General features: G+C 63.5%; 58 protein-coding genes and 1 pseudogene (1 of these 59 only partly in view). 16 read left to right on the top strand and 43 right to left on the bottom strand.

From position 1 onward, the window contains the following. The 7 genes from ACFRJ9_RS00295 to ACFRJ9_RS00265 all read right to left on the bottom strand — a co-directional run. Positions 1-974: the 5' portion of a flavin-containing monooxygenase gene (locus tag ACFRJ9_RS00295; RefSeq protein WP_377663230.1), read on the bottom strand. The gene continues 304 nt to the left of window position 1, outside the view; the window shows 974 of its 1,278 coding nt (coding positions 1-974); the start codon lies at positions 972-974; its stop codon lies off the left edge, out of view. 229 nt (positions 975-1,203) lie between these two features. Next, positions 1,204-1,620, bottom strand: coding sequence for a hypothetical protein (locus ACFRJ9_RS00290; protein ID WP_377663229.1), 417 nt, complete (start codon positions 1,618-1,620; stop codon positions 1,204-1,206). Between the two features lie 143 nt (positions 1,621-1,763). Next, positions 1,764-3,026 (bottom strand): MFS transporter, encoded by a 1,263-nt coding sequence (locus ACFRJ9_RS00285; protein ID WP_377663228.1) that lies wholly within the window; start codon positions 3,024-3,026, stop codon positions 1,764-1,766. Beyond that, complete coding sequence (locus ACFRJ9_RS00280) at positions 3,023-3,427, bottom strand: MarR family winged helix-turn-helix transcriptional regulator (RefSeq protein ID WP_377663847.1); 405 nt, start codon at positions 3,425-3,427, stop codon at positions 3,023-3,025. The genes ACFRJ9_RS00285 and ACFRJ9_RS00280 overlap by 4 nt, the downstream gene beginning before the upstream one ends. Positions 3,428-3,611: 184 nt before the next feature. Then, the gene (locus ACFRJ9_RS00275; protein ID WP_377663227.1) at positions 3,612-4,481 is read right to left on the bottom strand and encodes an SMP-30/gluconolactonase/LRE family protein; all 870 of its coding nucleotides are present in this window, start codon (positions 4,479-4,481) and stop codon (positions 3,612-3,614) included. Between the two features lie 10 nt (positions 4,482-4,491). After that, positions 4,492-5,949, bottom strand: coding sequence for an MFS transporter (locus ACFRJ9_RS00270; protein ID WP_377663226.1), 1,458 nt, complete (start codon positions 5,947-5,949; stop codon positions 4,492-4,494). Then, a complete protein-coding gene (locus tag ACFRJ9_RS00265; RefSeq protein ID WP_377663225.1) occupies positions 5,946-6,656 on the bottom strand; it encodes a TetR/AcrR family transcriptional regulator C-terminal domain-containing protein in 711 nt (236 codons plus the stop codon). Before ACFRJ9_RS00265 ends, ACFRJ9_RS00270 begins: the two co-directional genes overlap by 4 nt. A gap of 122 nt (positions 6,657-6,778) precedes the next feature. Here ACFRJ9_RS00265 and ACFRJ9_RS00260 point away from each other — a divergent pair, with 122 nt between their 5' ends. Beyond that, complete coding sequence (locus ACFRJ9_RS00260) at positions 6,779-7,507, top strand: DUF2306 domain-containing protein (RefSeq protein WP_377663224.1); 729 nt, start codon at positions 6,779-6,781, stop codon at positions 7,505-7,507. Positions 7,508-7,544: 37 nt separating this feature from the next. Here ACFRJ9_RS00260 and ACFRJ9_RS00255 read toward each other — a convergent pair whose 3' ends face one another. The 7 genes from ACFRJ9_RS00255 to ACFRJ9_RS00225 form a co-directional block, all read right to left on the bottom strand. Continuing rightward, a complete protein-coding gene (locus ACFRJ9_RS00255; RefSeq protein WP_377663223.1) occupies positions 7,545-8,834 on the bottom strand; it encodes an adenylosuccinate synthase in 1,290 nt (429 codons plus the stop codon). A gap of 212 nt (positions 8,835-9,046) precedes the next feature. Beyond that, positions 9,047-9,565 carry a hypothetical protein gene (locus ACFRJ9_RS00250; protein WP_377663222.1) on the bottom strand — a complete coding sequence of 173 codons (519 nt, stop codon included), beginning with the start codon at positions 9,563-9,565 and terminating at the stop codon, positions 9,047-9,049. Further along, a complete protein-coding gene (locus ACFRJ9_RS00245; RefSeq protein ID WP_377663221.1) occupies positions 9,562-10,245 on the bottom strand; it encodes a hypothetical protein in 684 nt (227 codons plus the stop codon). Before ACFRJ9_RS00245 ends, ACFRJ9_RS00250 begins: the two co-directional genes overlap by 4 nt. Next, positions 10,235-10,798 (bottom strand): signal peptidase I, encoded by a 564-nt coding sequence (locus ACFRJ9_RS00240; protein ID WP_377663220.1) that lies wholly within the window; start codon positions 10,796-10,798, stop codon positions 10,235-10,237. The genes ACFRJ9_RS00245 and ACFRJ9_RS00240 overlap by 11 nt, the downstream gene beginning before the upstream one ends. Beyond that, entirely contained in the window at positions 10,795-11,421 is a 627-nt protein-coding gene (locus ACFRJ9_RS00235) for a SipW-dependent-type signal peptide-containing protein (protein ID WP_377663219.1), read from the bottom strand. The genes ACFRJ9_RS00240 and ACFRJ9_RS00235 overlap by 4 nt, the downstream gene beginning before the upstream one ends. A gap of 36 nt (positions 11,422-11,457) precedes the next feature. Further along, positions 11,458-12,072 carry a SipW-dependent-type signal peptide-containing protein gene (locus ACFRJ9_RS00230; RefSeq protein WP_377663218.1) on the bottom strand — a complete coding sequence of 205 codons (615 nt, stop codon included), beginning with the start codon at positions 12,070-12,072 and terminating at the stop codon, positions 11,458-11,460. A gap of 184 nt (positions 12,073-12,256) precedes the next feature. Next, positions 12,257-12,595: a hypothetical protein gene (locus ACFRJ9_RS00225; RefSeq protein WP_377663217.1), complete on the bottom strand. Its 339-nt coding sequence runs from the start codon at positions 12,593-12,595 to the stop codon at positions 12,257-12,259. A 243-nt stretch (positions 12,596-12,838) separates the two neighbouring features. Between ACFRJ9_RS00225 and ACFRJ9_RS00220 the strand changes: the two genes are divergently transcribed. Next, positions 12,839-13,471: a uracil-DNA glycosylase gene (locus ACFRJ9_RS00220; protein ID WP_377663216.1), complete on the top strand. Its 633-nt coding sequence runs from the start codon at positions 12,839-12,841 to the stop codon at positions 13,469-13,471. A 147-nt stretch (positions 13,472-13,618) separates the two neighbouring features. On the opposite strand, the gene ACFRJ9_RS00215 is transcribed toward ACFRJ9_RS00220, so the two are convergent. After that, positions 13,619-14,611 (bottom strand): ABC transporter substrate-binding protein, encoded by a 993-nt coding sequence (locus tag ACFRJ9_RS00215; protein ID WP_377663845.1) that lies wholly within the window; start codon positions 14,609-14,611, stop codon positions 13,619-13,621. 179 nt (positions 14,612-14,790) lie between these two features. Between ACFRJ9_RS00215 and ACFRJ9_RS00210 the strand changes: the two genes are divergently transcribed. Genes ACFRJ9_RS00210 through ACFRJ9_RS00200 form a run of 3 tightly spaced genes read left to right on the top strand, consistent with a single transcriptional unit; the run spans position 14,791 to position 17,734 of the window. Beyond that, on the top strand, positions 14,791-15,873 hold the full coding sequence (locus ACFRJ9_RS00210; RefSeq protein WP_377663843.1) for an iron chelate uptake ABC transporter family permease subunit: 1,083 nt from the start codon (positions 14,791-14,793) through the stop codon (positions 15,871-15,873). Further along, positions 15,870-16,925 (top strand): iron-enterobactin ABC transporter permease, encoded by a 1,056-nt coding sequence (gene fepG / locus ACFRJ9_RS00205; protein ID WP_377663215.1) that lies wholly within the window; start codon positions 15,870-15,872, stop codon positions 16,923-16,925. Before ACFRJ9_RS00210 ends, fepG begins: the two co-directional genes overlap by 4 nt. Beyond that, positions 16,922-17,734, top strand: a complete 813-nt coding sequence (locus ACFRJ9_RS00200) for an ABC transporter ATP-binding protein (RefSeq protein ID WP_377663214.1) — start codon at positions 16,922-16,924, stop codon at positions 17,732-17,734. The genes fepG and ACFRJ9_RS00200 overlap by 4 nt, the downstream gene beginning before the upstream one ends. 123 nt (positions 17,735-17,857) lie before the next feature. On the opposite strand, the gene ACFRJ9_RS00195 is transcribed toward ACFRJ9_RS00200, so the two are convergent. The 5 genes from ACFRJ9_RS00195 to ACFRJ9_RS00175 form a co-directional block, all read right to left on the bottom strand. Next, positions 17,858-18,280 (bottom strand): DUF3151 domain-containing protein, encoded by a 423-nt coding sequence (locus tag ACFRJ9_RS00195; protein WP_159705111.1) that lies wholly within the window; start codon positions 18,278-18,280, stop codon positions 17,858-17,860. Beyond that, a complete protein-coding gene (gene fbaA, locus ACFRJ9_RS00190) occupies positions 18,280-19,299 on the bottom strand; it encodes a class II fructose-bisphosphate aldolase (RefSeq protein ID WP_377663213.1) in 1,020 nt (339 codons plus the stop codon). The genes ACFRJ9_RS00195 and fbaA overlap by 1 nt, the downstream gene beginning before the upstream one ends. Positions 19,300-19,476: 177 nt before the next feature. Beyond that, positions 19,477-20,409, bottom strand: coding sequence for an endonuclease domain-containing protein (locus tag ACFRJ9_RS00185; protein WP_377663212.1), 933 nt, complete (start codon positions 20,407-20,409; stop codon positions 19,477-19,479). 132 nt (positions 20,410-20,541) lie between these two features. Beyond that, positions 20,542-21,225, bottom strand: coding sequence for a TrmH family RNA methyltransferase (locus tag ACFRJ9_RS00180; protein ID WP_377663211.1), 684 nt, complete (start codon positions 21,223-21,225; stop codon positions 20,542-20,544). 135 nt (positions 21,226-21,360) lie between these two features. Further along, a complete protein-coding gene (locus ACFRJ9_RS00175; protein ID WP_377663210.1) occupies positions 21,361-21,582 on the bottom strand; it encodes a hypothetical protein in 222 nt (73 codons plus the stop codon). Positions 21,583-22,084: 502 nt separating this feature from the next. Between ACFRJ9_RS00175 and ACFRJ9_RS00170 the strand changes: the two genes are divergently transcribed. Both ACFRJ9_RS00170 and ACFRJ9_RS00165 read left to right on the top strand, forming a co-directional pair. Further along, on the top strand, positions 22,085-22,915 hold the full coding sequence (locus tag ACFRJ9_RS00170; RefSeq protein WP_144652729.1) for an HAD-IIA family hydrolase: 831 nt from the start codon (positions 22,085-22,087) through the stop codon (positions 22,913-22,915). A 16-nt stretch (positions 22,916-22,931) separates the two neighbouring features. After that, positions 22,932-23,645 carry a tyrosine-protein phosphatase gene (locus ACFRJ9_RS00165; RefSeq protein ID WP_377663209.1) on the top strand — a complete coding sequence of 238 codons (714 nt, stop codon included), beginning with the start codon at positions 22,932-22,934 and terminating at the stop codon, positions 23,643-23,645. A 4-nt stretch (positions 23,646-23,649) separates the two neighbouring features. Here the strand turns inward: ACFRJ9_RS00165 and ACFRJ9_RS00160 are convergent, their stop codons facing one another. The 14 genes from ACFRJ9_RS00160 to ACFRJ9_RS00095 all read right to left on the bottom strand — a co-directional run bounded on the left by ACFRJ9_RS00160 (position 23,650) and on the right by ACFRJ9_RS00095 (position 39,831). Beyond that, positions 23,650-24,789, bottom strand: coding sequence for a thioesterase domain-containing protein (locus tag ACFRJ9_RS00160; protein WP_377663208.1), 1,140 nt, complete (start codon positions 24,787-24,789; stop codon positions 23,650-23,652). Between the two features lie 72 nt (positions 24,790-24,861). Further along, complete coding sequence (gene pyrE, locus ACFRJ9_RS00155; protein ID WP_377663207.1) at positions 24,862-25,434, bottom strand: orotate phosphoribosyltransferase; 573 nt, start codon at positions 25,432-25,434, stop codon at positions 24,862-24,864. A 30-nt stretch (positions 25,435-25,464) separates the two neighbouring features. Next, positions 25,465-25,986, bottom strand: coding sequence for a hypothetical protein (locus tag ACFRJ9_RS00150; RefSeq protein WP_377663206.1), 522 nt, complete (start codon positions 25,984-25,986; stop codon positions 25,465-25,467). Positions 25,987-26,022: 36 nt separating this feature from the next. Continuing rightward, the gene (locus ACFRJ9_RS00145) at positions 26,023-27,000 is read right to left on the bottom strand and encodes a DUF2599 domain-containing protein (RefSeq protein ID WP_377663205.1); all 978 of its coding nucleotides are present in this window, start codon (positions 26,998-27,000) and stop codon (positions 26,023-26,025) included. A gap of 246 nt (positions 27,001-27,246) precedes the next feature. Then, positions 27,247-29,514, bottom strand: a complete 2,268-nt coding sequence (locus ACFRJ9_RS00140; RefSeq protein ID WP_377663204.1) for a gluconokinase, GntK/IdnK-type — start codon at positions 29,512-29,514, stop codon at positions 27,247-27,249. Beyond that, entirely contained in the window at positions 29,504-30,733 is a 1,230-nt protein-coding gene (gene manD, locus ACFRJ9_RS00135; protein WP_377663203.1) for a D-mannonate dehydratase ManD, read from the bottom strand. Before manD ends, ACFRJ9_RS00140 begins: the two co-directional genes overlap by 11 nt. A 24-nt stretch (positions 30,734-30,757) precedes the next feature. Then, positions 30,758-32,092, bottom strand: coding sequence for a mannitol dehydrogenase family protein (locus ACFRJ9_RS00130; RefSeq protein WP_377663202.1), 1,335 nt, complete (start codon positions 32,090-32,092; stop codon positions 30,758-30,760). Beyond that, entirely contained in the window at positions 32,089-33,504 is a 1,416-nt protein-coding gene (gene uxaC, locus ACFRJ9_RS00125; RefSeq protein ID WP_377663201.1) for a glucuronate isomerase, read from the bottom strand. The genes ACFRJ9_RS00130 and uxaC overlap by 4 nt, the downstream gene beginning before the upstream one ends. Positions 33,505-33,506: 2 nt before the next feature. Then, positions 33,507-34,439 (bottom strand): sugar phosphate isomerase/epimerase family protein, encoded by a 933-nt coding sequence (locus ACFRJ9_RS00120; protein WP_377663200.1) that lies wholly within the window; start codon positions 34,437-34,439, stop codon positions 33,507-33,509. Beyond that, positions 34,436-35,620 (bottom strand): Gfo/Idh/MocA family protein, encoded by a 1,185-nt coding sequence (locus tag ACFRJ9_RS00115; RefSeq protein WP_377663199.1) that lies wholly within the window; start codon positions 35,618-35,620, stop codon positions 34,436-34,438. Before ACFRJ9_RS00115 ends, ACFRJ9_RS00120 begins: the two co-directional genes overlap by 4 nt. Beyond that, on the bottom strand, positions 35,617-36,465 hold the full coding sequence (locus tag ACFRJ9_RS00110; RefSeq protein WP_377663198.1) for a sugar phosphate isomerase/epimerase family protein: 849 nt from the start codon (positions 36,463-36,465) through the stop codon (positions 35,617-35,619). Before ACFRJ9_RS00110 ends, ACFRJ9_RS00115 begins: the two co-directional genes overlap by 4 nt. Before the next feature lie 2 nt (positions 36,466-36,467). Then, a complete protein-coding gene (locus tag ACFRJ9_RS00105) occupies positions 36,468-37,403 on the bottom strand; it encodes a carbohydrate ABC transporter permease (RefSeq protein WP_377663197.1) in 936 nt (311 codons plus the stop codon). Next, positions 37,400-38,461, bottom strand: coding sequence for a carbohydrate ABC transporter permease (locus ACFRJ9_RS00100; RefSeq protein WP_377663196.1), 1,062 nt, complete (start codon positions 38,459-38,461; stop codon positions 37,400-37,402). Before ACFRJ9_RS00100 ends, ACFRJ9_RS00105 begins: the two co-directional genes overlap by 4 nt. Before the next feature lie 11 nt (positions 38,462-38,472). Continuing rightward, entirely contained in the window at positions 38,473-39,831 is a 1,359-nt protein-coding gene (locus ACFRJ9_RS00095) for an ABC transporter substrate-binding protein (RefSeq protein ID WP_377663195.1), read from the bottom strand. Between the two features lie 126 nt (positions 39,832-39,957). On the opposite strand from ACFRJ9_RS00095, the gene ACFRJ9_RS00090 reads away from it, so the two are divergent. The 6 genes and pseudogenes from ACFRJ9_RS00090 to ACFRJ9_RS00065 form a co-directional block, all read left to right on the top strand. Beyond that, positions 39,958-40,989 (top strand): LacI family DNA-binding transcriptional regulator, encoded by a 1,032-nt coding sequence (locus ACFRJ9_RS00090; RefSeq protein ID WP_377663194.1) that lies wholly within the window; start codon positions 39,958-39,960, stop codon positions 40,987-40,989. Positions 40,990-41,039: 50 nt separating this feature from the next. Beyond that, complete coding sequence (gene nadE, locus ACFRJ9_RS00085; RefSeq protein WP_377663193.1) at positions 41,040-41,861, top strand: ammonia-dependent NAD(+) synthetase; 822 nt, start codon at positions 41,040-41,042, stop codon at positions 41,859-41,861. Positions 41,862-42,149: 288 nt separating this feature from the next. Further along, positions 42,150-42,803, top strand: a complete 654-nt coding sequence (locus ACFRJ9_RS00080) for a PadR family transcriptional regulator (RefSeq protein WP_377663192.1) — start codon at positions 42,150-42,152, stop codon at positions 42,801-42,803. Positions 42,804-42,993: 190 nt separating this feature from the next. Continuing rightward, on the top strand, positions 42,994-43,563 hold the full coding sequence (locus ACFRJ9_RS00075) for a GNAT family N-acetyltransferase (protein ID WP_377663191.1): 570 nt from the start codon (positions 42,994-42,996) through the stop codon (positions 43,561-43,563). A gap of 164 nt (positions 43,564-43,727) precedes the next feature. Beyond that, complete coding sequence (locus ACFRJ9_RS00070) at positions 43,728-44,486, top strand: MerR family transcriptional regulator (RefSeq protein WP_377663190.1); 759 nt, start codon at positions 43,728-43,730, stop codon at positions 44,484-44,486. 30 nt (positions 44,487-44,516) lie between these two features. Further along, positions 44,517-44,671 (top strand): annotated as a pseudogene (locus ACFRJ9_RS00065) (TetR/AcrR family transcriptional regulator); the annotation flags it as partial. Positions 44,672-44,712: 41 nt separating this feature from the next. Here the strand turns inward: ACFRJ9_RS00065 and ACFRJ9_RS00060 are convergent. From ACFRJ9_RS00060 to ACFRJ9_RS00050, 3 genes are read right to left on the bottom strand one after another with little or no spacing between them, the layout of a single operon-like run. After that, positions 44,713-45,516, bottom strand: a complete 804-nt coding sequence (locus tag ACFRJ9_RS00060) for a MerR family transcriptional regulator (RefSeq protein ID WP_377663189.1) — start codon at positions 45,514-45,516, stop codon at positions 44,713-44,715. 49 nt (positions 45,517-45,565) lie between these two features. Further along, positions 45,566-47,167 (bottom strand): molybdopterin-dependent oxidoreductase, encoded by a 1,602-nt coding sequence (locus tag ACFRJ9_RS00055; RefSeq protein ID WP_377663188.1) that lies wholly within the window; start codon positions 47,165-47,167, stop codon positions 45,566-45,568. A gap of 42 nt (positions 47,168-47,209) precedes the next feature. Then, complete coding sequence (locus ACFRJ9_RS00050) at positions 47,210-48,427, bottom strand: acyl-CoA dehydrogenase family protein (RefSeq protein ID WP_377663187.1); 1,218 nt, start codon at positions 48,425-48,427, stop codon at positions 47,210-47,212. A 132-nt stretch (positions 48,428-48,559) separates the two neighbouring features. Between ACFRJ9_RS00050 and ACFRJ9_RS00045 the strand changes: the two genes are divergently transcribed. The 3 genes from ACFRJ9_RS00045 to ACFRJ9_RS00035 all read left to right on the top strand — a co-directional run bounded on the left by ACFRJ9_RS00045 (position 48,560) and on the right by ACFRJ9_RS00035 (position 51,582). Further along, positions 48,560-50,278: an AMP-binding protein gene (locus ACFRJ9_RS00045; RefSeq protein ID WP_377663186.1), complete on the top strand. Its 1,719-nt coding sequence runs from the start codon at positions 48,560-48,562 to the stop codon at positions 50,276-50,278. 22 nt (positions 50,279-50,300) lie between these two features. After that, positions 50,301-50,810, top strand: coding sequence for a MarR family winged helix-turn-helix transcriptional regulator (locus ACFRJ9_RS00040; RefSeq protein WP_377663185.1), 510 nt, complete (start codon positions 50,301-50,303; stop codon positions 50,808-50,810). Positions 50,811-50,919: 109 nt separating this feature from the next. Further along, positions 50,920-51,582, top strand: a complete 663-nt coding sequence (locus ACFRJ9_RS00035; protein ID WP_377663184.1) for a TenA family protein — start codon at positions 50,920-50,922, stop codon at positions 51,580-51,582. Here ACFRJ9_RS00035 and ACFRJ9_RS00030 read toward each other — a convergent pair. The 6 genes from ACFRJ9_RS00030 to ACFRJ9_RS00005 all read right to left on the bottom strand — a co-directional run. Next, the gene (locus tag ACFRJ9_RS00030) at positions 51,579-51,719 is read right to left on the bottom strand and encodes a hypothetical protein (RefSeq protein ID WP_377663183.1); all 141 of its coding nucleotides are present in this window, start codon (positions 51,717-51,719) and stop codon (positions 51,579-51,581) included. The two genes, ACFRJ9_RS00035 and ACFRJ9_RS00030, sit on opposite strands and share 4 nt — an antisense overlap. 101 nt (positions 51,720-51,820) lie before the next feature. Continuing rightward, positions 51,821-52,117, bottom strand: coding sequence for a DUF4190 domain-containing protein (locus tag ACFRJ9_RS00025; protein WP_377663182.1), 297 nt, complete (start codon positions 52,115-52,117; stop codon positions 51,821-51,823). Positions 52,118-52,177: 60 nt separating this feature from the next. After that, complete coding sequence (locus ACFRJ9_RS00020; RefSeq protein WP_377663181.1) at positions 52,178-52,957, bottom strand: enoyl-CoA hydratase; 780 nt, start codon at positions 52,955-52,957, stop codon at positions 52,178-52,180. A 43-nt stretch (positions 52,958-53,000) separates the two neighbouring features. Next, the gene (mmsB, locus tag ACFRJ9_RS00015; protein WP_377663180.1) at positions 53,001-53,924 is read right to left on the bottom strand and encodes a 3-hydroxyisobutyrate dehydrogenase; all 924 of its coding nucleotides are present in this window, start codon (positions 53,922-53,924) and stop codon (positions 53,001-53,003) included. Positions 53,925-53,956: 32 nt separating this feature from the next. Beyond that, complete coding sequence (locus ACFRJ9_RS00010; protein WP_377663179.1) at positions 53,957-55,018, bottom strand: enoyl-CoA hydratase/isomerase family protein; 1,062 nt, start codon at positions 55,016-55,018, stop codon at positions 53,957-53,959. Next, positions 55,018-55,215: aldehyde dehydrogenase family protein (locus tag ACFRJ9_RS00005; RefSeq protein WP_377663178.1), on the bottom strand; the 198-nt coding region annotated here is incomplete at its 5' end. The genes ACFRJ9_RS00005 and ACFRJ9_RS00010, both read right to left, overlap by 1 nt.

The raw sequence follows: 55,215 nt of genomic DNA, 5'->3' as shown, positions 1-55,215 counted from the left end.
ATGGGGTTGGTGAGGCTCTCGGGGTCGGGGCGCAGGAGGCGGGCTTCCGGCTCGTCCGGGAGGTCCAGACCGTTGCGCTCAATGTAGGCGTCAGCCTCGTCGAGCAGCTCAAGGTAGTGGGCGTCGCCGTTCTCGATGTTGTCTCGAAGGTCCCCGGCGAAGCGCATGGTCCCGTTGTCGAACGCCGTGGTCCGTCCCACCAGCTTGATGCCGCTCTCCGCGAGGGCCCGAAAGTCCACCGTGTGGCCGCCATCGGCTCCACTCACGGCGATGGTGACGTGCTCCGCACCCGCTGCGGGCGTTGAAGCGTCCCACTTGCCGAGCACTCCCAGCCACCAGCAGAAGTCACGTCCGCGATAGTTCCGCGGCGGCCTGTCATGGGGTCCGACCGAGAGGAAGACCTGACGGCCCGAGCGCTGGATTTCGGCCGCGATCTGGACACCTGACGATCCCGCGCCAACAACCAGCACGGCACCTTCGGGCAGTTGGCCAGGGTTGCGGTATGAGCTGGAGTGCATCTGGACCAAGTCAGCGGTTTCAGGCACGACGGCGGGGATCACCGGCCGCTGGAAAGGTCCGGTTGCTGCCACCACGTAGCGGGCCTTGAACTCGCCGTCGGAGGTCTCCACCTGGAAGCCCGGCGTGCCGACGTTCCTGCGGACGGACTGCACCTCAACGCCGCAGCGGATGGGTGCGCCGATCTTTTCTGCGTAGGCGACGAAGTAGTCTGCCACCTGTTCTTTCGAGGGGAATTCGCCGGGCTCGACGTCCGTGAATTCCAGTCCCGGAAAGCGGTCATGCCATGCCGGGCCATTCGCCACCAGCGAGTCCCACCTCATGGTGCGCCAGCGCTCGGCGATCCTGTGCCGCTCCAGGACCAGGTGCGATATTCCGCGCTCGCTCAGGTGCTCGCTCATCGCAACTCCGGCCTGACCTGCGCCGACGACGAGGACCTCAACCTCTTGGCTTGTCATGTGGATCTCCTCTTTGGCGAATTGTCACAGCGTGCATCGGGGCTCCCGTCGTTGGGAGCCCCGGAATGGCTGTCGCTGTGGCCATTTTCTGTGACGGTTAATTCATTCTCACTGCGAAAAGCGCATCTGCATAGCGAATAAAACTGCGAAACCAAATCGAAAATATTGATGAAGGAGGGAACGGTGCCAGAACGGACGCGAGCCGCCGGCAACTGTATCCGGGTATCGCCTAAGCGCGCACGGGTCCTGCCGCGTGCGTTTCCCTGAGACTGGCCTGGCATGCTGCCGCACGCCCTTCGACGTCTCCGTGGACGGCGGCCGTCACTGCCTCCACTACGGCAATCTGCCCCGTCGTATCAGGGACGCCGGGAAACTGAAGTTGGGGTTCTTCGTCTACCGCCAAGGGCGCATTCTGCGAGCGCATGCGCAGCAGCGCGACGGCGGAGATCAGGAACCACGCAATGTTGGTCACCACCGAAGGCCACGCTTCGTGAAGGGCACCGTTGGCGATGAAGGTACAGGCGCCGATCAGGTTGGCGATCTGGAAGCGCCTTCCCGCTTTGAGCCAGCCCATGGAGACTGACAGGTAGGCACTCAGGATCAAGGCCGCTCCCGTCCAACCGGCGATTTCCCACAGCAGTTCCATGGTGTTCCTTCAGGGTTGCCCGTCGTGCTTTTGCTGTGCGGGATGGTGGATGACGACAGAATCTTACGTTGCGGTTGTGGCTGCAACAAAAGCGGACGACGGCGGGTGCTTCCCGTCGTCGTCCGCTTGCGTTTGTTGCACCCCTAGGATGCTTGGGCTTCGCGCCTCCGCAGCCAGGCGCCGCGCACTTGCTCACGGATGGTGCGCTGGCTGCGCCGGCTGACCAGGATCACCGAAGCTATGCCGGTACCGAGTACTACGGCCCCGCCGACGGCCACGGCCCATCGAGCACCAAATTCAGTACCGATCCAGCCCATCAGGGGAGCACCAATCGCTGTCCCGCCTTGCAGGATCGCCAGATACAGGGCCAGCACCCGTCCCCGGAATTGGGGCTCGACGGATAGTTGGATGGTGGTGTTGCAGCTGTTCAGGAACGTGATGGAGGCCAGCCCCACCGGGACAAGGACTGCGGCGTAGATCCAGAATGTTGGCGAAATGCTGGCCAGGAGGGTGAAGGCGCCGAGGCTCAGGGCGCCACCGAGCATGAAGCGCAACCGTGGACCTTGGCGGCGGGCAGCGAGCAGGGCGCCGGCCAGGGTCCCCACGGCCATGATGGAGCCAAGGAGGCCAAACTCCTCCGGACCCATGCCGAATTCGGCAGTGGACATCAACGAATTCGTGACAGGGAAGTTCATGCCGAAAGCGCCCAGCAGCCCCACCATGACCAGGATGAGGACAAGGTCCGGGCGCTGGCGGACATACCGCAGGCCATCGGTGACCTGGTGCTTGCCGCGAACCACTGGAATGCTCGGCTCAAGCTGGGAGACCTTGACGCGGAGAAGGGAAATAATGACCGCGACAAAGCTGGCCGCATTGAGCAGGAACACCGGACCTGTGCCGATCCACGCAATCAGCACACCGGCGATGGCCGGGCCGGTAAGGCGGGCACTGTTGAAGGAAGCGGAGTTCAGCGCCACGGCATTGGAGATTTTGTCCGGTCCCACCAGTTCGGAGACGAACGACTGCCGGGCCGGGCCATCTATCGCTGCGGCAACTCCGAGCGCGAGGGCTGCAAGGTAAACGTGCCACAATTGCGCCACGCCCGTGACCACCAGCAGCCCGACCAGTAAGCCGCAGATTCCCATGGCAGTCTGTGTCCAGAGGAGGATCACGCGCTTGCGGTAGCGGTCGGCCAGCACGCCTGCGTAGGGGCCCAGCAGCAGCATGGGCAGGAACTGCAGCGCGGTGGTGATACCGACGGCCGTTCCCGAGTGGTTCGTGAGGACAGTCAGGACCAGCCAGTCCTGGGCGACGCGCTGCATCCACGTGCCGATATTGGACACCAGGGCACCGCCGGCCCATAGCCGGTAGTTGGGGTTCTCCAAGGCGCGGAACATCGCAGTCATTTGGCACTCATTTCCTGCATGATGTGCGCGGCGCGGCTGAGCGTCAGTCGGTCCTCCTCGCTGAGTCCGGCAACGCGTCGGGCCAGCCAGGCGGTCCGTTGGCTGCGGGCTTCGGCCAGGACTTCCTGCCCGGCGGGAGTGATGCTGATGTGGACCTGCCGCCCGTCCACGGGATGGGGCTGCCTCTGGGCGAAACCCTGGTCGGTCAGGGCATTGACGATCCGTGTCATGGAGGGCGCCTGCACGTGCTCGCGCTCGGCCAGTTCCCTGAGCGTCTGCGAACCGGCATTCAAATGGGCCAGTACCGTGTACTGCCCGGGAGTAATGACGTCTCCAGTGGCTTCGATGCGAAGTCTCCGGGATGTCCGCATCACTGCGGTTCGGAGGTCGATGGCCAGCATGTCGGGCCGGATGTCGTCTGGTTCCTGATGTGGGTTGCTCGCCGGGGCGGGTGTTGCGCTGGCCGCTGTCACTGGGAGGCGCCTCCTGAGGTAGGGATAATAGTTAGCAGTGCTAATTAGCTCCGCTAACTATCATGCTCCCCTCCCCCGGATGTTGTCCATGGGATGTGATGAGCGTTTCCTTCTACCGGGCCGCGGCATCCCGGGTGGACGTGCGCAGTCGATACAAGCTCGTGGTGGCGGTGATGTAAAGGTCGCTGCCATCCGGGCCGCCAAAACAGAGATTGGAGACTCTCTCCGGAACGTCGACGGCGGCCAGCAGTCCGCCGTCGGGGGCGTAAACGCGCACCGAAGCCCCGGCGGAGGTCCAGACGCGTCCCTGGACGTCAACGCGGAACCCGTCCGAGGCCGCGTCGTCCTCAAGCTCAACAAAAGTCCTGCCTTCCCCGCACGCGCCGCCTTCAACCGGATAGACAGCAATTCGGAAAGGCACTCCCCGGCCTGGACCAGCCGTATCCGCCACGTAGAGCAAGGATTCATCCGAGGAGAACGCCAAGCCGTTGGGGTGGATGAGGTCCTTGACCACCGGAGCCAACTCTTCCGTTGACGGGTCGAATCGGAAAACATGGCAGGCTTCGTATTCCTGCTCGCCTTCGTGGCCTTCGGTTGTTCCGGGGAGGATTCCGTAGGGCGGATCCGTGAACCACACTGTGCCGTCCGCGGCCACCACAACATCGTTGGGCGAATTGAGCCGATGCTCACCGAACGATTCGACGATTGCCGTCACTACGCCGTCGTGGTCCCTCTCAACGCGGCGTCGGCCGTGGCTGCACTGCACCACGCTGCCGTCATGATCCAAAGTCCGCCCGTTGGTGTATTCGACGGCGGTGGCATACTCGCGCGTCAGACCGGAAGCCGGGCTGAACTCGAGGATCCGATTGTTGGGGATGTCGCTCCAGCGAACCGTCTGCGACTGCGGAATCCAGACAGGGCCCTCTGCCCAGACCGTTCCTTCAAACAACTTCTCCAGGGTGCCGGTGATCAGATCTTCCATGCGTTCGAGACTACTCGCTCGCAGGTTCCGAACTGGGCTTCCTGGCCGGTTCCGCAGTGCCCGCCTTGCCCTCTGCCGGCATGGCAAGAACCGCCGCAACAGTCAGGACGGCACTGACAAGGACGGCCAGGAAGACGGCCATGGAGGCGTGCACGGTAGTTTGCGGATCGGGACCACCGCTTGGCCCGTTGGCATAGATCGCGTTGGCAACCGCACCGAAAACGGCGACACCGATGGAGCTACCAATCGATCGGGCAAAAAGGTTGGTTCCGGTGACAACGCCCCGCTCGTTCCATTCCACACTGGTCTGGGCGGCAATGAGGCTCGGCGTTGCCACCAGCCCCAGTCCGAGTCCGACGATGAAGCACGCCATGGCAACCAGGAGAACGCTGGGCGATGACGCCGTCAGGGCAAGGACAGCCGTGCCGGTGACCGTGACCAGGATGCCGATGATGGCTGTCCTCCGGAACCCGATGCGGAGGTAGAACCGGCCGGCTTGGGACGCACTGATCGGCCAACCTAAGGTCAAAGCCGCCAAGGCGAGCCCAGCCAGAAGCGGCGAGGTGGAAAGCGCGCCCTCAAGGAACGTGGGGACATAGGAGGTCAGGCCAAGCATGACCGCGCCGACACCGAAGGCGACCATAGCGGTGGTCGCCAGCAGCCGGCGGGAGACGATCCACGGCGGCAGGATGGGCTCCGCCGCCTTCCTCTCGACCAGGAGAAACACGGCGAACACCAAGGCTCCCGCGGCAAAGACGGTGATGCTGACCGGTGAGTTCCAGGCCCAGGCCTGACCGCCCTCCAGCGCCCCAAGGATGAGCAGGCTCAAGGAAATGGTGAGCAGTGCCGCCCCCGGGTAATCGATGCGGTGCTTGGTGCGCTCGATGCTCTCGTGAAACGTACGGATCAGCATCCAGCCAGCCAGAAGGCACAGCGGAATGTTGATGAGGAAGATCCCCCGCCAGATCCCCAGTGAGGCGAAGACGCCGCCCAGCGTTGGTCCCACAACAGAAGAAACAGCCCACACGCTGGCCAGATAGCCCTGTACCTTTGCCCGTTCAGCCAGCGTGTAGATATCGCCGGCAATGGTGATCGCCACAGGCTGGACTGCACCGGCCCCGAGACCCTGAAGCACCCGGAAGGCAATGAGTGCCGGCATGCTCCAAGCAACTCCGCAGAGGATCGATCCAAGCAGGAAAAGGCCGATGCCGCTGAGGATGACCGGCTTGCGGCCCAGGACGTCGGAAAGCTTGGCGTAGACGGGCACGGAGACGGCCTGCGCCAAAAGGTAGGCGGAAAAGAGCCACGGGAACGAGGTAAATCCGCCAATGTCCCCAACAATTGACGGCACAGCCGTGGCAACAATGGTGGCATCGATCGCCACCAGGCCGGTGGAGAGCATCAAAGCAATCAGGATGGGACCGCGACGGGATCGGAACCCGATTCCATCATCGGTCATTGTGGTCATTTGCTCGTCCAATTCCGCTCGTGGAGCCGTTCGAAACCATCCAGGAGCAGGTCGAGGGCAAATTCGAACTCGAATTGGTCGTCACAGCCGTTCCCGACAACTGACTCGTCGTCATGTGCTGCCGCCAAGGCGATCCGAAAGAGATTGGGGTAGCTCCCGGCCATGTGCCGTGCCATGGCCGCCCGGGCCTCCACCGTGATGGTCGGATGTTCGTTGGCGTCCCGTCCCGCCGAGTCGTCGAAGACCTCTTGGGTAAAGCCCCACATCCGGCTGCCCAAGGCGTGCATGACATGGTGCGTGAGATCCACGGACAGTCCACCCGCCAGGAACATTCCCACGAATGCGTCCATGTACCCGAGCACGGCCGGCGTCGCAGTAGTTCGGGTCTCAATCACGGGGCGGGCCCAGGGATGCCGCAGGAGAGCCCGCCTGGCCGAAAGCACCCGGAGCCGGACCGCAGTCTTCCAAGGGGCATCCGCAGCGGGCGGATCGATCTCGCTGACGAGGGTGTCCACCATGCCGTCGAGGAGTTCTTCCTTGTTTGCGACGTGCTTGTACAGCGCCATCGGAACAACGCCGAGTTCCTGGGCGAGCCGGCGCATGCTCAGTGCCTCGATACCCACCTCGTCCGCGAGCGTGACCGCAGCGTCCAGCACCCGGCCACGGTTCAGTGGTACGCGACGGGCCGCCTCCGCCAGCTGAGTCATGTGTCTTACCTTCCGAAAAATACCGCCAGGACCGGGGTCCGGGATTGACAGGTATACAGCGTACACCTAACCTGTCAATCATAAAGGTGTACGCCGTACACCTCGAAAGACAGGCCAGAGCCATGACAGAAAAAACCGCCACATCCTTCCGCGGCCGCTACCGGGCACAATGGGCGGCACCTGTGGCATTGATCGTCCTCAGCCTCATCCCGGTCATTGCCGGAGCGGCGCGTCTCTCTGAATTGACGGGCAGCGCAACGGTCACTCCGCAAAACGCCAGATTCTTCGGTTCGCCCATCCCCGTGGTTACCCACATCATCACAGTCACGGTGTACAGCCTGCTCGGGGCACTTCAGTTCGCCCCCTCGCTTCGACCCGGCAAGCGGTCGTGGCACCGGAGGGCCGGACGCATCCTGGTGCCGGCCGGCTTGCTCGCTGCCTTATCCGGCCTGTGGATGTCCATGTTCTACACCCTCCCGGAAGGTGACGGCCCGGCCCTTCTGGTCCTTCGGCTGATCTTTGGTTCCGCCATGGTTGCGAGCATCATCCTGGGTCTCTTTGCGATTCGACGCCGGGACTACGCAACCCACGGCGCATGGATGACCCGTGCGTACGCAATCGCCCTGGGCGCCGGAACGCAAGCCCTGGTGATCCTGTCATGGATGCTGGTTGCAGGTCCTACAGACGAGACAATGCGGGCGGTGCTCATGGGCGCCTCCTGGGTCATAAACCTGGGGGTGGCCGAATACACCATTCGTCGGCGCGCCAGGACTTCCCCTCAAGCCTCCCGCCGAGCGAGCCGGGTCGTTAGGCCGGAAACGACAACGGCGGGCCACCCGTCGGTTCCGTGAGGAACCAGGGTGACCCGCCGCTGCAAGCCAGTAAGAGCTAGTCGTTGATGAGGTCGTGGACCACAATCGTCTGATCGCGGTCCGGGCCAACACCGATTGCCGAGAAGCGCGTGCCGGAAAGCTTCTCGAGGGCCAGCACGTAGTTGCGTGCGTTCTCCGGGAGGTCCTCCATGGTGCGGGCGCCGGTGATGTCCTCGGTCCATCCATCGAAGTACTCGAAGATCGGCACCGCGTGGTGGAATTCGGTCTGCGTCATGGGCATTTCGTCGTGGCGGACGCCGTCAACGTCGTAGGCGACGCAGACCGGGATCTGCTCGATGCCCGTGAGGACGTCCAGCTTGGTGACGAAGTAGTCCGTGAAGCCGTTGACGCGGGAAGCGTGGCGGGCCAGGACGGCGTCGTACCAACCACAGCGGCGGGGACGGCCGGTGTTCACACCGAACTCGCCACCGGTCTTCTGCAGGTAGACACCCATCTCGTCGAACAGCTCCGTGGGGAACGGGCCGGCGCCAACACGGGTGGTGTACGCCTTGATGATGCCGATGGAACGCGAGATGCGGGTGGGGCCAATGCCCGAGCCAACAGAAGCGCCGCCGGCCGTGGGGTTGGAAGAGGTGACGAACGGGTAGGTGCCGTGGTCAACGTCCAGGAACGTTGCCTGGCCGCCTTCCATGAGCACAACCTTGCCCTCATCCAAGGCGTTGTTCAGGACAAGCGTGCTGTCGATGACCAGCGGACGCAGGCGCTCAGCGAAGGACAGGAAGTACTCCACGATCTCGTCCGCCACGATGTCCCGGCGGTTGTAGACCTTGACCAGGAGCTCGTTCTTCTGGCGCAGCGAACCTTCCACCTTCTGGCGGAGGATCGACTCGTCGAAGACGTCCTGGACGCGGATGCCCAGGCGGGCCACCTTGTCCATGTACGCCGGTCCGATGCCGCGGCCGGTGGTGCCAATGGCGCGGCTGCCGAGGAAACGCTCGGTGACCTTATCCAGCACCTGGTGGTACGGGGCCACAAGGTGGGCGTTGGCCGAAACACGCAGGCGGGAGGTGTCCGCGCCGCGGGCTTCAAGGCCGTCGATTTCCTGGAAAAGGGCCTCGAGGTTCACCACGCAACCGTTGCCGATAATGGGAATTGCGTTGGGGCTCAGGATGCCCGCGGGAAGGAGCTTCAGCTCATACTTCTCACCGCCAACAACCACGGTGTGCCCGGCGTTGTTACCGCCGTTGGGCTTGACTACGTAGTCAACTCGACCACCGAGCAGATCGGTTGCTTTGCCTTTGCCTTCGTCGCCCCACTGGGCTCCGACGATCACGATAGCGGGCATGGGATCCTCCCCCATTCTTTCGGGCGAGACCCAGCCGGATGACCAGGACTCGACGCCGTACATGAGAATGCCCCGACGCTAACCTGGTGCAGCCTGCCGTAAGGCGCGGCATACGCAAGAGTTTCGGGGCTCTTACCACCCAAGTTTAGCCGATGGCACCGGAATACCTTGTGTCAACCACCGGACGACGACGGGCAGGTGACGTTTTGTTCTCAGGCGACGTTGGTACACGATCCCCCGATGCCCGCAATGACCCCGGCATTCGCCCTGACTGACACCGGCGTGGATTTCCAACCCGCGGCCGCGGTGTAGATATCCACTTGGAACTGCGTGTTGAAACCCAACAGGCCGCCGAGCAGGGTGGCAGGAATGTCCGTTGTATAGCCGGCCGACGTCCCCGTCGTATTGGCCACTCCCGGATAACCCTGCAACGTGGTGACGGCGGATCCCGCAGTAATCAAGTGGACATCGATCACTGCGTCCGTCAGGTTCGGGTAACCCGCCGGCGGTTTCCAGAAGACCCTGACATACGCCCCAACGCCCAGAAAAACAGGATGGAACTCGCAGGGTCCATTCAAGCTCGCCGGCGGCAGCGTGATCGTCCCGAAGTTCCCCCGGGTAAACTCGCCGCGCTGCCACGCCGCTTCTGTCACCGGGAGGGGGCCGGAGCCCGGGAAGAGCAAAGCAAGGGGAAAGACCAGGGCACCAAGGAATGCAAGCCGCCTCTTCATGTCCCGGCACCCCGTAGCCTCGCGAGGCCAAAGCCCGCACCCACTGCCAACACTCCCAGGACAACTGCACCGCCCAGACGGAAACCGCTGTTCGCGAGACCCGTTTCCCCGCCACCACCTTCATCGCCGGAACCGTGGACCCCCACCCAAAGGTTCATCCTGCTCCCCTGTATCTCCCGGGGAGCATCTTCAGCAAGGCTCGCAGACACCAGGACATAGGTACCGGCAGACCAGGAAGTCCCAGGCTCCATCATGCTGATCCACTGGTCCTCCACCAGATTCACTGCCACAGGTGTCAGTAAAGTCCGTTCTCCTTGGCCACATGTGCTGCCGACCCACGGTTGATCGCACGCCCGGAGCCCTACCGAAAGGAAATCGGCCAGATTTTCCGAAGCAGATCCCGCCGCGGCCCCCACGGGCTGCGGCTCGGACCCCAGCGTGACCGCCAGCGATGTGGCTACCTCCCCTGGCACGTCAACAGACACAGCCCAATCCGCGTGATCGCCCGGGGTGAGCCGATGCACTTCCCCGGCCGGACCGGCGTCGAGCTCCAACCAGCCGGCTGGACCGTCCTGGGCGGCCGCGTTGGCCGGCGCAATCCCCACCGACAGCACTGTGAGCGCGGCGAGCAGCACCCCACGCCCATAGTGCCGCTGCGGAACCCGCCAACTACGCCGCATCCTCGCCGCCCTGACGCCGGGGCCATAACACCCACGTCACCAGCGCGGCCACCCCCACAGTCACCGCGCCCAGAGCCAAGGGGCTCGACGCCGCGGACACTGGATACGCCAGCCCCGGCGCGGACCAGAGGACCAGCCGGACACGTTCCACGACATACGGTGCAGGGTCCGGGTCGGCGTTGGCGTCTCCCTTCATGGTGATGGTCCGTGCGGGTCCGTCGGCAGGCTCGATGGTCTGAACGAGGTGCGTGATGGGCAGCTTCCCCGGCCGGTCGACCGTCACAACGTCCCCGGTCCGGATCTCGCTCGCAGGAATCTCACGCACCACGGCCAGCGATCCCGCCGGGATGGCGGGCGACATTGAGCCGGTCTTGAACAGGATCAGCGATATGTGGAACAGCAACGCACAGATGACCGCAATAATGCAGACCGCGCCGCCCACCGCCGCGACGTTGAGCACGAACTCGCGCAGCCGGCTGACGGTCCGCTGACGGCGACGCGGGCGTGCACGGCGGGGTGACTGCTGCTCGGCGAGCGTGGCACGGTGCTTCATGAGCTTGAGGTGGCAGTGAACTGCCAGGTCGCAGTTGCCGTTTTACCCTGCAACGCGTTGTCCGCGCCCGCCGGGAGCGTGACCTCGAAACAGAATTGCGTTGGCACCCCGGGCAACGTGGCCGTTGCCGCCGCCAACGGATTCACGACGCCGGCCGCCTGGCCCACCGTGAACGCTTTGGCGCCGTCGCTGCCCACCACGAAGGCGGGTGAGCCCGTGAAGGCAGACGCATCGCAGGCGGCCGACCGCACCACCCGGTATCGAAGCGCCGCGCCCAAGTCACCGGTCCCGGTACCGGAGCTGGTGACCACCGGAATCCCAAGGACCACTTCTCCGGCCACTGACGTTGCCTTGGTACGGATGGCGAACGGCGCATAGACAACCGTGCCCGGACTCATGGCGGTGGCATTGAACACCAGCGCTGCGCCCGGAGAGACGTCATTGGTGGCCCACGCCCCCAGGGCGTCATAGGGCTTTGTGACGTTGGATTCGGTCACGAAGACGCTGGTCCCGAACGATCCCCGGGAAAAATCGCTGTCCGTCCACGAGGCCAGCGTCACTGAGCCGCCCAACCCGAGCGCCAAGGCCCCGGCAAGGAGGGCACGGATGCGGAGAAACACCACACCGCGTTTGGTATGTGCTCGTCGATCACCCATGGATCACTGCGATTGTGCGGCGAATTCCCAGGTGGTGGACCCTGTTTGGGCTTGGACAACTGCCCCCGCAGTGACCCTGAAGCACAGGTTCACTGGGGCTCCGGGGTCGGTGCCCGCTCCTTGGGCAAGGTCGAAAGTGATGCTTGCCGGCGTCGATCCCAGCGTTTGTCCGGCGGTGACCAGTGTTTCCGTGACGGCCTCGGCGCAGCCAAAATCTTCCGACTGTGTGAGTTCGTAGGTCAGGCCGGCCAGCGAGCCTGTGGAGGCCTCGGTGGACAGGGTGACAGTGGCGTCATAGGTGGACGCTCCATCCAACCTGACGGCGAAGGGGGCCGTGACCACGTCGCCGGGCGACAAGTTGGAAGGATTCGTGGTGAACCCCAGTGTTGCCGGCGAACCCACAGGGTTCTCCGTGAAGGTTGTTCCGTTGATGCTGCCCTGCAGGTTGAAGGAGCCGGCAGTGAACGTACCTTGCGCGAACTCGGAGCTGTTCCAAGCGGCCAAAGTCACCGCCGCACCTACTCCAAGGACGAGGCCACCGGCCAGGATCGCCCTGACTTTCGGAGCCTTGCCCGGACGATGCTGTGTTTCCGGTGACGCTTCTGTTGATGCAACCACTGTTACCCCCACGGTAGATGATGCTGTCGAACGAAGTTCGGTGCCAGGATGCGGGGGTCCCTGGGACAGGCCCCCCAAACCAATAGCCCCAACCCATCATCCGGCCGGGCCAAAGTCAACGGGGTTGACCTGCACTAATGGATTAAGATATCGCGCTCGTCGCCACGGATCCTGCGTGTGAGGGCTACCCTCCTGCCACAAATGCCAGCGCCGCTTCGGCAAGCGCCGGCCACTCCGCCGCCGATTCCAAAGGGACTTCCACCCAGTCCTTGAAAGGGCGTTTCATTCCGGACGGATCGAACAGAACGGCCCCGGGCAGCGCCAACGCGCGGGCGTGGTGGTCAGTGTCCCGGCCGAGCTTGAAGACCACCCTGTCTCCGTTCAGGCATGCGATCGCCTTCTTCTCCAGCATCAGCGAGCTGGCGCCGAACATCTTGCCCTGCACAACGCCGGCTTGGGCAAGATCAGCACCAAGGCCTTCAAACGCGGACACAGCGGCAGCGGACGATTCGTGTTTCTCCATAGGCCGCATCATGCCGGAAGGCGCGTACCGGCGTCGAGAGTCGACCGCCGACGTCGAGACACCCGACACGTTTCCCGGGCAACACGCCGCGTCGCATTCGGGGGCGCGCCGAAGCAGCACCCACTGCCGCCCATAGTCCGGTAAGGTTAGTTAGCCCCCAACAGCACCCTTTGAGGTTCGGCTGCGGCATGCCCGCGGCCCCTTGGAACGGTGCGCTGTAACACCTAGGAGACCTAACCCCTGATGCAAGAACTGGCGACTGAATCACCTGAAGAAATCCTCTGGAACCGCCGCTACGAACCGCACATCGCCGAGGTCAACGGGCTGTGCGACTCCATCAAGGAGCAGAAGCCGGGCAGCGAGGTCCTGTACATCGACCCCGCCCACAGCATGGATGACTGCCGCATCGTCAGCCTTTTCTCCAATCAGCGCACCAACACCGGCGAGGGTTTCATCACCCCGGGTGACGACGAAGCCCACACCCGCATGCTCGGCATGCAGTGGCAGCTGGGCCTGCGTCCCGAGCTCATGATGCCGTGGAACGCGTACCCGTGGATCGAACCCAACGAGGAACCGGGCAAGCTGACGCCGGCCAACATCACCGAAGGCCTCAAGCCGTTGCTGCGCCTCCTCCAGCTCCTGCCGCGTACTTCCGCCCTGGTGGCACACGGCAACGAGGCACACCGCCTCGCCGACCAGCTCATGAAGGCCGCACCGGCAAGCATCGCCCGCCGCGGCTTCAAGACCTTCAAGGTCCGCTCGCTGGGTGGCCGTTCCTTCGCCGGCACCCCAGCCCGCCAGCAGGAATACCTGGACGCCATCCACGGCGCCTACGCCGAGGCCATGGCCCGCACCGGTATCCCGCGCAAGGCCTGATTACTGCTCCGTTGTGAGGCCTGCTCTGCGCCCCAAACCTCCGGGTTAGCACGCAGATCGGGCCCCGCAACAAGCCAACGACGGCGGCCCTCACCTTTCGGTGGGGGCCGCCGTCGTCGTTGGGGTGCTTCTGTTGGGCTTTTAGCGTTAGCTGACCAGCATGCTGCGGAGGTCCTTGAGGATCAGCTGGGCGCCTGTGGGACCGAGGCCAAGGAACCACACGTCGTCGTTGACGGCCTTGGCGTGGCCGGCCTTGACTGCGCTGAGCTTGGGCCAGACAGCGCCTTCGACAACCGAGGTTTCGCCGGTAGCTGCGGGCTCGCCGTAGCTGCTGTAGAAGATCCAGTCGGCATCGCCCTGTTCGATGTTCTCGGCCGAGACCTCGGCGGCGAGCTCATCGATGTTCTGGTTCTCCGGGCGGGCCAGGCCAGCATCCTTCAGGATCACGCCGATCAGCGACTTGTTCGCATAGAGGCGGATCTTGCCGGGGAGGAACCGGACCAGGGAGATCTTGGGATCGCCCTTCACGTCAGCTTTGAGGGCGTCCGCTTCGGCCTGGTAGTCGTTGAGGGCCTTCACGGCCTTGTCTTCCTCGCCCAGAGACTTGCCCACCAGGAGGAAGTTCTCCTTCCACGGGAAGCCCGGGCGGATGCTGAAGACCGTGGGAGCAATCGCGGACAGCTGCTTGTACAGCTTGTCAGCCCGAAGCTGGCTGCCCAGGATCAGGTCCGGCTTCAGCGCGGCGATGGCCTCGAGGTTGAGGTTCTGGATGGTGCCGATGGAGGGCACGTCCTTGACCTTGTCAGCGAGGTAGCTGAGGACCGGGTTGGCACCTTCGGTGGTTGCCATGCCCACGGGAGTTACGCCGAGGGACACGACGTCGTCGAGCTCGCCGGTATCGAGGACCACCACGCGGCTGGGCTTCTGCTCCAGGACCGTTTCGCCGTTGGCGTGCTTGACCGTGCGGGGGAAGACGCCGGGAGCTGCGTCCGTGCCAAGCTTGGCAGTTTCCTGGTCAGCGGTGGTGAACTTGGAACCGCCGGTGGCGACATCGGCGTTACCGGCGGAAGAACCTGAGCCACCGCTGGCGCCGCAGCCTGCCACGAGGCCCATGACCAGGGCGGCTCCGGCCACCTTCATGGCCAGGTTTCGCACGCGGGAGGCCTTACGCGGCTGTACTTCAAAATCGTCATTTTTCACTGGGTAAGGCTAACCTAATTAAGGCACGCTTCTGTGACGTTGTGACGACAGTCACGGAATCGCCGCGTTCTTGTTCCTTGCTCCTCTCTCCGGAATGGTCCCCTGTTGTGTCCCAAGTGATGGCCCCCGCTCCAAAGCCACAAGATGATGGGCCACCAACCGCCGCGCCGCAGGCCGAAAGCGCGTCCGCAGGTTCCGGCGTCGTGCGTAAATCCCGCTGGCGTTTCCTCTTCGTGGTCCTTGCCGCGGCAGTACTTCTCGGTGCCGTGATGTTGAGCCTGGGGGTCGGAGCCAAGTTCATCCCGGCCTCCACCGTCCTTCAGGCATTCACGAATCCGCAGGACACCGCGGATCACGCGATCATCCTGCAAAACCGGTTGCCGCGCACGCTGATGGGCATCGGGGTGGGGGTTGCCCTGGGCGTGGCCGGAGCACTCATCCAGGCCATCACCCGGAACCCGCTGGCAGATCCGGGCATCCTGGGCGTCAACGCGGGGGCGTCCTTTGCGATTGTCATTGCGATCGGCGTGTTCGGGATCGGCTCGCTGAGCGGCTACATCTGGTTTGCGTTCGTGGGTGCCATCCTCACGACGGCGGCCGTGTACCTGATCGGCACGGCCGGCCGGAACGTCGTGAATCCGATACGCCTGACCCTGGCCGGCGTTGCCTTGGGTGCGGTCCTCACGGGCATCGGCTCCGGACTCACCCTGCTCAACCCCAAGGCCTTCGACCAGCTTCGTTCATGGAGCATCGGTTCGCTGGACAGCCGGAGCATGGAGGCATTTACCACCGTGGCACCGTTCATGGCCGTGGGGCTGCTGGTCGCATTGTTCTGTGTTCGCGGGCTCAACGCCGTGGCGCTGGGTGACGACCTCGCCACGTCCCTGGGCGCCAACGTCAACCGAACGCGCATCATGGGCGTAGTGGCCATCACGCTGCTGAGCGGCGCAGCAACAGCGGGAGCGGGCGCCATCGGCTTTGTGGGATTGATGATTCCTCATGTGGCCCGCTGGATTGTAGGTCCGGATCAGCGCTGGATCATGGCCACCACCGTGGTCCTCTCCCCTATCCTGCTGTTGGTATCGGATGTTGTTGGCCGGGTTGCCGCGCCGGGTGAGCTGCAGGTGGGCGTAGTGACTGCGTTCATTGGTGCCCCCGTGCTGATCGCGCTGGCGCGGCGCCGGAAGGTGAGCGGGCTATGAGCCGCCTGGACTCCATCGACTTCGGCCGGCCTGTTGCTGTGGTCCGCAACCGTTCGATGAGCCTGCGATTCGATGTGCGCAGCATCCTCGTCTGCGTTCCGCTGCTCCTCGCATCCCTGGCCGTGGCGGTGGTTTCCCTCGCCACCGGGGACTTCCAGGTCACCGTGGCCCAGGTGCTGCAAGCCTTCACAGGCGACGCCCCGGGACTCGCGCAAACCATCGTGATGGAATGGCGGCTCCCCCGTGTGCTTGCGGCGTTGGTGTTCGGCGCGGCACTGGGCATGAGCGGAGGCATCTTCCAATCCATGACCCGCAACCCGCTCGGCAGCCCGGACATCATCGGCTTCAACACGGGCGCCTACACCGGTGCGCTGATCGTGATGCTCACCGTTGGTGGCGGGTACCTTGGCGTGGCCACAGGCGCCCTTGTTGGCGGCATCCTCACCGCCCTGGCCGTCTATCTGCTCGCCTACCGACGCGGTTCGCAAGGCTTCCGGCTCATCATCGTGGGCATCGGCATCAGTGCAATGCTGGCCGCTTTCAACCACTGGCTCATCCTGCAGGCAGAACTCGAAGCCGCCTTGGCGGCAGCTGTCTGGGGAGCCGGTTCCCTCAACGGCATCACGTGGGAGCAGGCGGCGCCTGCCGCCGTCGTGGTTGTTGTGGTTGGCTTGGCCACGCTGGGCGTCGCGCGCCGGATGCAGTTGCTGGAAATGGGCGACGACGCCGCACGCGCCTTGGGCGTCCGGGCGGAACCCACCCGTTTGCTGCTGCTGGTCCTGGGCGTCGCATTGACTGCGGCCGTGACTGCTGTCGCCGGCCCTATCGCGTTCGTGGCCCTCGCCGCGCCCCAACTTGCCCGGCGGCTCACACGAAGTGCCGGGATCACGCTGGTCCCCTCCGCGGTGATGGGCGCGTTCCTCCTGGTCGCCAGCGACCTCGCCGCGCAGCGCCTGTTCGCCCCGATCCAGCTGCCGGTGGGCGTGGTGACGGTGTGCATCGGCGGTATCTACCTCGTCTGGCTGCTGGCCAGGGAAGCAAGGAAATCATGAGCCTCACCACTGCTGCCCCGCAGCTACACGCCGAAGCACTGACCATCGGCTACGAGCAGCGCATCATCTCCGAGAACCTCAACGTGCGCATCCCCGAGGGCCAGTTCACGGTGATCGTCGGGCCCAACGCCTGCGGCAAGTCCACGCTGCTGCGCGCCCTCGCCCGGCTCATCAAGCCCCGCAGCGGACAGGTGCTCCTGGACGGGAAATCCGTGACATCCCTGCCGGCAAAGGAACTCGCCCGGCGCCTCGGGCTCTTGCCACAGTCATCCATTGCGCCCGACGGCATCACCGTGGCCGACCTCGTGGCCCGCGGCCGGTACCCGCACCAGAAACTCCTGCGTCAGTGGAGTGTGGAGGACGAGTCCGCAGTTGTTGACGCCATGGAGGCCACCGGCGTTTCGTCGTTATCCGGGCGGCTGGTGGATGAACTGTCCGGCGGCCAGCGGCAGCGCGTGTGGGTGGCCATGGTGCTCGCCCAGCAAACCCCGCTGATGCTCCTCGACGAGCCCACCACCTTCCTGGACATCGCCCACCAGATCGAGCTGCTGGAACTCTTCCGCGAGCTCAACCTGGACAAGGGCCACACCCTGGTTGCCGTGCTGCACGACCTCAACCACGCCAGCCGCTACGCCGATCACATCATCGCCATGAAGGACGGTGTGGTGGTGGCCGAAGGCGCGCCCGCTTCCGTGATCACCGAATCCTTGGTGGAGGAAGTGTTCGGGATGGCCTGCCGGATCATCGACGACCCCGTGACGCACACGCCGCTGGTGGTCCCGTTGGGCCGCCCCCGGCTACCCAACTGACTCGCATTAGTGGTTGTTCTGAGCGCTCATAACAACCACTAATGCCAGCTACTTGGGCGACTAACGACGACGGCGACCCTCGCCTTTTCGGTGAGGGTCGCCGTCGCTGTTTGCTTTGAGGCTTTAGCGGGCTTCGAGTGCTGCCTTGGCCTTCGGGTCCGAGTCGTTCAGGAATTTCTCGATCCGCTCCGGCTCTTCGGCCTCGCCAATGGCGGACGCAGCCCGGCCAAGCGCGTAGAGCGCACGCAGGAAGCCCTGGTTCGGCTCGTGCTCCCACGGGATGGGACCGACGCCGCGCCAACCGTTGCGACGCAGGGAATCCAGGCCGCGGTGGTAGCCAACGCGGGCGTAGGCGTAGGACTCGATGGTCCGGCCTTCAGCCCAGGCTTCCTCCGCGAGGATCGCCCAGAGAAGCGACGACGTGGGGTTCTTTTCCACGAGGTCCAGGGCTTCCTTGCCGAGGGCAAGGTGCTGGTAGATCTCGGTTTCGGCGGGCAGGAGCGTGGGCTCCGGCCCCATCAGGTTCTTCCGGAATTCGTCGGACATTAGAAGGTCTTGCCGACCGATCCGAGCTGCTGGGCTGCTTCGACGATGCGCGCGGCCATGCCGGCCTCGGCCGAAGCGCCCCAGACGCGGGGATCGTAGGTCTTCTTATTGCCCATCTCGCCGTCGATCTTCAGAACACCGTCGTAGTTGGCCAGCATGTGACCGGCCACCGGACGCGTGAACGCGTACTGCGTGTCGGTGTCGATGTTCATCTTGATCACACCATAGGAAACAGCGTCCGCGATCTCCTGCTCCGTGGAACCCGAACCACCATGGAAGACCAGATCAAACGGGTTTTCCTTGCCGATCTTCGCGCCAACCTCGGCCTGGATCTGCTTAAGCAGTTCCGGGCGGAGCTTCACGTTGCCCGGCTTGTACACACCATGCACGTTGCCGAACGTCAGCGCCGTCAGGTAGCGGCCGTGCTCACCCGCACCCAGCGCCTCGATCGTGGCCAGGGCATCCTCGGTGGTGGTGTAAAGCTTCTCGTTGATCTCGTTCTCCACACCGTCTTCCTCGCCACCAACAGTGCCGATTTCAACCTCGAGGATGATCTTCGCAGCAGCGGCACGCTCCAGCAGTTCACGGCCGATCCGCAGGTTCTCCGACAAGGTCTCGTGCGAACCATCCCACATGTGCGAGTTGAAGATCGGGTCCTTGCCGGCCTTGACCGCTTCCTCGGAAGCAGCCAGCAACGGCAAAACGAAATCCGCGAGCTTGTCCTGCGGGCAGTGGTCCGTGTGCAGGGCGATGTTGACGTTGTAGTTCTTGGCAACCTCACGGGCGAACGCGGCGAACCCGAGCGAACCGGCCACCATGTCCTTGACCGAAGCGCCGGACCAGTAGGCTGCCCCACCGGTGGAAACCTGGATAATGCCATCGGACTCGGCCTCGGCGAAACCGCGGATCGCAGCATTCAGAGTCTGCGACGACGTCACATTGACCGCGGGGAAAGCGAAACCGCCAGCCTTCGCACGATCGATCATCTCGGAGTAAATCTCTGGGGTTGCAATGGGCATGGTGACTCCTATGCTGAATTCGTCTGTGGGTTGGTAACCCTGGAGTAGACCGCTTACGGCTAGCACCATCCTAGCGATATCCGCCGGGACGCCGTGTTTCCGGTCACTGGGCCTCTTAACACTTCCGCCGAGTTGGCATTTGATGACAATCCCACGCGTTGCCATTGCCATTAAGTGTTATCTCGCGCGCCAGCCTCGGCTTTGGAGCGCACGACGAACCTTATGTACGACGGCGGGCCGCTCACCTTCGAGGTCGTGCTTGGAGATCCGGACTTCCAGCCAGCCATGGGCGAGAGACTTTTCCTGGCGATCGATGTCCCTTAGATGTTGCTGGGGGTCCCCGTGGTATTGGCCGTCGTACTGGAGGGAGACCCGGTACTCGAGGTAGGCAGCGTCCGGCCACAGCACGGGCTGACCAAAGTGGTTCCGGACCACATGATTCAGCTTGGGCTCAGGAAGGTTCGCGTAGACCAACGCAACACGCATGTGCGTTTCCGGGGCAGAATCAGCCCCAACACGGATGAGTTCCAGCGCTGCCCGCGCCGTCCTCACTCCACGCATGCCCGGATGCCGGCCCACGATCACTATCAGCTCCTCGATGCTGCAGAGCGCTTCCTTGGGAACCGGGAAACTTGGCCCGTGGGAACACACCAGGTGGTCGCCGGCAGCCACCAGATCCTCCACGCTCAATAGCGCGGCCAAGTCCAACCACGTCCGCGCAGGCGAGGTGAGCCGGACGCCGTCGTACTCCACTGCCTCCTCCGGAAGAAGGGTGAGGAGGTGCCCCGCAACGTTGACCCGCCGCGGAAAACTGAATCCCCGCCGCCGCGCGATATGGATGCGCCAGTCCCCGCTGCGGTTGGCGGGCAAAGGAATGCCCCAGATCCTTGCTGCCGAGAGCGAAACCAGAATCGAGGAATCGTCCACGTCCGTGTAAGCGCGCAGAGCCGCGGCTCCGGATGCGTCGGACGCGGCCGGCATCCGAATCCCGCGGGACACCAGCACCAAGTCCTTGGCCAGGGTCCGGGACCGGGTCACACCGGCTTTGTCCGACGCGCGCACAGAGAAAGAGCCCGTGGTCAGATGTTCCGGAAGTGTTGCCCTGCGCATGCCCCATTTTTGCTGCTTGGCCATGCCTTCGGGAGGTTATCCACAGCCCGGGCAGCACACTCCGCGCCGAGATGCCATTTAATGACAATCCCACGCGCTGCGATTGTCATTAAATGGCATCTCGGCGGGGACTTAGACCGGCTGTTGGAACACGTGCCGGCGGACCCAGGCGTGCATGGCGATCGCCGCGGCAGACGCTGCGTTCATGGATCGAGTGGAGCCGAACTGCTCAATGGACAGCGTTGCGACGGCGGCGTCATGCACCTCGGGAGTGAGGCCGGGGCCTTCCTGCCCGAACACCAGGACGCACTTCTTCGGAAGGTCATAGGTTTCCAGCGGCACGGAATCCGGGAAGATATCGATCCCGATCACGGCCAGCCCCTCCCCCTCAGCCCACTGGACGAAATCCTGAACCGTGGGGTGGTGGCGGACATGCTGGTAGCGGTCGGTGACCATGGCCCCGCGACGGTTCCAGCGCCGTCGGCCAATAATGTGCACTTCTTTGGCGAGGAAGGCGTTGGCGGTGCGCACCACGGTGCCGATGTTGAGGTCGTGCTGCCAGTTCTCAATGGCGATGTGGAACTCGTGCCGCTTGGAATCCAGGTCCGCCACGATCGCGTCGTGCTTCCAGTAGCGGTACTGGTCCACCACGTTCCGGCGGTCGCCGTCCGTGAGCAAGTCCGGGTCCCAGTGGTCACCGACGGGCCACTCACCTTCCCAGGGCCCGACGCCGACCTCCGCCTTGGCTTCGGCCTCGCCCTCCGCTGTGGTTTCGGCAGGGGCGGGCAGGGGTGTGTTGGGGGGAAGGTCAGTCACCACTCAACTTTAGCTCCGCCATTGAGGTTGCCTGTTCGCTGATCTGGCCACTGGCGGACGATAGGTCAAGCCCTCGCAACCCGGGACATCCAAGCCTCACCACCGAACGGGCGGCGGCCGTCCTAGTAATCGTGTCTATTCACTGTTTTTACGATGACGAATGGTTTTAGCGGCCACGACAACGACACCTAGTGTCACGGTCGCGGTGATGAAGAACCTACCTGTCTCCTTCTTCTTCACCCGAACCCGAGCAACAAGCTCTTGTCCTTGCTGAATCAGCCAGACTTTGTTCAGGGTCTCACCTTGGTTAATGGCCATTTGAATCAACGGGTGCCGCTCAGCATCTTCTTTTACCAAGCGCAGAGTGCTCTCGCTTTCCTGATGGCTCTGACGACTTCCTCTTGGCCGTCACGCAAGAGGGGAATCGGCTCCTCATTCTGGGGCATTTGCGCTCACTTTCGTTGTCTTGTGGTTGATCGCTGAGCGCGTTGCCAACGAATCTGACGCCGGTTCAATTGAGGACCCCGGTCCCGGGATGCGACGTTGAAATCGTTTGCTTTCGCCCAAGCACGCACTCTTGCATTAAAGCCGCTCCGGCAGCCCCGCCACGACATATGACAGGTAATCCTGAACTCGAATCGAACGCCCTCGAGGTCACCAGCGAAATCGAGAACGTCACGGCCGCCGCGCAGTATGAGTTCGCGCAATGACTCCCGATCGATAATCTGGCGATGCACGGAGGCTGTTCCAAGTCACACAAGCCGCAGGTTGCCTGCCCTGCGCCTCAACGGGATGTCTAGCCGCCGGAAAAATGAAAGACTGGGACGCAGTGCATGACCAACCCCAGCCGGAGGCAAATATGGCAGAAGAATCCACGCCCCACACGTCCGCATCGGTTTACCGCAACGGCCACGAAATCGAATGCTGGCTCACTGACATGGATGGCGTCCTGGTTCATGAAAACCAGGCAATCCCTGGTGCCGCCGAGCTCATTCAGCGCTGGGTGGATACGTCCAAGCGCTTCCTGGTGCTGACCAACAACTCCATCTTCACCCCTCGCGACCTTGCGGCCCGCCTCCGCGCGTCCGGCCTGGAAGTTCCGGAAGAGAACATCTGGACGTCCGCCCTGGCCACGGCACAGTTCCTCAAGGACCAGGTTCAGTCCTCGGATTCGGGCAACCGCGCCTACACCATCGGCGAAGCCGGCCTCACCACCGCGCTGCACGAGGCCGGGTTCATCCTCACGGACACCGACCCCGACTTCGTGGTGCTCGGCGAGACCCGCACCTACTCCTTCGAAGCGATCACCATGGCGGTCCGCCACATCCTGGCCGGCGCCCGCTTCATCGCCACCAACCCGGATGCCACCGGCCCCTCCAAGGACGGCCCCATGCCGGCAACCGGCGCCATCGCGGCAATGATCACCAAGGCCACGGGCCGCGAGCCGTACATTGTGGGTAAGCCGAACCCCATGATGTTCCGCTCCGCGATGAACCAGATCGACGCACACTCCGAGACCACTGCCATGATCGGTGACCGTATGGATACGGACATCGTGGCCGGTATGGAAGCGGGTCTGCACACGGTCCTGGTGCTCAGCGGCATCACGCAGCGCGAGGAAATCGTCTCCTTCCCGTTCCGGCCCAACCAGATCCTGAACTCGGTGGCCGACCTCAAGAGCCAAATCTAGGCAGCAAGGACAAACCATGGCTGTGCTCAATCTGCGTCCCCTGGCCGGTGGCCGGATACTCAGGGGCAGCCAGCCATTCGGTCTGGATGCCGCAGCCACGTCGGGTTTCCTGGCGGAACACGGCATCCAGGCCATCGTGGACTTGCGCAGCGAGCTTGAGCGCTCACTGGTTCCGTGGCTGGTTGCCGACGGCGGTGGCGAGCCTGCCGCCGTCGTCCCGCCCGCCGTCGAACTCATCCATAACCCGTTGGACCCGAATGCTGTTGCCGGGTCGCTCCAAGCCGTCGAGACCGCCGAAGACCTCGGAGACCTTTATCTGGGCTGGGTCCGGCTGCGGCCCGAGTGGGTAGCGGACGCCCTTCGCCCCGCTGCGCAAGGCAAGCGCACCCTGATCAATTGTTCGCTGGGCAAGGACCGGACCGGCGTGGTCTCGGCAATCGGGCTCCTGGCCGCCGGTGGGACCGAGGACCAGGTGGTGCAGGATTACAGCACTACCACCCACAGCCTTCCGGACATGCTGCAGGTCATGGCCGAAACATGGCGCCTCCACGTCCCTTCAACCCCGGCGCAGTATTTCAGCCCGGACCTCATGATCCTGCAGAGCCCCGAAGCTGCCATGCGGCATTTCCTGGCCGGATTTGCTCGCGAATTCGGCAATGCCCGCGGCTTCCTGCGCGAGGCGGGCCTCACCGCCGTCGAGGTCGAATCGCTGGGCGGGGCCGGGACGTAGGCCGCTACGCCGGGCGGACGACGCGGCCGTTCGGTTCCCGGTAAGACGGTTCCTCCGGCGCCGGTGGAAGCGGCTGTAGTTCATTTTGGATCCGCTCCAACAAGGGCCGGTAAACATCGCCGTTCCACTGCGGGCTCGCGTGCGCCGGCCGGGCGCCCGCCGTGCTGAGCTCCGGCAAGGCCATGTTGGCAGCGAACACCGTGCTCCACCCTGCGCGCGCCGAGGCATAGTCCACGGTGGCATCGTCCGGATTGCCGACGAACGCCATTTTTGTGCCACCGATCTTGCCTGCAAGGCGCAGCCCGTCAAAGTGGTAGATGTACGCCGACTCCGTCTGGATCAGCACACTCGAAGGGGCAATCGGCGAGAGCTGTTCCATGGTTTGGTCCAGGATCTGCCGCCACGTCCGCTCGTCCTTGTGGACCACGCGCTCCCCCAGTTCGTATCCTCCGCGCAGGACGGACGGAATGCGGAAGCCGTTTTCGTAGAGGAACACCACCCCGTCAAACCAACTCTGGTCCAGGACGTCAGCGCGGCTGAACGGACTGGAATCGAGGACGATCAGCTGCGTTTCCACGCCATGGAGCTCCAGCAAGCGGGCAGCCACCTGCGTGGCGAGCATCCCGCCGAAGCTGTGGCCATAGAAGTACAGCTTTTCCAGCTCGAACTCGCGCACGTGCAGGATCACTTCGCGAACAATCTCGTCCACGTCCAGTCCCAGGTTGGAATACCCGACGGCGGCAAGGCGGCCCCGCTGGTGCAGGGCGGTACGCAACGAGTTCAGGATCCACTGAGCCTCTTCCCAGCTGGTCTTGTAGCCCGGAAAGAGGATCCAGCTGGCCTTCGGGAAGTACACGTCGGAGAAGGAATCGGGAACTCGGAGGATCTTGGTGGCACGACGCTCGGCCTGCACCCGCCGTGTGAAAAGCATGTCCCCCGCCAAGGCGGCCGAAACGCCCGCTGTGATGAGGAAGTTGCGGCGGGAAGTCTTCTTCAGGCGGGCAGCGTAAGGCAGGATCCGGGCCCAATCGCCCGGATCCTCAGCCTTCTCCCGGTCAGTCTGCCCGGGTCCAGTAAGTGCCGGCAACAGGAGGTTCTCGTTCACCTCCGGCGCTGCCGGCAACTTCCCTACTTGAACGTCCACGCAGCAAGCATAGGCTTCGCGGCCACTGCCTTACAGCCCCGCATCATGCCTGTTCAGAGTGCGAACCGAGGCTCAGTTGAGGCCCAGTTCGTCCTTGCCGAAAGCGAAGAGGTACGGCACTCCGGTTTCGGCTTCGATCTTCTCTTTGGCGCCGGTGTCGCGGTCCACAATCACTGCGACGGCAACCACATTGCCGCCTGCCTTACGAACACCCTCGACGGCGGCCAGTGCGGACCCGCCGGTGGTGGACGTATCCTCGAGGACCACCACGTTGCGGCCTTCAACCGAGGGACCTTCCACCTGTCGGCCCATGCCATACGACTTCTGGGCCTTGCGGACCACGAAGGCATCCACGGCACGGCCGGCGTCGGTGGCGGCGTGCATCACAGCGGTACCCACAGGGTCGGCACCCATGGTGAGGCCGCCGGCGCACTCAACTGCAACGCCGGCGTCGTCGATCATGGCCAACATGACCTGACCCACCAGCTTGGAGGCCTCGTGGTGCAGGGTGATACGGCGCAGATCGATGTAGTAGTCGGCTTCCTTGCCGCTGGAGAGGATCACCTTGCCGTGGACCACGGCCAGTTCTTTGATGAGTTCAAGAAGGCGGGCACGGGCAACTGAGGTCTCAGGCGAGGAAGTCATGGCTCCTATTCTACGGAAACCGCGCGCCCACTATGAGCCGGGCCAGGGCACGTTGGGTGACGCTGTCCTTGCAGCGGCCCGACGCCTCAGACCCCGCCAAATGAGGCCGACGACCAACACTATGAATGCCGGAGGCCCGCCGAACCACATCAACTGCCAGAGTGAGCCGCTGGGATCAAGGTGTTGTTCGTCGATGATGTAGCCGCTGATCTGCATGGCCAACACCCACAGGGCGAGGAGCACTCCTCCCACAATGATCAGAGTGTTAGGTCCTGGCACCAGGTGCCCCGAGCCCAAGATCAACGCCCTTTGGTGGCCCCGTCGAGCCATGTTCAACCACACGATGCCGCCGAGGGCCAGGAGGGCACCAATCGCCAGACCGAACCACAGGGGATATAAGTACCCGTGATGGAGGATGACGTGATGGTCATCAATCAGCAGCCCCGAAACGTTGAGGCCCGTGGCTGAGACAACAAGGAAAAGGCTACCTAATGCAAGAAAAGCAACGGGGGCCGATCGATCCCGACGTCGTGAGGAATCAATTGCTGTCATGTGCTGACCTATCGATAGCTACGGAATTTGATACCACTAGTTGCACCCGTGAGTCACGTAGTCCCAATACGTCGGCTGCCAGTGCCAAGTATCGAGGTGCCACACAGGCTTCCAAGCCGCAAACTGCGCATGGCAAGCCAATTGCCACCACAACTGAGTGTTGCAAGCGCTGCGGTACCTGGTGCAGAACTCTTCGAAGAGAGTGAGGTGGGCCGCTGCGTTAGCTCCGTTTACTCGCAACCACCACGTGGGCACCACCTCAAACGTCGCTCCGATCCAACGGCCCGATTGGATGAGGTCGATACCGAGGTAAGGATCTGCTGTGACCGGGTAGGCGATCCCCGCCGTCCAATGTTCCACGACCTGTATCAGCGTCGTTCCCGCAATCTCGTAGTGCGTCTTCACATCAAAACCGTTTGCGTCCTTTGCCCAAGGCGGTGCGAAGGCACCAACACGTACCCCTTCGGGACCGAGCACCGAAACGGTACCGTCACTTTGTCGTTCGAGCGAAGAACCAGGTTCAAGCCCAACGTCGTAAGAGTATGTTGTTGGCGCATCCGAGTGTTCGATGACAGTCGCAATTTGGATGGAGCCATCGATCTTGACGACTGGCACCGTCGTCGAGCCGTTGTTGTTGTCGTAAGCTACAACCCCGTCGGAAATCACATCCGCCTTCGCTGCTTCCTTGGAGAACGGCAATGAAATTTTGATGCTTGCACCAGCGCTCGTTTCGAGGGATATGGGATCGACGGGATGGGTCGGAAGGACGACACGTATGTCGTTGATCTTGGCGTCAACCGCACTGCCACCGCTTTCATCCGTTGCAACGCTCGCAACGCCGGTGAGGACCTCTGTCGCTTCCGATGTTGCGTCGTCGGTCAGGTCCTTCAGGGCAGACAGCGCATCGGCGCCCGACCCGGATTCGTCTGCAGCAAATGCAGTACTCACCGGGCACACTAGAGACACGGCGACCACCGAAACGGTCGCCAGTGATAGTAGTGACCTAAGTTTCATTCATTCCCCCAGAATCAGTACGGAGCGAAATCTCCGCCAAGTTCTGAGTGGCTGGGAATTCTGTTTCGTGACGCCAGGCTTGAAACCTATTCCGACTAGCCCTGGAGGATTACGACGGAGGACGGCCGAAAGCAAGCAGGCCCTCCCGCCACCAAAAAGCCCGGCACCGCGTTGTGGGCGGTACCGGGCTTTCGGGCGCTCCTCCGTGATGGCGGGGAGGAGCACTTCCCTGCTGGGTGCGGGGAGTCAGAGGCGGGTGTCGAACGAATCGCAGAACACGTTCTCGTTGAACGTTCCCTGGAATTCGGACTTGCCCTGGATCTTCTGGAGTGTCGCGCGAATGGCCTCGCGCGTCCCCGCATGGGCGTGGATGGCAGTTTTGACCATCGGCACGTCGATCAGGTGGTTCGGCTGGTTGAGCGAGACGAACACGGTGGGAACTTCCGTGGCGTACCAAGGAATTTCAGCAGCCATCGGGGAAGACCATTTGATGCGAATTGCCGCTTCCTGGGCGAAGCCCTTCACATTGGCGAAGACGAAGGCAGCGTCGTAGCGTTCCGCGTAATCGCCGGTGGCTTCCTCGGAGAGCACCCGCATGAAGTTCATTCCGGCTTCGCCCGCAGCTTCCCTTTGTTCTGCGGTCTTGAAGACGTCCACCTCAAAGCCCGCGGCTTCCATTTCCTCTTTGACAGTGTCCAGGTAAGCCAGCGGATCGGCGCGCGTGAAGTCTGCCCCGCCCGAGATCCCGTAGAGGCGGATGCGCTTGTGGGTATCCGGCGTGATCGGCAGGTTGTTGGCCGTGTCTTTAACAAGCGTGACCGTCTTGTCCGCGACGTCGGCGGCGATGGCACGGTGCGCCTCACTGCCGATAACCCCCAGAGCTTCTACCGGGGGCACCAATTCTTGGCGAACGTGCAGCCCCAGGATCGCCTTCAGTCCCAGTATCCGGCGGAGCGCGTCCTGCAGCCGTGCCTCGGTGATGACGCCGGACTTGTAGCCGTCCAGCATGTATTGGAAATCCTCGTCGCCGTTACGGAAGAACAGGAACATGTCGCAGCCCGCGGCAATAGTGGCAGGCACCAAGTCGCGCCGCTTCATCGCCTGCGTCAAACCGACCATGAGCGACGCATCCGTGAGCACCAGTCCGTTGAACCCGAGTTCACCGCGCAGGAGGTCCTGCAGCAGTTCCGGGGCCAGCGTCGCCGGCAGCACGTCGCGATCTTCCAGGCCCGGCCGGAAGTGCTTGGACACCTCGGGGGCGCCAATGTGCCCCACCATGATGGACTGCACACCGTGCCCGATCATTTCGCGGTACACGTGCCCGTATGTCGCGTTCCACTCGTCATAGCCCAGCGTGTTGTAGGACGTGACCACGTGCTGATCGCGCTCGTCAACGCCGTCGCCCGGGAAATGCTTCATGGCACACACCGTGGGTGATTCGCTGATGCCGTCGAAGTACTCCTTGGCCCGTTCAACCACGATCTCCGGGGTGTTCCCGAACGAACGCGTGGAGATGACCGTGTTCCGCCAGTTGTAGTGGATGTCCACGATCGGCGCGAATGCCCAGTTGCAGCCAAGTGCGGCAGTTTCGACGCCCGCCACTTGGCCCATCTGCCGGGCGATGGACTTGTCCGAGTGTGAACCGGCCTGCAGGTGCGTGGAGACGAACGTGCCGTCGTCGCAACTGCCGGCGCCACCCATTTCCGGGTTGGATGCAATGAGCAGCGGGATCCGGGTCTTGGACTGCGCGTAGCGGATGTGCTCCTGCACGGCCGCCGAAGGTCCAGGCCGATAGCGCATGCCACCCACGTGGAAGTTTTCCAGCACACCATCCAAGTACTCCGGGGAGTAGTCGTTGTTGTGGTTGATGAAAAGCTGCCCGATCTTCTCCTCGAGCGTCATGGAACCGATGGTGGACTCGACCCACTCCACGGCGGCGTCGTCCAAGTTGAAGGGCGCTGCCCCGAGGTCCACGGGAAACCGGGTGGCATCGTTGCGGGCGCCAACCAAGGTATTCACAGCCCTGTCGACGATCTGGCTCACCGGCGTCGCGATATCCACCACCACCCCGGCTTCATCGCCTTGCAATGGCTCCAGCGTTGCCAATTGCGAGTCCAGCAGCGAGGCCGGCATGAAGTGCCCTGGCCGGGAGTTCATGCGCTGGTTCAGCAGGTCCCTCGTGCCATGCAGGTGCACGAACACCACGGAAGGGTCGCCGGCCCGGATGATGTCCCGGTAGGCGCGCTTGAGCGCGCTGCACGCGATGACAAGAGCAACGTTCGACGCCGTGAATCTCCTGCCGATTTCGGCCAGCCATGGTGCGCGGTCGTCGTCGTTCAGCGGAGTACCCGAGGCCATCTTGTCGATGTTCGCCTGCGGGTGCAGCGAATCGCCGTCGAGAAATTCCGCACCGAGACGCTCGGCGAGGGCGGCACCGATGGTGCTCTTGCCGCAGCCCGCCACGCCCATCACCACGATGTGGTGACGAGCGCCGGAACCCGCTTTACCAGTCATGAACAGTGCCGTCCACGAGGCGGTTGTAGGGCAGGTAGGCCTGCTGGTACGGGAACGCCGCGGCAGCTTCCTCGTTGAACTCCACACCGATGCCGGGCTCGTCGCCGGGGTGCAGGTAGCCGTCCTTGAAGGTCATGGACTGCTGGAAGACCTCGTTGGTCTTGTCCGAGTGCTGCATGTATTCCTGGATGCCGTAGTTGTGGATGGCCAGGCCCACATGCAGCTGGGCGGCGAAGCCCACCGGGGAAATGTCCGTGGGGCCGTGGAAGCCCGATTTGATCTGGTACTGGGCCGCGAAGTCCATGACCTTCTTCAGCGGGGAGATCCCGCCGAAGTGGGTGGACGCGGCACGAACGTAGTCGATCAGCTGTTCTTTGATGAGGGTCTGGTAGTCCCACACGGTGTTGAAGATCTCGCCGATGGCCAGCGGGGTGGTGGTGTGCTGGCGGACCAGGCGCAGGCCCTCCTGGTTCTCGGCGGGGGTGCAGTCCTCCAGCCAGAAGAGGTCATACGGCTCCAAGGCCTTGCCGAGCTTGGCGGCCTGGATGGGCGTCATGCGGTGGTGACCGTCGTGCAGCAGCGGGATTTCGGGGCCGAACTCGTTGCGCACGGCCTCGAACACGGTAGGCAGGTGGCGGAGGTACGCGCGGGTGTCCCAGTCCTCTTCGAGCGGGAACGCTCCGCGGCCGGCGGGCTCGTAGTCGTAGCGTTCGCCCGAGGACTGTGCTTGGGCGGCCACGCCATAGACGGCCTTGATGCCTGGCACCGCGGTCTGGATACGGATGGACTTATAGCCCAGTTCCAGGTGCTCTCGAACGGAATCAAACAGGGAGGGAATGTCAGAGCCGGACGCGTGCCCGTAAGCACGCAACCCGTTCCGGGACGCCCCGCCCAGCAGCTGGTAGACCGGCATCCCGGCCACCTTGCCCTTGATATCCCACAAAGCCATATCGACGGCGGCAATGGCCGCCATGGTCACCGGGCCACGGCGCCAGTAGGAGCTGCGGTAAAGGAACTGCCAGGTGTCCTCGATCCGGTGCGGATCCTTGCCGATCAGCAGCTGGGCGATGTGCTCCTTGAGGTACGCAGCAACGGCGAGCTCACGGCCGTTCAGCGTCGCGTCACCGATTCCTGTCACACCATCCTCCGTGGTGATGCGCAGAGTGACGAAGTTGCGGGACGGGCTGGTCACAAAGACTTCAGCGGCAATGATTTTCATGGTGACGGAGTCCTTCCGATAGGTCTATGCGTGGGTGGTGGTGGCGGCAAACGAGTCCAGCTGCCGGTGGATCTGTGAAACAACGGCAGCGTCGGCAGCCAGTTCGGTGCTGATGAGCGCCAGCAGCGCAGCGGTGCGGGGCTCGCCGTCGAGCGTTTTCGCGTCCTGCATCTTCGCTGCCAGTGGATCGTGAAAGTCGGTGGTGGAGGACGCGTAGGCGATCCAGGCCGCGATCATCCGGGCGGCACCATCGCCGGAACGTCCCTCAGCGCGTTCGGCGGACAGGACGGGCAACGCACGCATGCGCAGTTTGGTGGTTCCGTCCATCGCGATCTGGGTCAGGTGGTGGGCGATCCGGGAATTGCCGAAACGTTCCAACAAGGCCTGTCGGTACGCCGGGATGTCCAGCGCATCATCGGAGAGGTGCCGGGCAGCTTCGTCCCAGAAAGCTTCCACAGCGTCCCGGCAGAGGTCATCGGCCAGCGCCTCCGCCACGGTGGAATGGCCGCGCACCAGCCCCGCATAGGCCAGGATCGAGTGCGCGCCGTTGAGCAGCCACAGTTTGCGGTTCTCGTACGGTTCGATGTCGTCCACGAACACCGCGCCGGCGTCCTCCCAACGGGGCCTGCCAGCAGGGAAATCACCGCTCAGGATCCAGTTGTGGAACGGTTCGGCAACCACCGGCGCCGCGTCCCGGTATCCGCAGGCCTGGGCAACCACGGCGAGGTCCGCCTCGGTGGTTCGAGGAGTGATGCGGTCCACCGAGGTGCTGACGAAGCTCACGTTTTCGTCGATCCACGCGGCAAGGGCCGGGTCCAATGCCTCGGCGAGGACGCCTATCGCACCACGGGTCACCGTGCCGTTTTCGGCGAGGTTGTCGCAACTGACCACGGCGATCGGCCCACCGCCGGCGTCCCTGCGGGCGGCGAGGGCCGTCACCAACCTGGTGAGCGGCGTCGACGACGTCCCCTGGATTGCTGCATCCGCAGAGTAGGCGGCCTCGGTGATGGTGAGCGTGATGACGGCCGTAGTAGGTGCCGCCACGAGCTCCGACAACCGTCCGACGTCGGCCCCGTCAACGGCCTCCACAATGCTGCCTACTACTTCGAATGAATCGCCGCTGCCCGACCTTTCCACCACCGTGAATACGCCGCCCTGCCCTGCGAGGACTTCGGCGGCGTCAGGCCGCCGACCCGTGAACGCGGCGATCCCCCAGTCTGCCGAGTCGCCTGCGTGCTGGGTGTACCAGGCCTGGTGGGAGCGGTGGAACGCGCCCAAGCCGAGGTGCACTATCCGAACCGGCGGCGTGGGCTGGGACTCACTGCGACCCAGCCGCGGCAGCGTCTGGTCGCTGTTCACAGTTTGAAGACCCTTCGAGGTGAAGAATCCACGACGTCGACAATCAACTCATGCGCGCGGTCGTCGCTGATGCGGTGCTCGGCTACCAGACGCGCGAGGAACGACGCTTCGATCCTGCGTGAAGCGTCGTGCCGCGCGGGGATGGAGCAGAAGGCCCTGGTGTCATCGATGAACCCCGATGAGCGCGAGAAACCGGCCGTCTCTGTGACCGCCGAACGGAAACGCAGCATCGCGTCCGGAGCGTCCAGGAACCACCACGGAGCGCCAACGAAGACGGAAGGGTAAAAACCTGCCAGCGGAGCAAGTTCGCGGGAGAAGACCGTCTCGTCCAGGGTGAACAGCACCAAGTGGAAATCCTTGGCGGTGCCGAAATCCTGCAGCAACGGGCGGATGGTCTCGGTGTAGTTGGTGGCGACGGGGATGTCGTGGCCGGTGTCGGCCCCGAAGGCTTCGAAAGTGGGCTGGTGGTGGTTGCGGAAGGAGCCCGGGTGGATGGTCATGACCAGCCCGTCCTCCACGGACATCCGTGCCATTTGGTACATCATGTGGGCTTCAAACACGTCCCGGTCCTGGACTGTCGCCTGGCCGGAGCGGGCTTTCTCGAACAAGGCTTCCGCGTCAGCGTCGTCCAGTTTCAGCGTCGCGGGCGTCCTGACTCCGTGGTCAGCGGAGACCGCACCATGGTCCACGAAGTAGCGGCGGCGATTCTCCAGGGCGGTGACGTACCCCCGGTAGCCTGTGGCGCCGTCGGACGCCTCGGAGATGAGCCGCTCCACGTTGGTGGCCCACGACGGGTGGGCGATATTGACGTAAGCGTCCGGACGGAAGGTTGGCAGCACGCGGCCGTGGAAGGACGGGTCCTCCGCAAGGGTCCGGTGGCTTTCCAGGTTGTCCAAGGGGTCGTCCGTGGTAGCGAGGACTTCGATGTTGAAGTCCTTGAACAGCTCACGTGGCCGGAATCCCGGTTCCGCGAGCTTGGCCGAGATGGCATCGAAACTGGAATCCGCCGTCTCCGCGCTCAGTTCGCCGTTCAGCCCAAACACGGACTCGAACTGGGTCCGCAGCCAATACCCGGAAGCCGTTCCATCGAACAGCGGCCAGGCTGCGCAGAACTGCCGCCAGATCTCGCGTGGCGCGGCCTTGCCGGGCTGCAGCTGATCCATCGAAATTCCCGATGCGTGGATAAGGCGGGTCACGTAGTGGTCCGGGGAGACCAGCAGCGCAGCCGGATCCGGGAATGGCGTGTTCTGTTCGATGACTGCAGCGTCCACGTGGCCGTGCGGGGAGATGATGGGCAGGTCCTGGACGCGTTCCAGCAGGGAGCGGGCTATGGAACGCGTTCCGGGGTCCGCGGGGAGCAGCCGGTCAGGGTTGGCGGCGAGGGACTGTGACGCGGCGAGGGACTGTGACATTGTCAGCCTTTCGAGGTGGAGCCGGCGGAGAGGTTTGCACTGCCGGGCACGGTCAGCCCGGACAGTTCTGCCACCTGTCGGAGGAAGCGCAGGTTGCCTGCGGTTCGCTCGGCAAGTGGAACGTCCGTGGAGAAGTCCTCCACAGTTACCCACCCGTCGTAGCCCACCTCGGCCAATGCCTTGAAGTAACCCAGGACGCTCCCCTGGCCCTCGGCCAGCGGAGCCCACTCATTCACCCAAACAGCGGCTCCGGCTTCGTCACGCTCATCCGTGCGGACCCAGCGGGCGTTCTTGACGTGAATGTGGGCAAGATACGGTCCGAGCAACTGGAGCGCGGGCAGGGGTGATTCCCAGCCTTCGATCAACAGGTTGCCCAGGTCATGAATGACCCCGACGTGCTGCGGGTCCAGGCCTTCCAGGAGCCTGCGGGCCGATGATGCCGAGGCGGTCACCGTGCCGTGGTGCAGCTCCACCAAGGCCTTGACGCCATAGTGCGCGGCACGGCCTGCTACCCATTCGTAGTGTTCCCGCGTCGCTGCGAACAGCTCCGGGTAGGACAGTCCGCTGGGCTCCCCACCGCCCATGCTGGAATTGCCCAACGGCAGGACGTTGACCCTGACCTGGCGGGCACCCAAGGCGGCCGTGGCAGCCAGGACCCTTTCGACGCCGTCGTGGTTGTCGCAGCGTGCGTAGCCGCCCAACCCTGAGTACTCAAGACCTGCCTCTGAGGTGAGCCGGGCGATCTCCGGAAGGGAGTCCTCAAGCCCCGTCATGGGCCAGGTGGCTTTGTTCCCTGCCCAAAAACCAGGTTCCGGCGCGTCGGCCTGATCCGTGACCCGCCACTCGATGCCGTCCCAACCCTGGGCCGACAGCTCGGTGGCTGCTTCCTGCGGAGTCCACTCCGGCGTAGAGGCCGTGAATACGGAGAATTTCATGCCGTTACCTCCTCAAGGTGGCCGTTGCCGGTACGTACTTCAACGTCGTTGTACTTGCCGGCAGCGACGTCGGCGATGAGGACGGGACGGCCCAGCGTGGCCGAGACATAGAGTGCCCGCACTGTGGCAAGAGCCGTGACGGCATCCTGGATAGTGACGCCCGCTGGCCGGCCGCTCCGGATGGCGTCCACCACGTCCCGGTACTGACGGATGTGGCCCGCCGGGTAGACGGTTGGATCGAGGTTAGTCTGCACGGGCGGTTCGGCGAACTTGGCCAGTTCTTCCTCAGCTTGGTTACCTGCACCGCGCAGGCCCATGGGTCCACTTTGCGTCTCCGCGTCCGAACCCGCAGCGTGGAAGTACTCAAGGTTGTCATTGTCGATTACTGCGGAACCCTTGCTGCCCATGACCTGCAACCTCACTGTGAGTCCCGGATAGGCAGCCGTGGTGGCGTGCAGCACGGCGAGCGCGCCGGACTCAAACGTCACTGTGGCCACCGCGGTGTCTTCCACCTCCACGTCCGTGTGTGCCAGGAGCGCTGTCTTGGCACTGATTTCCACCGGACGGCCGAGGAACCAGAGCAGCAGGTCCACGGTGTGGACGCCCTGGTTCATCACGGCTCCCCCACCATCCATGGCCCACGTTCCACGCCAGGCGCCGGAATCGTAGTAGCCCTGGCTGCGGTACCAGCCCACCGAAGCGATGGCGGACGTCAGGCGGCCGAAGCGCCCTTCACGGCGGGCTTGGTCCACCACGATGCTCGCCGGATCGAAGCGGTGCTGGCTGATGACACTCGCCACCAGTCCCTTCTCTTCGGCCGTCTTGGCTGCTGCGAGGATCTCCTCCGCACGGTCCAGGTTCACGTCGAGCGGCTTCTCGATGACCACGTGTTTTCCGGCGGCGAGCACTTCCACGGCTTGCTGGACGTGCAGTCCGCTGGGGGTGGCGATGATGACAAGATCGACGTCGGCACCAGCGAACGCTTCGGCCAGGCTGCGGAAGGTGGCAGGGCGGTCGGCGCCGTTGTCCTCGATGTACTGCGCCAGCGCGTCAGCTGCTTCCGTGATCTCGTCCACCAGCGCCGTGACGCGAAGGTCAGGCAGCTCACCGACGGAGGCGGCGTGAGTGCGGCCGATGCTTCCGCACCCGGCGATAGCGACGTTGATGGTTTCTTTGCTCATTTGGTTTCCACTCCAGCTTCATTGACGACTTTGGCAAAGGCGCGGGCTGCCATTCCAAACGCGGTAGGTCCTGAGAAGCCACCCAGGCCGTGGGCGCCGGCCAGGTGCGGCTCGAGGCTGGCGAAGCCCACGAATCCGTCTGCTTTCAGCGCCTCCACCGTGCGCAGCAGGTCGCCGTCGCCTTCACCGGCAGGAACCACGACGCCGTCAGCGAACCGCGCGTCCTTGACCTGCAGGTACTCGAGGTGGGGACGAAGCTTGGCGTAGCCTTCGTCGAACGGCTTGACGCCCACCTGGACGAAGTTAGCGGGGTCCCAGGCCACTTTCAGGGCCGGCGACGCCACCGATTCGATGATGTCCAGCACGCGGTCGGGGGTGTCTCCGAAGATGTCCTTCTCGTTCTCGTGGAGCAGCACCACCCCGGCTTCCTCAGCCACGGCTGCCAAGGCCCGCATGCGTTCAATGACGTCGTCGCGGATGCTCTCCACGGCAACGCCTTCGCCGTAGTAGAAGGAGAAGATGCGAATGTACTTGGAGCCCAGCACCCGGGCCGCGTTGGCTGCACGCCGCAGACGCTCAACCTCGTGCTCCACGGGCAGTGAGACGTCTACCTTGCCGATGGGCGATGCGATGGCGGAGACCCCCATGCCCGCGGTGTCCAGGAGTTTCTTGAGCTCCTCCAACTGCTCCGCTGTGAGGTCCACTATGTTGGTTCCCCATGCGCTGCGGACCTCGATGTGGTTCGCGCCCAAGGCCTGGAGCACCGCGATCTGCTGTACGGGGTCGTCGTCGATCTCGTCCCCGAAGCCCGAAAGCGTCCACTCCACTGTTGATGAACCAGTCATTGCTATTTGACTCCTCCGGCGGTGAGACCGCCCACTAGGTAACGTTGGAAAATCAGGTAAAGAATCACGACGGGTGCCGCGCAGACGAGCGAGGCCGCCATCATTTGGCCGTACAGGGGGATGGCTCCACCCTCCTGCGAGGCGCCGAAGATCTGCAAGGCCACTGCCGCCGTCTGGCTGTCAGGCCTGGTCATCACTGAAGCGAACAGAACATCGTTCCAGCCCAGCAGGAAGGCGAAGATTCCCGAGACCACAATTCCAGGCCAGCTGAGCGGCAGGATGATGCGGACCAGCACACCAAGGTTGCTGGCGCCATCGATCTTGGCCGCTTCTTCCAGCTCACGGGGCAAGCCGCGCAGGTAGGTGACCATCACCCAGGTGGAGAACGGCATGGCGAACGTCAGATAGGTAATGAACAGACCCCATTGCGTTCCGATCACTTGGACTCCCAGGTAGCTGGCTGCCGACGAGAAGAGAACGAACACCGGCAGGACCATGAGCGTTCCGGGTACGGACTGCAGCGCCAGGAGGCTTCGCAGAACGGTGAGCCTGCCCCGGAACTGGTAGCGGACCAGCACGTAAGCGATGGAAACCGACATGGCCGCTGAGACCACGGCCGTGGCTCCGGCTACCAGCACGCTGTTGGCGAGGCCCTTGGCCAGGCCAACGCTGGACCAGATCTTGGTGTAGTTCTCCAGTGAGAATGTCGACGGCCAGAACTCGCCGTTGGCGACGCCGATGTCCGAGTTCACCGAGGCCAGGAAAATGTAGGCGACCGGGATCAGCACAATGGCGCTCAGGACCGTCAGGATGATGGCCAGCATGGGACCGGGCAGGAGACGGGTTACTTCGTGCTGCCGCTTGGAGCCGGGCCGGAACGTGCTTCCCGACGAACCCCGGTTGGCCGTGCCGCGGACGGAGGTGGTTGATGCGCTCACTTCTTGCCTCCAGGCGTCTCGGCGTCGTCCAGTTTGACGGCGCGCAGGTAGATGAACAGCGGAATGGCGATCAGCACCAGGGACACGAACGCCATGGCGGCGCTGAGGCCGAAGCGGAAGCTCTGGAAGCTGGTGACGTACGTGAGGATCGGAAGGACTTCGACATCGGCCGGAGCCGGGACGCCAAACAGCACGAACGGGAGAGTGAAGTTGTTGATGTGGTGCAGCATGCCGATCAGGAAGGCCAGTGCCAGCGGGCCCTTGAGATAGGGGAAGATGACGTACCGCAGCTTGTTCCACCACAGCGCGCCGTCCAAGGCCGAGGCTTCGTGGACCTCATGGTCCACGGCCTGCAGGCCGGAAAGGGCCAGCAGGTAGATGAAAGGCCAGGAAGCCCAGATCTGAACCAGGATGAGCGTCCAATACGTTTGCGGCCCATTGAGCCACAGTCCACCGTCCATGCCGAACACGCTCAACGCCGAGTCCACCACTCCATCCGGCTGAAACATGGTCCGCCACACAGTGGCCACCACGAAGGATGGAAGGACGTAGGGGATCAGGAAGATTGAGCGGACAAGTGCCCTGCCCTTGAACGCGTTCTGCGTGGCCACGGCCGCTGCGATTCCCAGGGGCAAGGTGACCAGCATTGCGATCAACGAATAGCTGACGCTCAGCCATACGGAGTGGAGGAGCGGTGAGTCGGTCAGTGCCTCTACAAAGTTGTCGAAGCCGATGAACGGTGCGCTGACCCATTTGCGCAGCGTGTACTGGTCCAGGTTGAGGGCCGACATGTAGATGCCCAGGAACAGCGGAATCACGATGATGACGAACATCAGCAGGCCGCCGGGGATCAGCATCCACAGTGGACGGTTGCGCTCGCTCAAGCCTTTACGGCGGGCGGGCTTCTTCCCACGGCCGCCACGCTGGAGGGTACTTGTGCCCGTGTTCGGTGACGTGCCGTCGTCGGACGTTTGGGCTGCAGTGCCGGACCGGGCCAGCTGCCCTTCGGCAGCCGGGCCGGCGACGGCCTTTATTTCCCTGAAGGAATCAGTGGACATGGGTTTCCTGTCTAGGACTTCGCGGCCCGGTCGAGGGAGGCTTGCCCCTTGGACTGGGCGTCATTGAGCCGTGATTCCAGGGCAGAGTCATCCACGGAGCCCTTGGCCAGGTCCGGAATGGACTGGACGGTGACGTTCAGGAGTCCAAGCTGGATGTCGCCCCACGCACCGGTAAATGGAGTTGCCTTGGACTTGCCTGCAGCATCGGCGATGGGTTGAAGCTTCGGATCTGTCAGCGAGGCCAGGGCCTCGGCGTTCGCAGGAAGCTCGCCAAAGATCTTCTGGTAGTTCAACTGCTCATCCTTGGAAGTGATGAGCTCGATGTAGGCGAAGGCCAGATCCTTCTGCTGGGAATAGTCGGCAACCACCACGTTGTCGCCGGAAAGGATGCTTGCGGCCTTGTCGCCGTCGCCCTTGGGCGATGTCTCGCCGGGAGCCGTGGTGGGCATGATCGAGTAGGCGTACTTACCGGCGATGGCTGACTTGTCCAAAGTAGGAACGGAGCTGGACGTCGTCATCATCAGGTAGCCGGCCTTGCCGGACGCGAAGGCCGCCACGGCGTTGCTGTTGCTCCATCCGATCGCTGCCGGATCCACAACCTTGTCCTTGGTGAGCCAACCGAAGTAGGTCTCGTAGGCCTTCTTGACGGTGGGGTCGTCCATCTTGAGCTTGTCGCCGTCCACTAGCGGGTTGCCGGCTTGTACGGACATGGCCCAAATGAACTTCCACGGGTCAAAGTTGTCCTTGTAGCCGGTCGCGAGGCCATACGTACCAGTGCCGGCATTGGTCATCTTCTTGGCTTGCTCAGCGAGCTCATCCCATGTGGTTGCGGGCTTCTCTATGCCTGCGGCTGCAAGGATGTCTTTGTTGTAAGCCATGACGAACGGGCGGCTGACGAACGGAATGCCGGCCATGTGCTCGGGGTCCGGGCCGGAGATGCCCAGGGCGGCCTGGTTGAAGCGGTCCTTTCCGCCGACCTTCTTCCAATCATCGTCGGATAGGGTCACGAAGGCTTTGGTGGCGTAGGCCGTGGGAGTGAAGGTGGTGCCGAGGCTGTAGACGTCCGGACCTTGGCCTGAAACCACGGATGTTTGGATCCGGGTCAGTTCGTCGTTGGCAGAGGCAAACGTTTCGAATTCAACATCAGCACCCGTTTTTGCCTTGAACTTCGCAGCAATGTCTTTGAACCATTCCTTTTGCTGCTCGGGGTATTGGTTGTTAACCCCGGTCAGGACGCTCAACTTCTTCCCGGCGCCGTCCACGGCACCTCCCCTACTGTCGGAACTACTGCCGCCGCCCCCGCAGGCAGTCAAAGCCAGAGCGGCCGTTGCTATGACGGCGGCCAGCTTCGCTGATGGTGCAAACCTCATTGTTTCCTCCTTGGATACCAAGCCCGCAGGTGGTGGTGTCGTGCGTCACAGGGGCTTCGTTGTCGAGTCTAGGGAGATGGCAATCCAAGCGGCAAGCGTTTGCCAAAAGTTGCCAAAAGTGCTCCAATGACAACCATGGCAGAAGAAAAAGTCCGTACCGCGACGGCAGTGCCCACCATCCGCGACGTGGCGGAGCTGGCCGGAGTGGCTACCTCCACAGTTTCCAGGGCGCTCTCCAACCCGGGCCGGGTGAACCACGTGACACGGGAGCGCGTCGAGCAGGCCGCCGCCACACTGAATTACGTACCGAGTTCCCAGGCACGGGGATTGAGTTCGGGACGGACCAACGCCATCGCCCTGCTGGTCCCCGACGTCACCAACCCGTTCTACTTCGACATCATCAGGGGCACGCAGAACCAACTCAAGGCTGCCGGCTACACGCAGTTGCTGGTGGATACCGAGGAATCCGCCGAAATGGAAGCAGACACCCTCCGCAAGATGCAGCGCACGGCCGACGGGTTCATCCTCGCCGCGTCCCGACTAACTGACGCGCAGATCCTGGAGGCGGCGTCGTCACAGGCAATCGTGACAATCAACAGGTCCTCTGCCAACGCACCCACCGTAATGATCGACACCCCAGGCGCCGTCGTCCAGGCCTTGGAGCACCTCAGTTCCCTGGGCCACTCCAGGATCTGCTACGTGGGTGGACCGGCGTCGTCATGGTCAAATGCCAAGCGGTGGAAGACGTTCGAAGACGAATGCCGGGAGCGCGGACTCACGACGTCGCGGGTGGGGCCATTCACACCCAAGACAACGTCGGGCGCCGCAGCCGCGGACGCTGCAGCCCGCACGGGCGCTACCGCCTGCATTGTCTTCAACGACCTCCTGGCCATAGGCATGCTCCAGCGGCTTCGCGAACGCGGCATACGGGTGCCCGAGGATATGAGCATCGTGGGCTGCGACGATATCTTCGGCGCGGACTTCTGCAACCCGCCTTTGACCACCATGGCCTCGCCCATCGAGCAAGCCGGACGCGTGGCCGTCTCCATGCTGCTTGCACAGTTGGATCCTTTGCATGCCGGCTCCAGCCGACGCTTGGCCGTCATGCCCACCCATCTCACGGTTCGCGGGTCAACAGGTCCGGCCTCCCCCAACTAGGTGCGCAATACAGTTGAGCCTTTGTGACGCGGCTGACTAGTGTGGAACACATGCGCGAACTCCAGGCCACGATCATTGCCGAAATGGGCGTCCAGCCCCGGATCAACCCAGTAGAGGAGGTCCGCAAGCGCGTCACGTTCCTGAAGGATTACCTCAAGGCGACCGGCACAAAAGGCTTCGTGCTGGGCATCTCCGGCGGCATCGATTCCTCGCTTGCCGGGCGCCTCGCCCAGCTCGCCGTTGAAGAACTGGAAGCCGAGGGCGTTGACGCGAACTTCGTTGCGGTCCGGCTCCCCTACGGCATTCAGCACGACGAAGACGACGCCCAGGCTGCCTTGGACTTCATCAAGGCCAAGACCGAGTGGACCTTCAACATCTCCCCGGCCGTGGACGGCTTCGAGGACGAGTTCGAGAAAACCACCGGCGCACCCATTTCAGATTTCCACAAGGGCAACACCAAGGCCCGCGCACGCATGATCGCCCAGTACGCCCTGGCCGGCGAGCACAACTACCTGGTGCTCGGCACCGACCATGGCGCTGAGTCCGTGACGGGCTTCTTCACGAAATTCGGCGACGGCGGTGCGGACATCCTGCCGCTGTTCGGCCTGAACAAGCGCCAGAACCGGGCTCTGCTTGCAGAGCTGGGCGCGCCTTCCCGCGTCTGGGAGAAGGTCCCTACTGCCGACCTCCTGGACGGCAAGCCCGGCCGCACCGACGAAGACGAGCTTGGTATTACCTACGACCAGATCGACGACTATCTCGAAGGCCGCGACATCCCCGAATCCGCGGCCGGACTCATCGAGCAGAAGTTCCTCCGGACCCGCCACAAGCGCACAGTGCCGGTCACCATCTTCGATACGTGGTGGAAATAGCCTGACCCGGCGCCAAGGAAGCCTTGGCACCAAAAGAACCTCGACGGCGGGTGCGGACTTTTCGATAAGTCCGCACCCGCCGTCGTGCTTTCCCCGGACGCTCTCTCACTTGACGACACTTTCCGGGCAACCCTCTTGCACCTCCTCCCCGGGGCTGCGAGAGGGTTGGGGAAAAACGGCCGGAAAGTGACCGAGGGTTGGGTGTTGACGTCACGATAGTTACCGATATATCGTTAACTATCGCCGATACTCCTTCGGCGTAACAACAACCGAAAGGACGATGCTGTTATGAAAGGCATCAACGAAAACGAAAACACCTTCCCTGAGCACGACCACGAACACGGCCATCCCGACCACGGATACGGACGGGGCCGCTTCAATCGCGGCAAGGGCCGGCGCGGGCCGGGCGGCCACGGCGGCGGCGGATTCGGACCGGGCTTTGGTCCAGGTTTTGGTCCCGGCTTTGGTCCCGGTTTCGGACCCAGGGGCTTCGGTCCCGGCGGTTCACGCCGAGCCAACCGAGGCGACGTCCGCGCAGCGATTCTCTCCCTGCTGGCGGAGGCGCCGTCGAACGGCTATGGCTTGATCAAGACCATCGCCGAGAAGACGTCCGGTGCATGGCGTCCCAGCCCGGGCTCTGTCTACCCGACGCTGCAGCAGCTGGTGGACGAGGAACTGATCGTCGCCGTCGGCGAGGGTCGGCGCACCGAGTTCACGCTCACTGACGACGGCAAGGCCTACGTCGCCGAGCATGAAGAAGAGCTCGCCAACGCCTGGAACACCGAGGCCGACGGAACAGGAGCCGCATTCCACCAGAGCGTAGGCAAGCTCATGGGAGTCATTCACCAGTTCCGCGGAGCAGCCACCGATGAACAGCGCCAGGCCGCGATCGAGAAGCTGGACGAAACGCGTCGGGCGCTCTACCTGATCCTGGCCGACTAATCGCCCCGTTGCTTGTGGGTCTGAGCGTTCTAGTCACAGCGGGCGGGGCAACCAGACTTTCGCCTCATTGCTCCGGGGCGGTCCTTCGTGCACGTGCTGACGTGGCACAATGCTCATCTCAAGACCCACTTTCACAATCTGACTCGGTGGCCCATTGGTACTCACATCAACACCTCAGGAGAAATACCGCATGATCCACCCCGTCCGCCTTGCCACTTCTGCAGACCTTGACTCCGCAGCATCGGTCCTCGCCGCGGCGTTCGACACGTACGCATGGACACGATGGGCTCTCCCCGCCGACGAATACGCTGAACGCCTGGAAGACATCCAGCGGCTATATCTCGCCCACGCTTTGAACCACGGAATCGTCGTTGTGGACGAACAAATACGCGCAGTCGCCGCGTTCCTTCCCCCAGACGCCCCGGCCCCAACCGAACAAACGCAACAACGACTAAGCGAGCTGCACGGACCACGCCTTGCAGTGCTCCTTGGATTGTCTCTGCCTCAAGCTCCAGCAGGTTCATGGACTCTTGAAACGGTCGGCGTCGATCCTTCCGTTCAAGGCGCGGGCCTCGGGACAGCGGTTACCGCAGCAGGTTTAGCAATAATTGATCAGCAAGGTGGTGCCGTCGCTCTCGAAACATCGGACACGCGAAACGTGCGCCTTTACCAACGGCTTGGGTTCACGACGTCCGCCACGACCACCACCCAGGACGGGCCAATCGTGTATTCGATGAACCGCGTCGCGCAGTCCCGGTAATCCCTCCTAGGTCTGCTGCCTCAGGGAAATCGTGCATCGCCCGCACCGCACTACGCCCGATCCCAACAAGCTCCGGATATTCAGATGGACCATTTGTTGGCCACCCTTGACCTTGACGTAACGTCAACCTCTACTCTCGAAGTACAGGGACAAACGGAGGACGAATGGACTGGTCGATCCAGGAAATCGCCAAGATGGCTGGAACAACCAGCCGCACGCTGCGTCACTACGACGACATCGGGCTGCTCACGCCAACCCGGACCGGCCACAATGGCTACCGCTACTACGACGGTCCGGCGTTGGTGCAGCTCCAGCGCATCCTCCTGCTCAGGGAACTCGGACTTGGCCTGCCGGCAATAGCCGAGGTTCTCCGCCGCGAGACGGACACCGTCAAAGCGTTGAGCGGTCACCTTGAGTGGCTCGCGCAGGAGCAGGAACGGCTGGCCCGGCAGATCGCCTCCGTTCGGCAGACCATCGACACATTGAAAGGGGATGGACAGTACATGGCACAGGACATGTTTGACGGCTTCGACCACACTCAGTACAAGGATGAGGTGGAGGAACGCTGGGGTAAGGACGCTTACGCCAAGAGCGACGCGTGGTGGCGTGGCATGAGCGCCGGAGACAAGCAGCAGTGGAAGGAACGCTCGCAGAAACTGGGCAGCGACTGGATTTCCGCCGCCGAGTCCGGGATTGCGCCCGAGAGCGCCGAAGCGCAGGATCTGGCCAAGCGCCAGGTCGAATGGCTCCGCGGGATCCCAGGAACCCCGACGGCGGTACCCGGCGGAGACGTGAAGGGTTACGTCACCGGGCTCGGCGAAATGTACGTCGCCGATCCGCGTTTTGCTGCCAACTATGGCGGGGAAACCGGTGCGACGTTCGTGCGGGATGCGCTGCGGTTTTACGCGGAGAAGAACCTGTAGACGACCAGGCAGACACGCATTCTCAAAGCGGCACTGGGGCTGGTGAACTACTACTGCGAGGATAAAATGAGCTTGATCCGTGCGGTGCTCACCAGATCGAAGAGCACGACCTCATGCTGGTGGAACCGGAGCCATCCTCAACCACGGACCAGCAACTCCGGGAGGCTCTTCGGCGTGTTGCGGACCGAGCGAATCTCTTTCGCCCCTTCGCAGTGAATCGAACGTTTCAGCTGCGACGAACAGGCTGCTGCAACTCGGTCACCCAGTCGGACTGATCTTCTGAAATAGCTCGGACGTATAGTTCCCGGCATGGCCCTGAGTGGACAAGCCCACGAGCGAATATCTCAGAATGGAGAGCCTGCCAGCTTTCGGCAATGTGGTCCATGGAGCCGAGATGGACGCCGCAGACGGCATTTTCCACAGCGGGCAGTTCGACAATCTCGAAGCCGTCGCGTGCGGGTCCCGTGTAGGCATAGCCGGCAATTATTTGCAGGCCGTCTTCAACTGTCTCGTACAGCGCGATCGGCGTCTCCAGAGTTCCACGCTCATCGCCGATGATCCCGGCAACAGCGTCAAAGGAGGGACCCACGACACTTGCGACCTCAGGTTGGTCGGCTACGACAGCACGGCGGGCGGCGAGCCGGACAGGGCGCAAGGGCTTCTCAATGATCTCGATCTGGGACATGTGGTTCTCTTTCTCGATGAGGTGGAGCCGCCGTTGCACGTCTACGAGTCGGCCAGCAGCGATCCGGTGTTCCTGCTCAACCTCTGCGCGGCGAATCCGTAACAGGACTGCGATGCGATCGGCCTCGACGCCCTGGTCAAGAATCGACGAGATGTCGTCAAGACCAAAACCGAGCTGGCGCAGTGCAACGATCCGATGCAGACGCTCAAGTTGAGAAGGATCGTAGGATCGGTAGCCGCTGAACTCGTCCACGTGTGCTGGCACGAGCAGACCTGCGGCATCCCAATGCCGCAGCATCCGATGGGTCACCTGCCCGATCTGCGCGAAAGCTCCGATGGATAACATGTCTCAGTTCTCTCGCCTTCCACAGTGTCAGAGTCAATTGTCGCTCGAACTACTCCACGGTGACCATCACCGACGGCCAGCCCGAGGCTCCGTCAGGCACCGGATCGGCGCGCATCTCCGTTTGGACTTCCCCGGTGCCGTCGGTGGCGCGGGCCTTGACGTAGTGCAGGCCGGGCGTGGCGTCCCATTCGTAGGACCACTGGCGCCAGGTGATGGTGGAGGCTTCGTCGGAAAGGGTCGCTTCCACCCACTCGCCGTCATCGATCTGGACTTCCACCTTGGTGATTCCCCTGGTCTGGGCCCAGGCCGTGCCGCCCACGGCGACCTTTCCTGGCGGGAACTTCGCAAAGGACTTAGGCACGTCCACACGTGCCATGGTCTTGATGGGGCCACGTTCTGACCAGCCGCGGTCAGTCCAGTAGGCCTTGCTGTCCGCGAAGCGGGTGACCTCCAGGTCCACCACCCACTTGGTGGCAGAGACGAAACCGTACAGCCCCGGAACCACCATCCGCACGGGGTATCCGTGCTCTACCGGAAGCGGCTCCCCGTTCATGCCAATTGCCAGCATGGCATCGCGATCATCCTGCAGGACCTCCAGTGGAGTGGAGGCGCTGAAGCCGTCAATGGATGTTGAGAGCACCATGTCCGCGCCTTCCTTCGGTTTGGCCCTGGCGAGGACTTCGCGGATGGGGAGACCCAGCCATTTGGCGTTGCCGGCAAGCTTTCCACCCACCGGGTTGGATACGCAGGTAAGGGTGACGTGGGATTCGATCAGATCCGAGTCGAGCAGGTCTTGGAAGGTGAGGGTGACTTCCTCTTCAACCATTCCGTGCACCCGCAGTTCCCAATCATTGATGTTGATTTCCGGGACGCTCAGGGCCGTGTCAATGCGGTAGAACTCGTTGTTCGGTGTCAGCCAGGGGTAAACCCCTTGAACCGGGGACTGGACGCCCGAGGGCACGGGAGCGGCAGCCCTTGCCGGTGCAGGCAGCCGGAGGGCATCCCGGGCCTGGGCTACATTGCTCCGCGCGGCACCCAGCAGCCGCCCACCGGTCGCCGCGATTCCGGCGGCCACCGCGGTGATCCCCGCGGCAGCAAAGAAACGACGGCGGCTGGTGCCAACGCTTCCAGCGCCGGCGCTTCCAACCCGCTCTTCGACGTCGGACGCAATATCGGCGGGAGCTTCCGGCCACGCCTTCAAACCCCACAAGGGCACCATGAGGCGGCGCAGGACGATGAGGCCCGAGATGGTTCCCAGGACCGAAGGGATGGCGTCGGCGGGTCCCACTCCGGCGCGGGTCAACACGCAAGCCACAATGACCGCGCCCATGAACAGCACGCCAAGTACGCCCAGGGCCCACTTCCGGTAGGCCACTATTCCTAGAACGCAGGCCAGCACGGCGATCGTCAGGCCCATGCCTACGAACAGCGCAGCCTTGTCGTTCGTACCGAACGTGGCGATCGCGAAGTCCTTCATCCAAGGCGGCGTGAAGTCAATGAACGTCGAGCCCAGGGCAAACAGCGGGGTTGCCCTGGCAGTGAAGAACGCCCCGATCAGCTCCGCAACGGCGAGCACGACGCCGGCCGACACCACACCTGCCAGTGCGGCCATGCTGTCGGGGCCTTTGGTCCGGAGTCCGAGGTTTGTCATGCTAGTGGTTCGTAGGGACCGGCAGCAGGGATGGGTGAGAGCTTAAACGAAAGCCGATTTCCCCGTCACGGCCCGTGCCACGATCATCGAGTTGATCTCGTAGCTGCCCTCGTAGGTGTACAGGATTTCGGCGTCGCCAAAGAGCTTCCCCATCTCATAATCAGTGGTGATCCCGTTCCCACCCAGCAAGGACCTGCCCATCGCCACGGATGAACGGGCCAATCGGGTGGTGGTGGCTTTGCACATGGCGGCCTGCACCATTTCGAGCTTTCCTGCCTCCTGGATGCGCGCGAGCTCCACCATCATGGACAGCGATGCGTTGGCGTTGCCCAGGATGTCCGCAAGTTGCTGCTGCACCAACTGGAAGCGGGCCAGCTCCTTGCCGAACTGCTTGCGTTCCAGTGCATACGACCGGGCGATATCGAACGCTGCCAACTGAATGCCCGCCGCTTGCCATCCGACCCAAGCCCGGGAATCCCGCAACAAGTCATTTGCCCTGGAGAACTCGGTGGCACCGGGCAGCAGGTTCTCAGCCGGAATGCGGACATTGTCCAGCACAATGTCCGCATTCTGCATGATGCGGAGGCCGATCTTGTTGGAGATCTTGGTGGCCGAATACCCTGGGCGGTCCGTCTCCACAATGAAGCCCTTGATGTTTCCGTCGGCCTCATCGCGTGCCCAGACCAACGCGAAGTCGGCAATCGTGCCGGCCCCGATCCAGCGCTTGGCACCGTTGATGACCCATTCGCCGCCGTCGCGCCGCGCCGCCGTCGAAAGTCCTCCGGCGATGTCCGAACCATGGTCCGGTTCCGTCAGCGCGAAGGCGCCGAGTTGCGTGAAGGCTTCAAGTCCGGGCAGCCAGCGCCGCTTTTGTTCGGGCGAACCAAGCTCGTGGATCATGCCCACAATGAGCTCATTGTGGATGCCCACCAAGGCCGACAAAGACACATCGGCCCGGGCAATCTCGGTGTACATGAGGCCCTTGAACAGCTTGGAGGAACCATCCGTCTGAAGTCCGCCGAGGCCGTATTTGGCGATGTCGGCCAACAGGCCGAACGGGAACTCTTCCCGGTTCCAGTACTCAATGCTGGCCGCACGGATCCGGGTCTGCAGGAATTCCCGCACCTCCAGATAACGCGAACGTTCCCCAGGAGGGAGCAGGTCTACTACGTGCATCAGGTCCGCCTCCGGATAAGGAGGGAGGACGTGTTCTGTTGCCACACCACTGGTAATGGTGCCGGCAGCTTTTTCGTCGAGCATCAGACCCCTTCGTCAGTCCCGCACAGGCTCTTCCAAACCCTTGGATGTCCTAGTATATTGCAAGGTGATGTGGATCACTAGGCGCGATGCTGGGCAACGGCGCCAGTGCAACCCGAAAGCGAAAGGCGGACTATGACAGTCACCGAAGACTTCCGTGCGGCCCGCGACAGGTTGCTCCAACTGCGCGAGGACTACAAGCAGGCCCACAGCGAGTTCCAATGGCCGCGGTTCGAGGAGTTCAATTTCGCCCTCGACTGGTTCGACCAGATCGCCGCAGACCAGACGAGGGGCAACAAGCCCGCGCTTGTCATCGTGGAACAGGACGGCTCGTCCACTCGACGCAGCTACAAGGACCTCTCGCGCAGGTCGTCCCAAGTAGCCAACTGGCTCCGGAGCCAAGGCGTCCAACGCGGCGACCACATGATCATCATGCTCGGCAACCAGGTGGAGCTTTGGGAGCTCATGTTGGCGGGCATCAAGCTGGGCATCGTCATGATCCCTACCACCACGCTCATGGGCTCCCGCGATCTCCAGGACCGCGTTGAGCGCGGCGGGGCCGGTTGGGTGGCCGTTGGCAGTGCCAACATCGGCAAGTTCGCCGCCGTCGAGGGTGACTACACGCTGGTTGAGGTCGGTGCGGAGCGCACCAACGCCGACGCAAAACAGTACGCGGATTCGTACGACGCCGGCACGGACTTCACGCCCGACGCCCCCACCAAGGCGGACGAAACCCTGCTGCTCTACTTCACCTCCGGCACCACGTCCCGGGCCAAACTGGTGGAGCACACGCACACCTCCTACCCCGTGGGCCACCTGTCCACCATGTACTGGATCGGCCTTGAGCCCGGCGATGTGCACCTGAACGTCGCCTCCCCCGGCTGGGCCAAGCACGCATGGTCCAACGTCTTCACGCCGTGGATCGCCGAGGCCTCCGTCTTCATCTACAACTACGACCGCTTCGACGCCGCCGCCCTCATGGACCAGATGGGCCGCGAAGGCGTCACCAGTTTCTGCGCTCCGCCCACGGTCTGGCGCATGCTCATCCAGGCCGACCTCACCCAGCTCACCAGCCCACCCCTCAAGGCGGTATCCGCCGGGGAGCCGCTGAACGCGGAGGTCATCGGCCAAGTAGAGGAAGCCTGGGGCGTGACCATCCGCGATGGTTTCGGGCAAACCGAATCCACGGTCCAGATCGCCAACACACCAGCCCAGCCGGTGAAGATCGGTTCCATGGGCAGGCCGCTCCCCGGGTACGACGTCGTCCTGGTGGATCCGAACACCGGGAAAGAATCCAACGACGGCGAACTCTGCTTGCGCTTGGACCCCCGGCCCGTGGGACTCATGAAGAGCTACTTCGGCGATGATGCGAAGACCGCCGAAGCCTTCCGCGACGGTTACTACCACACTGGCGACATGGCCAGCCGGGATGCCAACGGCGTCATCACCTACGTCGGCCGCGACGACGACGTCTTCAAGTCATCCGACTACCGCTTGTCGCCTTTCGAACTGGAAAGCGTCCTGATCGAACATCCCGCAGTGGCGGAGGCCGCCGTCGTGCCTTCGCCTGATGCGGTGAAGCTTTCGGTGCCGAAAGCGTTCGTGGTGCTTGCCGCGGGCTACGAGCCAGGGCCGGCCGTCGCCGAGGACATCCTCCGCTATTGCCGCGAGCACTTGGCACCGTTCAAACGGATCCGCCGGCTCGAATTCGGAGAGCTGCCCAAGACCATTTCCGGCAAGATCCGCCGCGTGGAGCTGCGCGGCACGGAGGTAGCCCGGCATGGCGCCGGTCCGCTGCCTGCCGGTTTGGGCGTGGAGTACACCGAAGAAGAGTTCCCGAATCTGAAAGACTAGCCAACCGACTAGAAGGAGGACCATGGGTACGCCACTCCCCCGCGATCCCATCGCCGACGCCCAACGCAACTGGGAACGGCATGGTTGGGGCGACGTCGCCGCGCCCATGGCTGCCATCACCGCGATCATGCGCACGCAGCAGATCCTGCTCGCGCGCATCGAAACGGTCCTCAAACCATTCGGGCTGACCTTCGCGCGCTACGAGCTCCTCGCCCTGCTGAGTTTCGCCCGCAGCGGCGCACTGCCCATGAACAAGGCGAGTGCGCTCCTGCAGGTGCATCCTACGTCGGTGACCAACGCCGTCGACCGTTTGGAGAAGGCCGCCTTGGTGGCCCGCTCCCCGCATCCGACCGACGGACGCACCACCCTGATCGAGCTCACCGTCGAGGGCCGCGCCCTCGCAAAGAAAGCGACGGCGGCACTCAACGCTGAGGTCTTCGGCAAGTCGGGATTCGGGGACGACGACGTCGATCACCTCATCCGCGTCCTGGGCACCTTCCGCAGGGACGCCGGGGACTTCACGGACGACTGAGGGGTGGCCGAGGGGCGACATCTCGGCCCAATTAGGTCATCTAAGACTTGAAAGCTAACCCCTCGGCGGTATCGGGTAGGCTCGCGGCTGAACTTCCAGGAGGAAACACGTGGGCTTTGCCGAAGAACTCAGGAACAACTGCTCCGCTGATTGGGACGCCGCGGTGAACCACCCGTTCGTCAGTCAACTGCTCGATGGCAGCCTCCCGGACCACGATCTCCGCCGCTACCTCGTGCAGGACTACCAGTTCTGCGATGCCTTCACTGCGCTGCTGGGGCAGGCTGTGGCCTCGGCGCCGTCGCTTCCTTCGCGGCTGGTGTTCGCCAAGGTCCTGGGGGCATTCGCTTCGGACGAGAACACTTATTTCCAGGACTGCTTCTCCGAACTGGACGTTCCCGGGCCGGACCGGTCCGGACCTGCGTTGGAACCTGCAACCCGCGATTTCGACGCCCTCATGCGCAGTGCCCTTGCCACCCGCTCCTACCCGGACGTGTTGGCCGTCCTCCTGGTTGCCGAGTGGCTGTACGGGGACTGGGCAGCACGTGCCGGCGATCCCGCTGGCTGGCCTACCCAACCGAAGCACTCAGATTGGATCCGCTTGCACAACAACCCTGAGTACAACGCCTGGGTGACCTGGCTGCGCGACGAGTTCGACGCCGTCGAGCCTGCCGCTCCTGAACTCAGGGCCCGGGTGGCCGAAACATTCGCGGAAGCCGTGCGGCTGGAGCGTGCGTTCTTCGACGCAGCCGCGCCTCTAGCAATGACTGCCTAGCAGCTCATCAACGCCGCCAAGCGGGGAGTCTCGTCTCGATCCGTGTCAGTGTCCCGGCAGGCTTCGGCTACACCGGCCAGGTCCGTCCAGTGCCAGCTGTCCGGGCAGTCGTCGTTGTTGCAGAATTCCCAAGTCATTGCGTCCCTCAGTCTCGCGGCAGTATCGGGTAGCCGCTGTGTCAGTTAATACGAGGACGCAGCACCCTGATCGTGACGAGGGAATGACAGTGACGTAGGCCCTATTGGCCGGCCAGGGTGAACGTGAAAATCAGCGCTGAAAGCAACGACAACACTCCGATGCCATAGCCGACAGCCAGCGCGGCAATGGCGAAGCCCCGACCGCGTTCCCCGCGAAGTTGGATCTGGTTCAGCGCAACATGTCCTGCGCCCACCACGAACACCGCAATGACGGCCATGCCCGCGAGAAACAGGCCGACGAGCGACAAAGCCGCCATGGCGGCCGCGACGATGGCCAAGCGGTTAATCGGTTGGACGGGCGATTCCGTTTGCTCGGTTTGAACGATCTCCGTTGACATGTTCTCTCCCCATTCGTAAGTGCCCTGAGTCTATCCGCGCGGGGCCCGGATCCCGGGGATCTACCGGTGTTTGAACTCCGGCTGCCGCTTCTCGGTAAACGCGGCCATGCCTTCCTTCTGGTCCTCGGTGGCAAAGAGCGAGTGGAACACGCGCCGCTCGAACAGCACCCCCTGTGCCAAGCCCGTTTCGAACGCTGCGTTGACGGCTTCCTTGGCAACCATGGCCACGGGCTTGGACTTCGACGCAATAACCTCCGCGGCCTTGAGTGCCTCGTCAATCACCTCGGCCGCAGGAACCACGCGGGAGACCAATCCGGAACGCTCAGCTTCCTCGGCGCCCATGAAACGCCCCGTCAGCACCATGTCCATGGCTTTGGCCTTACCCACGGCCCGGGTGAGCCGCTGGGAGCCGCCCATGCCCGGAATGACTCCGAGGTTGATTTCGGGTTGGCCGAACTTGGCGTTGTCGCCGGCGATGATGAAGTCGGCCATCATGGCCAGTTCGCAGCCACCACCCAAAGCGAATCCCGAGACAGCGGCGATCACGGGAATCCGCAACCGTGTGAGGTCCTCCCAGCGACGGAACCAGTCTGCCGCATACATTTCCATGTAGCTCTTGGACGACATTTCCTTGATGTCGGCACCGGCGGCGAAAGCTTTGGCGGAACCCGTGATGACCACCGCCCCGACGTCCGGATCCGTGTCCATGGCCGTCACCGCGTCCACCAGTTCACCCATGAGAGCGGTGTTCAGGGCATTCAGCGCCTCCGGCCGATTCAGTGTCACCAGCCCAACGCGGCCCCTGCGTTCCACCACAATGTTCTGGTACTGCTCCGTCATGCTCTCCCTCTCGTGGAAACACTAAAGTACATGGCTAAAACTCTCACGCGGACTTGTCGCGGATCTCCGTGATGATGCCCGAGAAGTCCCTGCCCGCACCTTCGCCGGCTGCAAAGGCATCGTAAATCCTGGAAGCCAAGGGCCCCATTTCCGCGGCGACTCCGGTACTTTCCAACGCGTTGAGGGCCAGGCGGAGGTCCTTGGCCATGAGCGCCCCGGCAAAGCCCGGCTGGTAGTCGCGGTTGGCAGGGCTGGCGGGCACCGGGCCGGGCACCGGACAGTTGGTGGTCAGCGCCCAGCACTGCCCGGAGGCATTGGAGGCGACATCGAACAATGCCTGGTGCGTCAGCCCGAGCTTCTCTCCAAGGACAAACGCCTCGGCTACGGCAATCATGGACACCCCCAGGATCATGTTGTTGCAGACCTTGGCGGCTTGCCCTGCTCCATGATCACCGCAGTGGACAATCCGTTTGCCCATCAGTTCAAGGACCGGCCGCACTGTTTCGAAGTCGTCGGGCAGCGCTCCCACCATGAAGGTCAACGTGCCGGCTTCGGCTCCCACCACGCCGCCGGAAACCGGGGCATCCACGGACCGGTGGCCGGCGTCCACGGCAAGAGCGGCAGCCTCGCGGGCCTCGTCCACATTGATGGTGGAACAATCCAGGAACAGCGTGTCCGGCCCGGCCACCGCCAACAATCCGGGCCCGTCCACACCCCTGTAGGCATCCAGGACGTGCTTGCCGCTGGGCAGCATGGTCAAAACAACAGCCGCCCCCGCCGCAGCCTCATGGGCAGAGGAGGCCATGGGGATCCCGTGTGCCAACGCTGCTTCGACGGCCGCCGGAACGGGGTCATATCCCACAACTTCGTGTCCTGCCTTGATCAGGTTGGCCGCCATGGGACCGCCCATATGGCCCAGTCCAAGGAAAGCAATGACTCCCGTGGCCGATGCTGCGTTCTCTGTCATGTCGTCTCCCTTGACTGGCTTCTCATTTGAGGTCAACTTGCTTCCGCGGCCAAAGTGGAAAGCCCCAGCTCACGCTCGCCGAGCGGCGCGAAGTAACCCTCAACGTCGGACGCTTGCACTTCCGCGAGTGTCGCCGGCTTCCATTGGGGGTTCCGGTCCTTGTCCACAACTTGCGCGCGAACACCCTCGCGGAAGTCGGGTCCGGCCAGGCACCGCAGCCCCACGCGGTATTCCTGGTCCAGCGCTTCCTCGAGCGAAAGTCCACGGACCCGCCGCAGCGACTCCAACGTGACCTTCACCGACGTGGGCGACTTCGCATCGATGGTGTCCGCGGCGGCAACAGCTTCGGTCCCGGCAGAGCGCAGACTCCGCACGATTTCCTCGGCATCGTCATGCGCGTAGGCGGCGTCGATCCACTCACGCTGCGCCGCCAGTGCCGAGTCCGGCGCCGCTTGGGCAAAGCGCTCGACGGCGGCCTCCGCCGTCGAGCTTTCCAGCGCTTCCGCCAACGCGGGGAGGCTTTCGGACGGCACAAAGTGGTCCGCGAGTCCGAGGAACAGGGCGTCCGCGCCGGACAGGTGGGCACCTGTCAGTGCCGCGTGGGTTCCTGCCTCCCCCGGTGAGCGCGACAACAGCAGCGTGCCGCCGACGTCGGGCACAAAGCCGATGGTGGTTTCGGGCATCCCGGTGCGGGTTCGCTCGGTGACCACCCGGACTGATCCGTGCGCCGAGACACCCACCCCGCCGCCCAGCACAAGACCGTCCATGAACGCCACATAGGGCTTGGGGTACTGCGAAATGAGGAGGTTCAGCCGGTACTCGTCGGCCCAGAAGCCGGCGGTTTCATCGCCGCCGTGCAGCATGTCCCTGTAGATGGCCACGATGTCGCCGCCGGCACACAGCCCGCGATCCCCGGCGCCGCGCACCAGCACGGTGGCAACGGCGTCGTCGTCCGCCCAAGCAGTCAACTTCCGGAGCATGGCTTTCACCATGCCGTCATTGAGGGCGTTGACTGCCTTGGGGCGGTTGAGCGTCACGATGCCGAGGTGGCCGCGGCGCTCAAAGAGAACTTCTTCCTCCGCAGGTACCCCCATCAGCTGCCTGCCGGCATGATGAAGCTGGCGCCCTGGCGGATGCCGGAGGGCCACCGCGACGTCACGGTCTTGGTTTTGGTGTAGAAGCGGAAGGCGTCGGCGCCGTGCTGGTTCAGGTCGCCGAAACCAGAGGCTTTCCAGCCGCCGAAGGTGTAGTAGGCGATCGGGACGGGAATGGGCACGTTGATGCCCACCAT

The sequence above is a fragment of the Paenarthrobacter sp. NPDC056912 genome (genome assembly GCF_042786555.1).
In the GTDB taxonomy this organism is placed as follows: domain Bacteria; phylum Actinomycetota; class Actinomycetes; order Actinomycetales; family Micrococcaceae; genus Arthrobacter.
This window is presented reverse-complemented; position numbering and strand designations above follow the sequence as displayed.

Bases quoted from the DNA above. Each gene is read 5' to 3' on its own strand.
- mmsB (WP_377663180.1), bottom strand. From the start codon at position 53,924: ATGACAGAGAACGCAGCATCGGCCACGGGAGTCATTGCTTTCCTTGGA.
- ACFRJ9_RS00195 (WP_159705111.1), bottom strand. From the start codon at position 18,280: ATGTCCGACGAATTCCGGAAGAACCTGATGGGGCCGGAGCCCACGCTC.
- pyrE (WP_377663207.1), bottom strand. From the start codon at position 25,434: ATGACTTCCTCGCCTGAGACCTCAGTTGCCCGTGCCCGCCTTCTTGAA.
- ACFRJ9_RS00280 (WP_377663847.1), bottom strand. From the start codon at position 3,427: ATGCTGGCCATCGACCTCCGAACCGCAGTGATGCGGACATCCCGGAGA.
- ACFRJ9_RS00145 (WP_377663205.1), bottom strand. From the start codon at position 27,000: ATGAAACTTAGGTCACTACTATCACTGGCGACCGTTTCGGTGGTCGCC.
- ACFRJ9_RS00250 (WP_377663222.1), bottom strand. From the start codon at position 9,565: ATGAAGAGGCGGCTTGCATTCCTTGGTGCCCTGGTCTTTCCCCTTGCT.
- ACFRJ9_RS00270 (WP_377663226.1), bottom strand. From the start codon at position 5,949: ATGACCACAATGACCGATGATGGAATCGGGTTCCGATCCCGTCGCGGT.
- ACFRJ9_RS00170 (WP_144652729.1), top strand. From the start codon at position 22,085: ATGGCAGAAGAATCCACGCCCCACACGTCCGCATCGGTTTACCGCAAC.
- ACFRJ9_RS00215 (WP_377663845.1), bottom strand. From the start codon at position 14,611: ATGAAGGTGGCCGGAGCCGCCCTGGTCATGGGCCTCGTGGCAGGCTGC.
- ACFRJ9_RS00115 (WP_377663199.1), bottom strand. From the start codon at position 35,620: ATGAGCAAAGAAACCATCAACGTCGCTATCGCCGGGTGCGGAAGCATC.
- fepG (WP_377663215.1), top strand. From the start codon at position 15,870: ATGAGCCGCCTGGACTCCATCGACTTCGGCCGGCCTGTTGCTGTGGTC.
- ACFRJ9_RS00220 (WP_377663216.1), top strand. From the start codon at position 12,839: ATGCAAGAACTGGCGACTGAATCACCTGAAGAAATCCTCTGGAACCGC.
- ACFRJ9_RS00055 (WP_377663188.1), bottom strand. From the start codon at position 47,167: ATGACAAACCTCGGACTCCGGACCAAAGGCCCCGACAGCATGGCCGCA.
- ACFRJ9_RS00025 (WP_377663182.1), bottom strand. From the start codon at position 52,117: ATGTCAACGGAGATCGTTCAAACCGAGCAAACGGAATCGCCCGTCCAA.
- nadE (WP_377663193.1), top strand. From the start codon at position 41,040: ATGCGCGAACTCCAGGCCACGATCATTGCCGAAATGGGCGTCCAGCCC.
- ACFRJ9_RS00240 (WP_377663220.1), bottom strand. From the start codon at position 10,798: ATGAAGCACCGTGCCACGCTCGCCGAGCAGCAGTCACCCCGCCGTGCA.
- ACFRJ9_RS00260 (WP_377663224.1), top strand. From the start codon at position 6,779: ATGACAGAAAAAACCGCCACATCCTTCCGCGGCCGCTACCGGGCACAA.
- ACFRJ9_RS00245 (WP_377663221.1), bottom strand. From the start codon at position 10,245: ATGCGGCGTAGTTGGCGGGTTCCGCAGCGGCACTATGGGCGTGGGGTG.
- ACFRJ9_RS00080 (WP_377663192.1), top strand. From the start codon at position 42,150: ATGAAAGGCATCAACGAAAACGAAAACACCTTCCCTGAGCACGACCAC.
- ACFRJ9_RS00050 (WP_377663187.1), bottom strand. From the start codon at position 48,427: ATGCTCGACGAAAAAGCTGCCGGCACCATTACCAGTGGTGTGGCAACA.
- manD (WP_377663203.1), bottom strand. From the start codon at position 30,733: ATGAAAATCATTGCCGCTGAAGTCTTTGTGACCAGCCCGTCCCGCAAC.
- ACFRJ9_RS00020 (WP_377663181.1), bottom strand. From the start codon at position 52,957: ATGACGGAGCAGTACCAGAACATTGTGGTGGAACGCAGGGGCCGCGTT.
- ACFRJ9_RS00255 (WP_377663223.1), bottom strand. From the start codon at position 8,834: ATGCCCGCTATCGTGATCGTCGGAGCCCAGTGGGGCGACGAAGGCAAA.
- ACFRJ9_RS00140 (WP_377663204.1), bottom strand. From the start codon at position 29,514: ATGACTGGTAAAGCGGGTTCCGGCGCTCGTCACCACATCGTGGTGATG.
- ACFRJ9_RS00030 (WP_377663183.1), bottom strand. From the start codon at position 51,719: ATGACTTGGGAATTCTGCAACAACGACGACTGCCCGGACAGCTGGCAC.
- ACFRJ9_RS00165 (WP_377663209.1), top strand. From the start codon at position 22,932: ATGGCTGTGCTCAATCTGCGTCCCCTGGCCGGTGGCCGGATACTCAGG.
- ACFRJ9_RS00110 (WP_377663198.1), bottom strand. From the start codon at position 36,465: ATGACTGGTTCATCAACAGTGGAGTGGACGCTTTCGGGCTTCGGGGAC.
- ACFRJ9_RS00210 (WP_377663843.1), top strand. From the start codon at position 14,791: ATGGCCCCCGCTCCAAAGCCACAAGATGATGGGCCACCAACCGCCGCG.
- ACFRJ9_RS00100 (WP_377663196.1), bottom strand. From the start codon at position 38,461: ATGTCCACTGATTCCTTCAGGGAAATAAAGGCCGTCGCCGGCCCGGCT.
- uxaC (WP_377663201.1), bottom strand. From the start codon at position 33,504: ATGTCACAGTCCCTCGCCGCGTCACAGTCCCTCGCCGCCAACCCTGAC.
- ACFRJ9_RS00095 (WP_377663195.1), bottom strand. From the start codon at position 39,831: ATGAGGTTTGCACCATCAGCGAAGCTGGCCGCCGTCATAGCAACGGCC.
- ACFRJ9_RS00185 (WP_377663212.1), bottom strand. From the start codon at position 20,409: ATGCGCAGGGCAACACTTCCGGAACATCTGACCACGGGCTCTTTCTCT.
- ACFRJ9_RS00265 (WP_377663225.1), bottom strand. From the start codon at position 6,656: ATGACTCAGCTGGCGGAGGCGGCCCGTCGCGTACCACTGAACCGTGGC.
- ACFRJ9_RS00010 (WP_377663179.1), bottom strand. From the start codon at position 55,018: ATGGGGGTACCTGCGGAGGAAGAAGTTCTCTTTGAGCGCCGCGGCCAC.
- ACFRJ9_RS00045 (WP_377663186.1), top strand. From the start codon at position 48,560: ATGACAGTCACCGAAGACTTCCGTGCGGCCCGCGACAGGTTGCTCCAA.
- ACFRJ9_RS00040 (WP_377663185.1), top strand. From the start codon at position 50,301: ATGGGTACGCCACTCCCCCGCGATCCCATCGCCGACGCCCAACGCAAC.
- ACFRJ9_RS00225 (WP_377663217.1), bottom strand. From the start codon at position 12,595: ATGGAGAAACACGAATCGTCCGCTGCCGCTGTGTCCGCGTTTGAAGGC.
- ACFRJ9_RS00075 (WP_377663191.1), top strand. From the start codon at position 42,994: ATGATCCACCCCGTCCGCCTTGCCACTTCTGCAGACCTTGACTCCGCA.
- fbaA (WP_377663213.1), bottom strand. From the start codon at position 19,299: ATGCCCATTGCAACCCCAGAGATTTACTCCGAGATGATCGATCGTGCG.
- ACFRJ9_RS00120 (WP_377663200.1), bottom strand. From the start codon at position 34,439: ATGAAATTCTCCGTATTCACGGCCTCTACGCCGGAGTGGACTCCGCAG.
- ACFRJ9_RS00200 (WP_377663214.1), top strand. From the start codon at position 16,922: ATGAGCCTCACCACTGCTGCCCCGCAGCTACACGCCGAAGCACTGACC.
- ACFRJ9_RS00060 (WP_377663189.1), bottom strand. From the start codon at position 45,516: ATGTTATCCATCGGAGCTTTCGCGCAGATCGGGCAGGTGACCCATCGG.
- ACFRJ9_RS00070 (WP_377663190.1), top strand. From the start codon at position 43,728: ATGGACTGGTCGATCCAGGAAATCGCCAAGATGGCTGGAACAACCAGC.
- ACFRJ9_RS00275 (WP_377663227.1), bottom strand. From the start codon at position 4,481: ATGGAAGATCTGATCACCGGCACCCTGGAGAAGTTGTTTGAAGGAACG.
- ACFRJ9_RS00285 (WP_377663228.1), bottom strand. From the start codon at position 3,026: ATGACTGCGATGTTCCGCGCCTTGGAGAACCCCAACTACCGGCTATGG.
- ACFRJ9_RS00290 (WP_377663229.1), bottom strand. From the start codon at position 1,620: ATGGAACTGCTGTGGGAAATCGCCGGTTGGACGGGAGCGGCCTTGATC.
- ACFRJ9_RS00150 (WP_377663206.1), bottom strand. From the start codon at position 25,986: ATGACAGCAATTGATTCCTCACGACGTCGGGATCGATCGGCCCCCGTT.
- ACFRJ9_RS00090 (WP_377663194.1), top strand. From the start codon at position 39,958: ATGACAACCATGGCAGAAGAAAAAGTCCGTACCGCGACGGCAGTGCCC.